Source organism: Streptomyces sp. NRRL F-6676, from assembly GCF_000725625.1.
Classification (GTDB): Bacteria; Actinomycetota; Actinomycetes; order Streptomycetales; family Streptomycetaceae; genus Streptomyces.
Genome location: NZ_JOHS01000009.1, coordinates 1 through 57,671, shown reverse-complemented (window position 1 = coordinate 57,671; position 57,671 = coordinate 1). Strand labels below are relative to the sequence as shown.

Annotated in this window: 47 protein-coding genes, 1 tRNA gene and 2 pseudogenes (1 of these 50 running past the window's edge); 21 read left to right on the top strand and 29 right to left on the bottom strand. The window is 72.5% G+C overall.

Features of this window, described 5'->3' with window-relative positions:
- A protein-coding gene (locus IO29_RS08580) for a DEAD/DEAH box helicase (protein ID WP_078618150.1) crosses the window boundary here: on the top strand, positions 1-648 show its 3' end. The gene continues 1,872 nt to the left of window position 1, outside the view; 648 of the gene's 2,520 nt are visible here — the last part of the coding sequence; its start codon lies off the left edge, out of view; it ends in the stop codon at positions 646-648.
- A 68-nt stretch (positions 649-716) separates the two neighbouring features.
- Here the strand turns inward: IO29_RS08580 and IO29_RS36415 are convergent.
- The 7 genes and pseudogenes from IO29_RS36415 to ssd all read right to left on the bottom strand — a co-directional run.
- Positions 717-1,031: pseudogene (locus tag IO29_RS36415) on the bottom strand (Rv3654c family TadE-like protein); the annotation flags it as partial.
- A complete protein-coding gene (locus tag IO29_RS08575; protein ID WP_030378637.1) occupies positions 1,028-1,390 on the bottom strand; it encodes a TadE family type IV pilus minor pilin in 363 nt (120 codons plus the stop codon). The gene IO29_RS08575 and the pseudogene IO29_RS36415, both read right to left, overlap by 4 nt.
- Positions 1,391-1,439: 49 nt before the next feature.
- Entirely contained in the window at positions 1,440-1,577 is a 138-nt protein-coding gene (locus IO29_RS08570) for a DUF4244 domain-containing protein (RefSeq protein WP_245766088.1), read from the bottom strand.
- Between the two features lie 229 nt (positions 1,578-1,806).
- Positions 1,807-2,637, bottom strand: coding sequence for a type II secretion system F family protein (locus IO29_RS08565; RefSeq protein ID WP_051707491.1), 831 nt, complete (start codon positions 2,635-2,637; stop codon positions 1,807-1,809).
- An 11-nt stretch (positions 2,638-2,648) separates the two neighbouring features.
- Positions 2,649-3,515: a type II secretion system F family protein gene (locus IO29_RS08560; protein WP_030378640.1), complete on the bottom strand. Its 867-nt coding sequence runs from the start codon at positions 3,513-3,515 to the stop codon at positions 2,649-2,651.
- An 87-nt stretch (positions 3,516-3,602) separates the two neighbouring features.
- Positions 3,603-4,925, bottom strand: coding sequence for a TadA family conjugal transfer-associated ATPase (locus IO29_RS08555; protein WP_030378641.1), 1,323 nt, complete (start codon positions 4,923-4,925; stop codon positions 3,603-3,605).
- Complete coding sequence (gene ssd, locus IO29_RS08550) at positions 4,922-6,016, bottom strand: septum site-determining protein Ssd (protein WP_030378642.1); 1,095 nt, start codon at positions 6,014-6,016, stop codon at positions 4,922-4,924. The genes IO29_RS08555 and ssd overlap by 4 nt, the downstream gene beginning before the upstream one ends.
- Positions 6,017-6,541: 525 nt before the next feature.
- On the opposite strand from ssd, the gene IO29_RS08545 reads away from it, so the two are divergent.
- On the top strand, positions 6,542-7,375 hold the full coding sequence (locus tag IO29_RS08545; protein WP_030378643.1) for an HAD family hydrolase: 834 nt from the start codon (positions 6,542-6,544) through the stop codon (positions 7,373-7,375).
- A 425-nt stretch (positions 7,376-7,800) separates the two neighbouring features.
- Here the strand turns inward: IO29_RS08545 and IO29_RS08540 are convergent, their stop codons facing one another.
- The gene (locus IO29_RS08540) at positions 7,801-8,622 is read right to left on the bottom strand and encodes a Fic family protein (RefSeq protein ID WP_030378644.1); all 822 of its coding nucleotides are present in this window, start codon (positions 8,620-8,622) and stop codon (positions 7,801-7,803) included.
- A gap of 187 nt (positions 8,623-8,809) precedes the next feature.
- Entirely contained in the window at positions 8,810-10,138 is a 1,329-nt protein-coding gene (locus IO29_RS08535) for a polysaccharide deacetylase family protein (protein ID WP_030378645.1), read from the bottom strand.
- A gap of 297 nt (positions 10,139-10,435) precedes the next feature.
- Between IO29_RS08535 and IO29_RS08530 the strand changes: the two genes are divergently transcribed.
- The 6 genes from IO29_RS08530 to IO29_RS39325 all read left to right on the top strand — a co-directional run bounded on the left by IO29_RS08530 (position 10,436) and on the right by IO29_RS39325 (position 19,169).
- Positions 10,436-13,174: a SulP family inorganic anion transporter gene (locus IO29_RS08530; RefSeq protein WP_030378646.1), complete on the top strand. Its 2,739-nt coding sequence runs from the start codon at positions 10,436-10,438 to the stop codon at positions 13,172-13,174.
- 269 nt (positions 13,175-13,443) lie between these two features.
- Positions 13,444-15,405 carry an acetate--CoA ligase gene (gene acs / locus IO29_RS08525; protein WP_030378647.1) on the top strand — a complete coding sequence of 654 codons (1,962 nt, stop codon included), beginning with the start codon at positions 13,444-13,446 and terminating at the stop codon, positions 15,403-15,405.
- A 444-nt stretch (positions 15,406-15,849) separates the two neighbouring features.
- The gene (nhaA, locus tag IO29_RS08520; RefSeq protein WP_051707489.1) at positions 15,850-17,202 is read left to right on the top strand and encodes a Na+/H+ antiporter NhaA; all 1,353 of its coding nucleotides are present in this window, start codon (positions 15,850-15,852) and stop codon (positions 17,200-17,202) included.
- A 171-nt stretch (positions 17,203-17,373) separates the two neighbouring features.
- Complete coding sequence (locus IO29_RS08515; protein WP_030378649.1) at positions 17,374-17,850, top strand: phage holin family protein; 477 nt, start codon at positions 17,374-17,376, stop codon at positions 17,848-17,850.
- A complete protein-coding gene (locus IO29_RS08510; protein WP_030378650.1) occupies positions 17,847-18,797 on the top strand; it encodes an alpha/beta fold hydrolase in 951 nt (316 codons plus the stop codon). The genes IO29_RS08515 and IO29_RS08510 overlap by 4 nt, the downstream gene beginning before the upstream one ends.
- Positions 18,798-18,989: 192 nt before the next feature.
- Positions 18,990-19,169 carry a hypothetical protein gene (locus IO29_RS39325; protein WP_006142024.1) on the top strand — a complete coding sequence of 60 codons (180 nt, stop codon included), beginning with the start codon at positions 18,990-18,992 and terminating at the stop codon, positions 19,167-19,169.
- Between the two features lie 174 nt (positions 19,170-19,343).
- Here IO29_RS39325 and IO29_RS08505 read toward each other — a convergent pair whose 3' ends face one another.
- The 3 genes from IO29_RS08505 to nth form a co-directional block, all read right to left on the bottom strand.
- A complete protein-coding gene (locus tag IO29_RS08505; protein ID WP_030378651.1) occupies positions 19,344-20,543 on the bottom strand; it encodes a MarP family serine protease in 1,200 nt (399 codons plus the stop codon).
- Between the two features lie 118 nt (positions 20,544-20,661).
- Complete coding sequence (locus IO29_RS08500; RefSeq protein ID WP_030378652.1) at positions 20,662-21,303, bottom strand: NUDIX hydrolase; 642 nt, start codon at positions 21,301-21,303, stop codon at positions 20,662-20,664.
- A 727-nt stretch (positions 21,304-22,030) separates the two neighbouring features.
- Positions 22,031-23,005: an endonuclease III gene (nth, locus tag IO29_RS08495; RefSeq protein WP_030378653.1), complete on the bottom strand. Its 975-nt coding sequence runs from the start codon at positions 23,003-23,005 to the stop codon at positions 22,031-22,033.
- A 264-nt stretch (positions 23,006-23,269) separates the two neighbouring features.
- Here nth and IO29_RS08490 point away from each other — a divergent pair, with 264 nt between their 5' ends.
- Positions 23,270-23,944, top strand: a complete 675-nt coding sequence (locus tag IO29_RS08490) for a Crp/Fnr family transcriptional regulator (RefSeq protein ID WP_006142016.1) — start codon at positions 23,270-23,272, stop codon at positions 23,942-23,944.
- Positions 23,945-23,976: 32 nt separating this feature from the next.
- On the opposite strand, the gene IO29_RS08485 is transcribed toward IO29_RS08490, so the two are convergent.
- The 4 genes from IO29_RS08485 to IO29_RS37685 form a co-directional block, all read right to left on the bottom strand.
- Positions 23,977-24,807, bottom strand: a complete 831-nt coding sequence (locus IO29_RS08485) for an MBL fold metallo-hydrolase (RefSeq protein WP_030378654.1) — start codon at positions 24,805-24,807, stop codon at positions 23,977-23,979.
- Position 24,808: 1 nt separating this feature from the next.
- On the bottom strand, positions 24,809-25,678 hold the full coding sequence (locus tag IO29_RS08480; protein WP_030378655.1) for an NUDIX hydrolase: 870 nt from the start codon (positions 25,676-25,678) through the stop codon (positions 24,809-24,811).
- A 345-nt stretch (positions 25,679-26,023) separates the two neighbouring features.
- Complete coding sequence (locus IO29_RS08475) at positions 26,024-26,497, bottom strand: RidA family protein (protein ID WP_030378656.1); 474 nt, start codon at positions 26,495-26,497, stop codon at positions 26,024-26,026.
- A complete protein-coding gene (locus IO29_RS37685; protein WP_071828754.1) occupies positions 26,494-26,652 on the bottom strand; it encodes a Sp36 family protein in 159 nt (52 codons plus the stop codon). The genes IO29_RS08475 and IO29_RS37685 overlap by 4 nt, the downstream gene beginning before the upstream one ends.
- Before the next feature lie 72 nt (positions 26,653-26,724).
- Between IO29_RS37685 and IO29_RS08470 the strand changes: the two genes are divergently transcribed.
- Together IO29_RS08470 and IO29_RS08465 are read left to right on the top strand one after the other, a co-directional pair.
- Positions 26,725-27,702, top strand: a complete 978-nt coding sequence (locus IO29_RS08470; protein WP_030378657.1) for an ATPase BagA — start codon at positions 26,725-26,727, stop codon at positions 27,700-27,702.
- Complete coding sequence (locus tag IO29_RS08465) at positions 27,699-29,126, top strand: ATPase BagB (RefSeq protein ID WP_199806859.1); 1,428 nt, start codon at positions 27,699-27,701, stop codon at positions 29,124-29,126. Before IO29_RS08470 ends, IO29_RS08465 begins: the two co-directional genes overlap by 4 nt.
- 291 nt (positions 29,127-29,417) lie before the next feature.
- On the opposite strand, the gene IO29_RS08460 is transcribed toward IO29_RS08465, so the two are convergent.
- A complete protein-coding gene (locus IO29_RS08460; RefSeq protein ID WP_030378659.1) occupies positions 29,418-29,756 on the bottom strand; it encodes a WhiB family transcriptional regulator in 339 nt (112 codons plus the stop codon).
- A 556-nt stretch (positions 29,757-30,312) separates the two neighbouring features.
- Here IO29_RS08460 and IO29_RS08455 point away from each other — a divergent pair.
- The gene (locus IO29_RS08455; RefSeq protein WP_030378660.1) at positions 30,313-32,703 is read left to right on the top strand and encodes a transglycosylase domain-containing protein; all 2,391 of its coding nucleotides are present in this window, start codon (positions 30,313-30,315) and stop codon (positions 32,701-32,703) included.
- A 292-nt stretch (positions 32,704-32,995) separates the two neighbouring features.
- Here the strand turns inward: IO29_RS08455 and IO29_RS08450 are convergent, their stop codons facing one another.
- Complete coding sequence (locus IO29_RS08450) at positions 32,996-33,463, bottom strand: GatB/YqeY domain-containing protein (RefSeq protein WP_030378661.1); 468 nt, start codon at positions 33,461-33,463, stop codon at positions 32,996-32,998.
- A 223-nt stretch (positions 33,464-33,686) separates the two neighbouring features.
- Between IO29_RS08450 and IO29_RS08445 the strand changes: the two genes are divergently transcribed.
- From IO29_RS08445 to IO29_RS08435, 3 genes are all read left to right on the top strand, one after another.
- On the top strand, positions 33,687-34,616 hold the full coding sequence (locus IO29_RS08445) for a metallophosphoesterase (RefSeq protein ID WP_030378662.1): 930 nt from the start codon (positions 33,687-33,689) through the stop codon (positions 34,614-34,616).
- A gap of 106 nt (positions 34,617-34,722) precedes the next feature.
- Positions 34,723-35,508, top strand: a complete 786-nt coding sequence (locus IO29_RS08440; RefSeq protein WP_030378663.1) for a Pr6Pr family membrane protein — start codon at positions 34,723-34,725, stop codon at positions 35,506-35,508.
- Positions 35,509-35,540: 32 nt separating this feature from the next.
- A tRNA-Pro gene (locus IO29_RS08435) sits at positions 35,541-35,614 on the top strand.
- A gap of 67 nt (positions 35,615-35,681) precedes the next feature.
- Here IO29_RS08435 and IO29_RS08430 read toward each other — a convergent pair.
- The 7 genes and pseudogenes from IO29_RS08430 to IO29_RS08400 all read right to left on the bottom strand — a co-directional run.
- A pseudogene (locus IO29_RS08430) lies at positions 35,682-36,094 on the bottom strand (tyrosine-type recombinase/integrase); the annotation flags it as partial.
- A gap of 47 nt (positions 36,095-36,141) precedes the next feature.
- Complete coding sequence (locus tag IO29_RS08425) at positions 36,142-37,266, bottom strand: SMI1/KNR4 family protein (RefSeq protein ID WP_030993924.1); 1,125 nt, start codon at positions 37,264-37,266, stop codon at positions 36,142-36,144.
- A 272-nt stretch (positions 37,267-37,538) separates the two neighbouring features.
- Entirely contained in the window at positions 37,539-38,087 is a 549-nt protein-coding gene (locus IO29_RS08420; RefSeq protein ID WP_030378665.1) for a GNAT family N-acetyltransferase, read from the bottom strand.
- Positions 38,088-38,129: 42 nt separating this feature from the next.
- Positions 38,130-39,980, bottom strand: a complete 1,851-nt coding sequence (locus IO29_RS08415) for a TerD family protein (protein WP_030378666.1) — start codon at positions 39,978-39,980, stop codon at positions 38,130-38,132.
- A 158-nt stretch (positions 39,981-40,138) separates the two neighbouring features.
- Positions 40,139-40,630: a MarR family winged helix-turn-helix transcriptional regulator gene (locus IO29_RS08410; protein WP_078618153.1), complete on the bottom strand. Its 492-nt coding sequence runs from the start codon at positions 40,628-40,630 to the stop codon at positions 40,139-40,141.
- Positions 40,631-40,639: 9 nt separating this feature from the next.
- Positions 40,640-41,725: an alkene reductase gene (locus tag IO29_RS08405; RefSeq protein ID WP_030378668.1), complete on the bottom strand. Its 1,086-nt coding sequence runs from the start codon at positions 41,723-41,725 to the stop codon at positions 40,640-40,642.
- 104 nt (positions 41,726-41,829) lie between these two features.
- Complete coding sequence (locus tag IO29_RS08400; RefSeq protein WP_030378669.1) at positions 41,830-42,744, bottom strand: NADP-dependent oxidoreductase; 915 nt, start codon at positions 42,742-42,744, stop codon at positions 41,830-41,832.
- A gap of 148 nt (positions 42,745-42,892) precedes the next feature.
- Here IO29_RS08400 and IO29_RS08395 point away from each other — a divergent pair, with 148 nt between their 5' ends.
- Positions 42,893-44,512 (top strand): ATP-binding cassette domain-containing protein, encoded by a 1,620-nt coding sequence (locus IO29_RS08395; RefSeq protein WP_030378670.1) that lies wholly within the window; start codon positions 42,893-42,895, stop codon positions 44,510-44,512.
- Positions 44,513-44,558: 46 nt separating this feature from the next.
- On the opposite strand, the gene IO29_RS37680 is transcribed toward IO29_RS08395, so the two are convergent.
- The 3 genes from IO29_RS37680 to IO29_RS08380 form a co-directional block, all read right to left on the bottom strand.
- Complete coding sequence (locus IO29_RS37680; RefSeq protein ID WP_051707483.1) at positions 44,559-45,314, bottom strand: nucleotidyl transferase AbiEii/AbiGii toxin family protein; 756 nt, start codon at positions 45,312-45,314, stop codon at positions 44,559-44,561.
- On the bottom strand, positions 45,311-46,075 hold the full coding sequence (locus IO29_RS37675) for a helix-turn-helix domain-containing protein (protein ID WP_030378672.1): 765 nt from the start codon (positions 46,073-46,075) through the stop codon (positions 45,311-45,313). Before IO29_RS37675 ends, IO29_RS37680 begins: the two co-directional genes overlap by 4 nt.
- Positions 46,076-46,151: 76 nt before the next feature.
- Positions 46,152-48,314 (bottom strand): chloride channel protein, encoded by a 2,163-nt coding sequence (locus IO29_RS08380; RefSeq protein ID WP_234316385.1) that lies wholly within the window; start codon positions 48,312-48,314, stop codon positions 46,152-46,154.
- A gap of 403 nt (positions 48,315-48,717) precedes the next feature.
- On the opposite strand from IO29_RS08380, the gene IO29_RS08375 reads away from it, so the two are divergent.
- The 4 genes from IO29_RS08375 to narI are packed head-to-tail and all read left to right on the top strand — an operon-like array spanning position 48,718 to position 55,371.
- Positions 48,718-52,401, top strand: coding sequence for a nitrate reductase subunit alpha (locus IO29_RS08375; RefSeq protein ID WP_030382736.1), 3,684 nt, complete (start codon positions 48,718-48,720; stop codon positions 52,399-52,401).
- Between the two features lie 32 nt (positions 52,402-52,433).
- Positions 52,434-54,047, top strand: coding sequence for a nitrate reductase subunit beta (gene narH, locus IO29_RS08370; protein ID WP_107065947.1), 1,614 nt, complete (start codon positions 52,434-52,436; stop codon positions 54,045-54,047).
- Positions 54,044-54,658: a nitrate reductase molybdenum cofactor assembly chaperone gene (gene narJ, locus IO29_RS08365; protein ID WP_030382734.1), complete on the top strand. Its 615-nt coding sequence runs from the start codon at positions 54,044-54,046 to the stop codon at positions 54,656-54,658. The genes narH and narJ overlap by 4 nt, the downstream gene beginning before the upstream one ends.
- The gene (gene narI / locus IO29_RS08360; RefSeq protein ID WP_033225114.1) at positions 54,658-55,371 is read left to right on the top strand and encodes a respiratory nitrate reductase subunit gamma; all 714 of its coding nucleotides are present in this window, start codon (positions 54,658-54,660) and stop codon (positions 55,369-55,371) included. Before narJ ends, narI begins: the two co-directional genes overlap by 1 nt.
- Here the strand turns inward: narI and IO29_RS08355 are convergent.
- The gene (locus tag IO29_RS08355; RefSeq protein WP_033225109.1) at positions 55,340-55,552 is read right to left on the bottom strand and encodes a twin-arginine translocase TatA/TatE family subunit; all 213 of its coding nucleotides are present in this window, start codon (positions 55,550-55,552) and stop codon (positions 55,340-55,342) included. The genes narI and IO29_RS08355 overlap by 32 nt on opposite strands.
- A 197-nt stretch (positions 55,553-55,749) precedes the next feature.
- Here IO29_RS08355 and IO29_RS08350 point away from each other — a divergent pair.
- The coding region (locus IO29_RS08350; protein WP_051848679.1) for an NAD-binding protein at positions 55,750-57,671 on the top strand (1,922 nt) is incomplete at its 3' end.

The following is a 57,671-nucleotide window of genomic DNA, read 5'->3' as shown; positions in this document are numbered from 1 at the left end:
GTGCTGGAGACGGACGTCGAGATCCCCTGGGGCGAGGGCCGGCTCTGCTACGGCTCCGTCGAGGTGACGAACCAGGTCGTCTCCTATCTGCGCCGCCGTGTCCTCACCGGTGAGGTGCTGGGCGAGACCAAGCTCGACCTCCCTCCGCGTACGCTGCGCACCCGCGCGGTGTGGTGGACGGTCACCGAGGACCAGCTCGACGCGGCCCGGATCAACCCGGAGATCCTCGGCGGCGCCCTGCACGCCGCCGAGCACGCGTCCATCGGTCTGCTCCCGCTCTTCGCCACGTGCGACCGCTGGGACATCGGCGGGGTCTCCCTCCCCCTCCACCCCGACACCCTGCTGCCGACGGTCTTCGTGTACGACGGCCATCCGGGCGGCGCCGGGTTCGCCGAGCGTGCCTTCCACACCGCCCGGGAGTGGCTCACCGCCACCCGCGAGGCCATCGCCTCCTGCGAGTGCGAGGCCGGCTGCCCGTCCTGCATCCAGTCCCCCAAGTGCGGCAACGGCAACGAGCCACTGCACAAGAGGGGGGCCGTACGACTGCTCACGGTGCTGCTGCAAGGGGCGCCGGAGGAGGGCACTGCCAAGGAGCCCGCGGAGGGCGTGGCCGAAGGGGCCGGCGGGCCGGTGCCCTCGGCCGGGTAGGCGCCGGGCGGGCCCGCCCGGGCCCGTACCCGGACCGCGAACGGGGCCCTCCCCGAGGCCGCCGTCACTTCGGAGATCTGGCCCTCGACCACGCACCGCACCAGCCGCGCGCCCTGCGCCCGCGCCACCCGCCCGGCCGTGTCGCAGGCCGGCCTGCCGCCCGCCGCCCAGCGGTCGGCCGCCGCCAGCGCGGCGAGGTCCGCGGCGGCCGCCGCCCGGTGCCGGACCACCACCGCGTGGCCCGCCAGCAGCAGCGCACCGAACACGGCCCAGATCCCGGCAAGCGCGAAGACCACCCAGATGCTCGCGAAGCCACCGTCGCCGCGGGCAGCGCGCGTGCCCCGGGCACCACGCTCGCCGGTCCTTCCTCCCTCCGCTCTCATGCGCCCACTCCCACCGTCTCCTCCGCCAGTGCCACGGCCGTGCTCCGCAGCTCCAGCGGCAGCGCGTCGGGCCCCGGCGGATGCGCCACCACCGTCACCCGGACGAGGTCGCCCTCCCGGACCACCGTGACCGCCGCCCCGTCGGGGGCCGCCCGGCGGGCCATCGCCTCGACCGCGTCGGGCGGGTCCTGCCGGGCCGCCGCCCGGGCCCCGGCCCGCGCCGCGTCCACGCACTGGATCTGCGCGGACGCGGCGAGCAGCGCCCACATCAGCGCCATGACGAAGAGCACCAGCGCGGGCAGCACCACGGCCGCCTCCGCCGTCACGAAGCCCCGGTCGCCCGGGCGGTTCGCGACCACCCTCCGTGCGGCGCCCCCGCCGTCCCGTTCACTCGCGGGCCGCGCCCGTTCACATCCGGACACTGAGCGCCCGCTTCACGATGTCCTGCAACTCCCCGGCCACCTGGCCGCTGGTGAGCACCTTGTACAGCACCGCCGCCAGCCCCACCGCCGCGATGATCCCGACGGCGTATTCGGAAGTGACCATTCCGCCGTCCCTGCGGAGCATCGCCCGCGTCCTGCGCGTCAGCACACGCATCCGCGCCCGTGCGCGTGTCCGTACTCGTACCGTCCTGGCCGTCCTGCCCGACCTGCTCATCTCGACCCCCGTGTCGTCGTCATGCGTCGTTCTCGTGTGTTGTCTTTGGTGCGTGTCTGTGGTCTGTGGTGTCTCGTCCGTCGTTCTCCGTACGCGCGTCCGTTGCGCCGTCCTCTCGTCAGCCGCCACCCCCGCTCAGCAGCCCGCCGGCCAGGCCGATCACCACGGGCAGGACGCCGACCATGAGGAACGCGGGCAGGAAGAGCAGCCCCACCGGCAGGGTGATCAGGACGCCCGCCCGCCGTGCCCGGGCCGTCGCGGCGCGGCCCCGCTCCGCACGGGCCTCCGCCGCGAGGCGGGCCACGGGTACGGCCGCCGGGGCGCCGGAGTCACCGGCCCGCTCCAGCAGCCGGGCGAGCGGTCCGGCACCCGGCAGCTCCGCGAGTCCCCGCCAGGCGGCGGCCGGTTCACCGCCGAGCCGTACCTCGGCCGCCCCCGTGGCCAGCCGCTCTCCGACCGGCCCCGCGAGTGCCTCGCCCACCGCCCGGGCCGCGGTCACCGGGGTGGCACCGGCCGCGATGCAGGCGGCCAGCAGATCCGCCGCGAGCGGCAGCTGGCGGGCGGCCAGGACGGCGTCGTACGCCGTGTCCCCGGCCCGGGCGCCGCTCCCGGTGCCTCCGCCGCTCCGCAGGCGCCACCACCGCAGGGCGGCTCCCACGAGCAGTCCCGCCAACAGGCCGCCGACGCCCCCGATCAGGGCCCACGCGCCGGCTGCCGCCCCGGCCAAGGGCAGCCACCCCCGCGCCGCGTCCCGTAGCCGAGCCCCGTACTGCCGACGAGCCGTCGTGCTCCGCGGCAGCACCGCGCCCAGCCTCCGGCGCAGTCGGTGTGCACGCCGCATCCGGATCAGGGCGCGGGCCGGCCACCACAGGGCCGCGGCCACCGCACACACTGTCCCCAGCCTGTGGACGACCCTGGGATCCGCCCGCGCCACCAGGAGTGCGTCCATGAACTCCCCGCTCACGCCGCCTCCGCTCCCCTGACGATCCGCAACGCCCACCACAGCCCCGCGCCCTCCAGCGCCACGCCGACAAGCAGACACACCAGCCCCGGCCCGGTGTGCAGCACCACGTGCAAGGGGTCCGCACCCAGGGCGGTGCCCAGGAGCAGGCCGAGCACGGGGAGGCCGGCGAGCATCACCGCCGTCGACCGGGCGCCCGCCAGCTGGGCGCGCAGATCGGCCCGCTGGTCGCGTTCCGCGCGCAGGGCGGCCTCGAGCCGGTCGAGCCCGGCGGCCAGACCCGCGCCCCGGTCGACGGCCACCCGCCAGCAGGCCGCGAGCCCGAGGAGTCCCTCCGCACCCGGCCCGCGTGCCGCTTCGGCGAGGGCGCCGGGTACGTCGCCGCCGAACCGGGCCGCCGCGAGCACCGCCGCTCTGGCGCCGCCCAGGCCGCCCGAGTCCTGTGCCGCGTGCCGCAGGGCCTCACCCGGCTGCCGTCCGGCACGCACCTCTCCGGCGAGCGCCGCGCACAGCGCGATGACCGCCTCCCCCTGACGCTCCCGGTCCCGTCCCGCTGCCCGGGCCAGCCGCACCCTCCGCAGCGCGGGGACCCCGAGCGCACCGGCCAGCAGCGGCAGTACCGACATCCCGAGCAGCGCGAGCACCGCACCCGCGACCACCGCCCACCACTCGGCCCCGAGCCGGCGCACCCGCGCCAGCGCCCGCTGCCAGGGCGGCGGCCCGGCTCCCGCTCCCACCGCTCCGTCCGCACCGGCGAGCAGCAGCCGCGCCCGTCCCGCTCCGCCGTTCCGGCCGCCGAGCAGCCAGGCGGCGGCCCCCGCGCAGGCCAGGCCCGCGCCCGTGCCCACCGCGCCGATCCCCGTCATCGCCCGGCTCCCGTCGCCGTCCGGCTTCCGATCCCCGTCATCGCCCGGCTCCCGCCCTCGTCATCGCCCGGCCCCCGATCCCCTTCGTCATCGCCCGGCTCCCGGCGCCGGTGACCGCCCGGTCCCTGTCATGTCCGGCTCCTGTCCTCGCCCGGTCTCCGTCGTCACGTCCTCGTCCGCGCCCGCCTGCCCGAGCAGCGCGCGCAGCCGCTCCCAGCCCACCTCGCGTCCGAACGCCTCCCTGCCCCAGCGCAGCGCGGGCACGGTGACCACCCACCCCGCCGCATCCCGCTCCAGGACGTGCACCTCGGCGATGCGCCGACGCCCGGCGCGGTCGCGCACGAGGTGGAGGACGACCGACAGCGCGGCGGCGAGCTGGCTGTGCAGGGCCGCGCGGTCGAGTCCGGCGGCGGTGCCGAGGGCCTCCAGACGGGCCGGTACCTGGGCCGCCGCGTTGGCGTGGAGCGTGCCCGAGCCGCCGTCGTGACCTGTGTTGAGAGCTGCCAGCAAGGAGACGACCTCGGGGCCGCGCACCTCGCCGACGACCAGCCGGTCGGGTCTCATCCGCAGCGCCTGCCGCACCAGGTCCGGCAGTTCGACCAGGCCGGCACCCTCCTGGTTGGCGGGCCGCCCCTCCAGCCGCACCACATGGGGGTGGTCGGGCCGCAGTTCCGCGGAGTCCTCGGCGAGCACGATCCGCTCACCGGGGTCCACCAGGCCCAGCAGGGCGCTGAGCAGCGTCGTCTTGCCCGTGCCGGTGCCGCCACTGATGACGTACGACAGCCGGGCGTCGATCAGTGCCCGCAGCAGGCGGTCGCCGCCGGGCGGCACCGTGCCCGCCGCGACCAGTTCGCCGAGCGTGAAGGCGCGGGGCCTGACCACGCGCAGGGACAGGCAGGTGGAACCGACGGCGACCGGCGGCAGGACCGCGTGCAGTCGAGTGCCGTCCGGGAGCCGGGCGTCCACCCAGGGCCGGGCGTCGTCCAGGCGCCGTCCCGCCACGGCCGCGAGGCGCTGCGCGAGACGTCGTACGGCCGCCGCGTCCGGGAAGGTCACCGGGGTCAGCACCAGGCCGCCGCCGCGGTCCACCCAGACCCGGTCGGGCGCCGACACCAGGACGTCGGTGACCGAGGGGTCGGCGAGCAGTGGCTCCAGCGGTCCGCTGCCGACCAGTTCGGAGCGCAGCCGCTCGGCGGCGCCGAGGACTTCTGCGTCCCCGAGGACCCTGCCCTGCGCGCGCAGGGCCTGCGCCACACGTGCCGGTGTCGGTTCGGCCCCGCTCTCGGCCAGCCACCGCCGCACCCCGTCGAGCAGCGCGGCGTGTCCGGCCTCGGACCGCACGGCACCACTGCTCCCGGCGCCTCCGCCGCCCCGGTCGGCACCCGTGTTCCGTACGCCGACGCCGTTCATGCCGCCTCCGTACCGGTCAGGGCACGGCTCCAGAAGGCCGAGCAGAAGCGGGCGAGCGGGCCGCGGGCAGCCGCTCCCGGAGGGGTGCCGCCGTCCGGGGCGAGAAACTCCGTGGGCACCTCGCCGGCCAGCGGCAGCCCCAGCAGCCGGGCCACCTCGCGGTCGTCCAGCCCGGGCGCGTAGGGGGCGCGCACGGCGACCCGGAGGTCGCCCAGGACCATGGCGGCCGCCGACGCCACCCGCCGGGCCGCGGCAATCGCGCGCAGTTCGGCCGGGACGACCAGGAGCCCCAGGTCGACCTGGGCGAGCACTTCGGCGGTCCCCTCGTCGACACGGCGCGGCAGGTCGACGACCACCGTGCCGCCGCGTCGCCGGGCGGCGGCCAGGACGGCGCGGACCGCTTCCGGCGGCACCGTCACGGCGTCGCTCCGGTCCCAGCTCAGCACCCGCAGACTGTGCAGCGCGGGCAGGGACTCCTCCAGCGCCCCGCTGCCCACCCGGCCCCGTGAGGCGGCGAAGGCGGGCCAGCGCAGACCGTGCGCCGTCTCGCCGCCGAGCAGGACGTCCAGCCCGCCGCCCAGCGGGTCGGCGTCCACCAGGAGGGTGCGCCGGTTCTCGCGGGCGGAGGTGACGGCGAGCGCGCAGGCCAGCGTGGAAGCACCGGCCCCGCCGCGTCCGCCAAGCACCCCGACGGTCAGCGCCGGGCGGCCCACGCCCTCAGTGACGTCGGCGATGCGGTCCACCAGCCACTGTTCCCCGTCGGGAAGGACGAGGACGTGGTCGGCCCCGATCTCCACCGCGCGGCGCCACACGCCCGAGTCGTCCTGGTCCCGCCCGACCAGCACCACCCCCCGCCTGCGGGTGGCCCCGCGCACCCGGGGCACCGCGTCGTCCCCGACCAGCACCAGGGGCGCCGCCTCCCAGCGTTCCCGCCCCTCGGGCACCGTCGGATGCACCTCGGGCCGCGCGCCGGCGGCCGCGCACAGGCGCAGCAGGTCGTCGAGGAGTTCGCTGTCCTCGGTGACGATCAGTGGTCCGCGCTGCCGGCCCTCGGCGCGGTGTGTTCCGTCGTGTGCGATGGTCTCCGCCACGGTCTCCAGCCCCTTCGTTGTCGGGTTCTCACGGCGAGCGCCGATACGAACCGGCCATTGCGTCCGACAAACGACAACCGGCCATGAACTCCGCCGAACTCGCCGCGAGCGGACGCGCTGGAAACACGATGAGGCGATCCCCGAAATCGTGTGGATCTTGGTCCAAAACGGTGAACAACTCGGCGATTGTGGATATCGCCCTCACCCATACCGGTGAACGGTGTACGACTTTCGTACCGCAACCCGGCGACTACCAAGGGTAACCAATCATGCACATGACATCCACCTGGCCTGCCGTACACAGGACCGTGCACTCAACGGGACCAGGGACGAGAAAACCCACCCGGACATGCGACGACCCCCGCCGGGGGGGAGAGCGGGGGTCGTCTCCACGGCCGACTCGGGGGGGGGAGGAGTCGGACCGGGTTAGCACGGTCGCGAACGATCCGTGACTTCCATGGTGTACCCGAAGGCCCTCTCAGGCAAACCAGCCGCGCCCCACGCTAGCCCGAATGGTGGGCGCATATGCTCGGGCCCGTGGAAAAGCACTCCTCGCCCCGCACAGCGGCCTTCTTTGACCTGGACAAGACGGTCATTGCGAAGTCGAGCACGCTCACCTTCAGCAAGTCGTTCTACCAGGGCGGCCTGATCAACCGCAGGGCCGTCCTGCGCACCGCCTATGCCCAGTTCGTCTTCCTGGCCGGCGGCGCGGACCACGACCAGATGGAGCGCATGCGGCAGTACCTGTCCGCGCTCTGCCGGGGCTGGAACGTCCGGCAGGTGAAGGAGATCGTCGCCGAGACGCTGCACGACCTCATCGACCCGATCATCTACGACGAGGCCGCCTCGCTCATCGAGGAGCACCACACGGCCGGGCGCGATGTCGTCATCGTCTCCACCTCCGGGGCGGAGGTGGTCGAGCCCATCGGGGAACTGCTCGGCGCGGACCGGGTCGTGGCAACCCGGATGGTGGTGGGCGAGGACGGCTGTTTCACCGGCGAGGTGGAGTACTACGCGTACGGCCCGACCAAGGCGGAGGCGGTGCGCGAGCTGGCCGCCTCCGAGGGGTACGACCTCGCCCGCTGCTACGCGTACAGCGACTCGGCGACCGATGTCCCGATGCTGGAGTCCGTGGGGCACCCGCACGCGGTCAACCCCGACCGGGCGCTGCGCCGCGAGGCGGTCACCCGCGGCTGGCCGGTGCTCGACTTCCACCGGCCGGTGCGGCTCAAGCAGCGGCTGCCCGGGTTCTCCGTGCCGCCGCGGCCGGCCCTGGTCGCGATGGCGGCGGTGGGAGCGGCGGCGGCCACGGCGGGACTCGTCTGGTACGCCAGCAGACGGCGCGCGGCGACCGCCTGACGCGTCCGGGTCCGGGTCCTGGTCCTGGTCCTGGTTCGCGACGCGCAGACAAAAGGCGCGGACAGCAAGTGGACGACAAAGTGCGGCGGTACGAAATTCGTACCGCCGCTGGCATGGGCGCCGGGTTACCAAGCGTCCTCGATATGTTGCCCATCAGGTCGGGAACTTCGCCCGTCACCTGGTGCGGCTGGCCCGTAATCGACGGGTCGACGTCGCGTGGGTGCCCGATGTCCATGCGCGGTCCGTGGGACCAACAGCGTTACGAAAGGGGATCCTCGCGGATGTCCTTCGGTCTCGCGGTCCGTTGAGTCCTTTGTACTACTGGACCCGGACAAGGGGAAGTGGAGTCCCCGCTTCTTTACTTTTACCTTCAAAAGGTCATGAAACGGGCGGCAGGCGCACCTGCGGAAAACGGCGTCCCGCGGCTACGCCGCCCCGCGCTGGAGGGCCTCGCACACCGCTGTCGACTCCCGGGCGCCCAGTTCGACGGCCCGTCCGCAGTGGGTGATCCACGCGGCCATGCCCTCCGGGGTGCCGCTGACGTACCCCTTCAGGGCCGCGACGTACGCCGCCCGGCCCAGCTCGGCGTGGCCGGCCTCCGACGGGCACACCGCCTTGGGGTCCAGACCGCTGCCGACCAGCGCGATGCGCTCCGCCGCGCGCGCGACGACGCCGTTGTACGAGCCGAACGGCCGCAGGGCGACCAGCTCGCCGTGGACCACGGCCGCCGTGACCAGGGCGGGCGCCGAGCCGCCGGCGATGACCAGCTCCGAGAGCCCGTCCAGACGGCCCGAGATCTCGGCGGCGCCCGGGAGCGGCAGTTCGACGAGCGGCTCGTCGACCGGCTCGCCGTCCCGGCGGGGCCGTCCGACCTCGTCCTCCTTGCTCGCGGCCGCCACCAGGTGCAGCCGCGCCAGCACCCGCAGGGGCGACTGCCGCCAGATGGACAGCAGTTGCCCGGCCTCCGCGGTCACCCGCAGCGCCGCACCGACCGTACGGGCGTCGCCGTCGCCGAAGTCGGTGCGCCTGCGCACCTCCTCGAGCGCCCAGTCGGCGCCGGACAGCGCCGCCGAGCCGCGGGCGCCGCGCAGCGCGGCCTCGGAGGTGATCTCGTTGCTGCGGCGCCGCATGATCCGGTGCCCGTAGACCCGGTCCACTGCCTTGCGCACGGATTCCACGGCCTCGGGCACGCCCGGCAGCGTGGCGAGGGCGGCGAGCGGATCGGCGGGCGCACCTGTCGTACTCATGAGTACGACCCTACGCACCCGGGGCGCCCGGGCGTGAAGGAGTGGCCTTCTTCACGCCTGGGACGCCTGGGACGCCCGGGCGTCCCGGGCGTCCGGCGGGGTGATCCAGGCGTCCGGCACGGTGCGTCCGGCACGGTGGCCCGGGCGCCTACGCGGCGGCGCGGACGCCGGCGCGTGGTGCGGGCGCCTACCCCTCGCTCTTGCGCTCGCCCTTCTCCGCCGGGGCTCCGGGCACTCCCTTCGGTGCCGGGGCGGGCCGGTCCGACAGGAAGGAGGCCCAGCCCGCCTTCGGCGCCTCGCCGACCTTCAGTCCGCGCAGCTTGGCGAGCACCGTGGGGTCCTGCGCGTCCAGCCAGTCGGCCAGCTGGCGGAAGGAGACGCACCGCACCTCGGGCTTGTCGCAGACGTTTTCGACGACCTCCTGGACGGCGCGCATATAGGTGCCGCCGTTCCAGGACTCGAAGTGGTTGCCGACGACCAGAGGTGCGCGGTTGCCGTTGTAGGCGCGGTCGAAGCCCTTGAGGAGGCCGTCGCGCATCTGGTCGCCCCACATCTCCCGCTTGTCGGGGTCGCCCTGGGTGCGGGTGCCCGACTGGTTGACCATGAAGTTGTAGTCCATGGTGAGCTGTTGGTACGTGTGCCCGGGGAAGGGCACGAGCTGCATGGACAGGTCCCACAGGCCCTCCTTCTTGGCGGGCCACACCTGCTCGTTGACGCCGGAGCTGTCGTAGCGGAAGCCCAGGTCCCGGGCCGCCTTCATGAAGTTCTTCTGACCCTCCAGGCAGGGGGTGCGGGCGCCGATGAGCTCCTTGTCGTAGTCGAAGGGCAGCGGGGGGAGGTTCTTCAGAGCGGGGGCGTTGGTCTTCCAGGACTTCACGAACGACTTGGCCTGGGTGATCTCCGACTTCCACTCGTCGACCGACCATGTACCGACCCCGCCGTCGGGTCCGCAGAAGTGGCCGTTGAAGTGGGTTCCGATCTCGTTGCCCTCCAACCACGCCAGACGCGCCTGGGTGGCGGTGTCCCGGATGCCCTGCTCGTCGTTGAAGCCGATGTCCGAGCGGCCGGCCTCGTGCTGCGGCGGCCGGTACAGGTCGCGCTTCTCCTCCGGGAGCATGTACACCCCGCTGAGGAAGAACGTCATGTTCGCGTTGTTTTCCTTGGCGACCTCGCGGAAGTGCGAGAACAGCTTCTGGCTGTCCTCCCCCGCGCCGTCCCAGGAGAAGACCACGAACTGTGGGGGCTTCTGGCCCGGCTTCAGCCGCTCGGGTCTGGGCAGGTGGGGCTGCGCGCCGGTGTAGGCGGTGGAGCCGTCGCCGATCGGGCGGAGCACGCTGCCGGGCGCGGCCGGTGCGCCGGCGCCCTTTTTCTCGCCGGAGGCACCGTGGCTCTTCGCGGCGCCGGAGGCGTGTCCCCCGGGCGGGGCGTGGGTGGTGTCGGTCGCGCAGCCGGCGACCGCGGTGGCACAGGCCGCGGCGAGTGCGACGCCCGCGGCGATTTTCTGGGTGGCGGCCATCTCCGCCCACCTTCTTCCTTCGTTCGGGGCAAGGCCGGTCGGGCGTGGCGCGGCGCCCGTACGGCGGGGAGGCCATACGGGCGGAAAACCGCGCACGCGAACAGCCCGGTCAAGGTCGCACGGGGCTTCGAAGGAATTTGTATGACAAGCCGATGAAATTGCCGGTTAACCCGCAAGAGTGACTTATTGCGCCACTTGCTCGGATTCCGGCTACTCTTTTTTTACTTCGCATTACTGTCGATTTGCCGAGTCTTGGTAATTCCCTCGCTGTACGCCCACACGGAGGAGACGGGACCCATGTCAGCTTGCCTGCCCACCCGCGCCACCGACCCGAGCCACACCCGGCGCACCCATCCACCGCACAGCCCCCCACCCGCGCCCCGCCGGTTCCGCATCGCCGGAGTCGATCTGTCGGCCTCGATCGCGGTCTTTCTGATCGCCCTCCCCCTTTCCCTGGGCATCGCCCTCGCCACCGGCGCCCCCTTGCAGGCCGGTCTGGTGGCCGCGGCCGTCGGCGGCATCGTCACCGGCCGGCTGGGCGGCTCCCCGCTTCAGGTCAGCGGCCCGGCCGCCGGGCTCACCGTGGTCACCGCCGACCTCATCCAGCGCTACGGATGGCGCGCCACCTGCGCCATCACCGTCCTCGCCGGAGGCGCCCAACTCCTCCTCGGCTGCCTGCGCGTGGCCCGTACGGCGCTCGCGGTCAGCCCCGCGATCGTGCACGGCATGCTCGCCGGCATCGGGGTGACCATCGCCGTCGCCCAGGTGCACATCGTGCTCGGCGGCACCCCACAGAGCGCCGTCCTGGACAACCTGCGCGCACTGCCCGTCCAGATCGCCCACCTGGATCCGGCCGCGCTGTCGATGAGCGTCCTCACCCTGGGCCTGCTGCTGCTCTGGCCGCGGCTCCCGGGCCGGGCCGGACGCCTGCTGCGGGTGGTCCCCGCCCCACTTGTCGCCGTGGCCGCGGCCACCACGACCGCCGCGCTGACCGCGCTCACCCTGCCCAGGGTCGAACTGCCCTCCTGGCGCAGCCACGCGCTGGCCGGATTCCCGGACGGCCCGGTGCTCGGCCTCGTCGCCGCCGTCCTCACCATCACGCTGGTGTGCAGCGTGCAGTCCCTGCTCGGCGCGGTCGCGGTGGACAAGCTGGTCGCCTCCCGCACCGGCACCCACGCGCACGTGGACCGCTCCGACCTCGACCGGGAACTGCTCGGTCAGGGCGCCGGGAACATCCTCTCCGGCGCTCTCGGCGGGCTGCCTCTCGCGGGAGTCGCCGTCCGCTCCACGGCCAACGTGCGCGCGGGAGCGGTCAGCCGCAACTCCACGATGCTGCACGGCATGTGGATGGTCGTGGCCGCGCTGCTGCTGGTCCCGGCCCTGGAGCTGATTCCGCTCGCCGCACTCGCCGCGCTGGTCATGGCGGTCGGCATCCAGATGGTCTCCCCGCGCCACATTCGCACCGTCACCCGCCACCGTGAGGTGCTGGTCTACGCGGTCACCACCGCCGGCGTCGTCTTCCTCGGCGTGTTGCAGGGCGTGGCCCTGGGCGTCGCCGCGGCCGTCGCCGTCGCCCTGCACCGGCTCACCCGTACCCGTATCACCCACGAGGTGGGTTCCGAGGAGAATGGGGGCGTCCATCACGTCCGTGTCCGGGGGCAGTTGACGTTCCTCGCCGTGCCCCGGCTCAGCCGGACCCTGCATCTGGTGCCGCCGGGGGCGGACACGGTCGTGGAGCTCGACGGCTCCTTCATGGACCACGCCGCGTACGAGGCACTACAGGACTGGCGCCGGACACACCTCGCACGCGGAGGCTCGGTGGAGCTGACCGGGCGGGCGGGACCGCGGCTCGCCGAGCCGGCCACCGCCGCCACAGCCGCCACCACCACCGCCACCGCCACCGCCACCGGGGCACCGACGTGCCACTGCGGACCGTGGACGCCCTGGCGCAACCACCGGTGCGCCCCGGAACCCGCCGCGCGGCCCGACGCACCGCCGGACGGGAACGACAGCTCCGCCGAAAGCGACAGAGCTCCCGGAGACGACGGGTCCGCCGGAGACGGCGGAGCCCCCGGGGGCGACAGAGCCGCCGGAGAGGGCAGGACCGCCCGCGGGCAACAGCCCGCCGACGGGCAACGACCTGCCGATGAGCGACGACCCGCCGACGGACAACAATCCACCGACGGGCAGCGACCTGCCGACGAACGACCACCCACCAGCGGACAACAACCCGCCAACGGACAACCACCCACCAGCGGACAGCAACTCGCCGACGGACAACCACCTACCAGCGGACAACAACCCGCCGCCGCCAAACGTCTGCCCACCAGCGGGCAGCAGGAGCTCGCCCGGGGCATCAGCGCCTTCCAGTACCGCACCGCGCCCCTGGTGCGTGGCGAGCTGGCGCGGCTCGCCCGTGAGGGGCAGAACCCCTCGCAGCTCTTCCTCGCCTGCGCCGACTCCCGGGTCGTCACATCGATGATCACTGCCAGCGGCCCCGGGGACCTGTTCGTCGTGCGCAACGTGGGCAACCTGGTGCCGCTGCCCGGCGAGGAGAGCGGTGACGATTCGGTGGCGGCGGCCATCGAGTACGCGGTCGAGGTGCTGCGGGTGCGGTCCATCACGGTCTGCGGGCACTCGGGCTGCGGTGCGGTGCAGGCGCTGCTGGCGGCCGAGGCGCCGGCCGCACCCGATACGTCGAGGACGCCGCTCGGGCGCTGGCTGCGGCACGGGCGGCCGAGCCTGCACCGGATGGCCGCCGAGGACCGGCCCCGGGCACGGTTCGCCGACGGGGAGCCCGCCGACGTCGCCGAGCAGCTCTGTCTGACCAACGTGGTGCAGCAGCTGGAGCACCTCAGAGCGCACGAGTGCGTGGCCCGCGCCCTGCGCGAGGGCGCGCTCGAACTGCACGGCATGTACTTCCACGTGGGCAGGGCGCAGGCCTATCTGCTCACCGGGACAACCGACGACAGCACAGGGACGGAGGTGTTCGCCCGGGTGGAGGCCCGGCGGTCCGCCCAGGGCGCGCCCGTCTGACGGGGCGGCGGGCGGTGCCGCCGCCCGCCGCGCACGCCGCCACGCGTGGTGAACCGATCCCGTTCGCCGTCCGTGAGAACGTGTGGCCCCACGCTCGGGGGCCGCACCCCTCACAGACCGCACAGGTCTAAACCATTTGCCCGTCGGCCCTTGTCATCGGGGGTGCCGGTCTGATGAGCTGTGGCCTGGGACACAACGGACACCCTGGGAAAGGGAGATGTCGTGAGCAACGAAAGCCTGGCCAACCTTCTGAAGGGGGAGATGGGAAAGTGAGCGAGAATCCTTCCCTCTCCAACCTGCTGAAGGAGGAGCGTCGTTTCGCGCCTCCCGCCGAACTCGCCGCGCACGCCAATGTCACGGCCGAGGCGTACGAGCAGGCCAAGGCTGACAGGCTCGGCTTCTGGGCCGAGCAGGCCCGTCGGCTGACCTGGGCCACCGAGCCGACCGAGACGCTGGACTGGTCGAACCCGCCGTTCGCCAAGTGGTTCCAGGACGGCCGGCTCAACGTGGCGTACAACTGCGTGGACCGGCACGTCGAGGCGGGCCACGGCGACCGCGTCGCCATCCACTTCGAGGGCGAGCCCGGCGACAGCCGCGCGATCACCTACGCCGAGCTCAAGGACGAGGTGTCCAGGGCGGCCAACGCCCTGCTGGAGCTCGGGGTGCGCAAGGGCGACCGGGTGGCCGTCTACATGCCGATGATCCCCGAGACGGCGATCGCCATGCTGGCCTGCGCCCGCATCGGCGCCGCGCACTCCGTCGTCTTCGGCGGCTTCTCGGCGGACGCGCTGGCCACCCGCATCGAGGACGCCGACGCCCGCGTCGTCATCACCGCCGACGGCGGTTACCGGCGGGGCAAGCCCTCCGCGCTCAAGCCGGCGGTCGACGACGCGGTGAACCGCGAGGGCACCACCGTGGAGCACGTGGTCGTCGTACGGCGCACGGGCCAGGAGGTCGCCTGGACCGAGGGCCGTGACGTGTGGTGGCACGACCTCACGCAGAAGCAGTCGGCCGAGCACACGGCCGAGGCGTTCGAGGCCGAGCACCCGCTGTTCATCCTGTACACGTCCGGCACGACGGGCCGGCCGAAGGGCATCCTGCACACCTCCGGCGGCTATCTCACCCAGGTGGCGTACACCCACTGGTCGGTCTTCGACCTCAAGCCGGAGACGGACGTGTACTGGTGCACGGCCGACGTCGGCTGGGTCACCGGCCACTCGTACATCGTCTACGGCCCGCTGGCCAACGGCGCCACGCAGGTCATGTACGAGGGCACGCCCGACACCCCCCACCAGGGCCGCTTCTGGGAGATCGTCCAGAAGTACAAGGTGTCGATCCTCTACACCGCGCCGACCGCGATCCGCACGTTCATGAAGTGGGGAGACGACATCCCCGCGAAGTTCGACCTGTCCTCGCTGCGCGTGCTGGGCTCGGTCGGCGAGCCGATCAACCCCGAGGCATGGATCTGGTACCGCAAGCACATCGGCGGCGACCGCACCCCGGTCGTGGACACCTGGTGGCAGACGGAGACCGGCGGCATCATGATCTCCCCGCTGCCGGGCGTGACCGACGCCAAGCCGGGTTCGGCCCAGCGTCCCCTGCCGGGCATCTCGGCGACGGTCGTCGACGACGAGGCCAGGGAGGTGCCCGACGGCGGTGGCGGTTATCTGGTGCTCACCGAGCCGTGGCCGTCGATGCTGCGCACCATCTGGGGCGACGACCAGCGGTTCCTGGACACCTACTGGTCCCGCTTCGAAGGCAAGTACTTCGCCGGTGACGGCGCCAAGAAGGACGACGACGGGGACATCTGGCTGCTGGGCCGCGTCGACGACGTGATGCTGGTCTCCGGGCACAACATCTCCACCACCGAGGTCGAGTCCGCGCTCGTCTCGCACCCGTCGGTCGCCGAGGCGGCCGTGGTCGGCGCGGCCGACGAGACGACCGGGCAGGCGATCGTCGCCTTCGTCATCCTGCGGGGCACGGCGGCGGAGACCGAGGACCTGGTCGGCGACCTGCGCAACCACGTGGGCGCCACTCTGGGCCCGATCGCCAAGCCGAAGCGGATCCTGCCGGTGGCGGAGCTGCCGAAGACCCGCTCGGGCAAGATCATGCGGCGGCTGCTGCGGGACGTGGCGGAGAACCGTCAGCTCGGTGACGTCACCACGCTCACGGACTCCACGGTGATGGACCTGATCCAGGCGAAGCTGCCGGCGGCGCCGTCGGAGGACTGACGGGCTGTCGGGGGAACTGACGCCCTCTCGGAGGACTGGACCCGGGCCCCCGCCCGCGGTCCCCGCTCTCCGCGCCACCACGCCTCCACTCCACCGCCACCCCACACCACCCCCACCGCCACCGCCACCGCCACCGCACCTCCGTACCGACCCCCGGGAGCCGTACCGTGCCCCGGGGGTCGTTCTTGGGTAGGCTGGGCGGAACATCCACCCCAACAGAAACGGTCTCTTCGGGCGCGCCGGGAAGTCTGGTCGGCATGCGATGCATGCTGCCCACTCACCCGGAAGGTCCCCCTCGTGGCCCCGCCCCGCAAGACCCACCAGCACGACAAGGCCCCTCGGCAAGACCAGGCCCCCCAGCACGACGCGGCCCGCAGGCCCGATCAGTCGCACGGGCCCGACCGGCCCCGCAACGGTTCCCGCAGGTTCCTCGGCCGTCTCTCCCTGCCCGAGCGGACCTACGTCGCCGACGCGCTGCGCACCGAGACCGTCGGCGGGGTCATTCTCCTCGCCGCCGCGATCGCGGCGCTGATCTGGGCCAACCTGCCTGCTCTCGGTCACACGTACGAGAGCGTGAGCCACTTCCACTTCGGCCCCTCCGGGGTCGGCCTGCACCTCTCCGTGGCGCACTGGGCCGCCGACGGCCTGCTGGCCGTCTTCTTCTTCGTCGCCGGCATCGAACTCAAACGCGAACTGGTCGCCGGGGACCTCAAGGATCCGCGCGCGGCCGCGCTGCCCGTCGTGGCCGCGCTGTGCGGAATGGCCGCGCCCGCGCTCGTCTACACCGTCACCGGTCTCGTCGGCGGCGGCTCGCTCGCGGGCTGGGCGGTGCCCACCGCCACGGACATCGCGTTCGCGCTCGCCGTCCTCGCGGTCATCGGCACCTCCCTGCCCTCCGCGCTGCGCGCGTTCCTGCTCACGCTCGCGGTCGTCGACGACCTGTTCGCCATCCTGATCATCGCGGTCTTCTTCACCTCCGGTCTGAACTTCGTCGCGCTCGGCGGCGCGTTCGTGGGCCTCGGCCTCTTCTGGCTGCTGCTGCGCAAGGACGTGCGGGGCTGGTACGTGTACGTCCCGCTCGCCGTCGTGAACTGGGCGCTGATGTACAACAGCGGCGTGCACGCCACCATCGCCGGTGTCGCGATGGGCCTGATGCTGCGCTGCCACCGCCGCGAGGGCGAGGAGCACTCCCCCGGCGAACACATCGCACACCTGGTGCGCCCCCTGTCGGCCGGTCTCGCCGTGCCGCTGTTCGCCCTGTTCAGCGCGGGCGTCTCACTGTCCGGCGGGGCGCTCGGAGATGTGTTCGGCAAGCCGGAGACGCTCGGTGTCGTGCTCGGGCTGGTCCTCGGCAAGACGCTCGGCGTCTTCGGCGGGACCTGGCTGACGGTCCGTTTCACCAGGGCCTCGCTGAGCGAGGACCTCGCCTGGCCGGACGTCTTCGCGCTCGCCACGCTGGCCGGCATCGGCTTCACCGTCTCCCTCCTCATCGGCGAACTCGCCTTCACCGACGACCCCGTACTGACGGACGAGGTGAAGGCGGCGGTGCTGTGCGGCTCGCTGATCGCGGCCGTGCTGGCGGCCGTCCTGCTGAAGATCCGAAACGCCAAGTACCGGGCGCTGTCGGCGGAGGAGGAGCGCGACGAGGATCTCGACGGCATCCCCGACATCTACGAGGAGCACGACCCGGCGTACCACCTGCGCATGGCCGAGATCTACGAGGCCAAGGCCGCCGAACACCGAAGGCTTGCCGAAGTGATGGGCGGGGCAGGCGAGGGGGACCACGGTCCGGCATGATCTGACCTGTGCACAAAATGTCTCTGTGCACACAACGTCCCCGACGGCGCACGGACGACAGATCGGGCGCCGACAGCCACGGCGCCAACAGGCCGGACACGAACGCACGTACGAGGCGCAAGCGAACGTACGACAACTCAAGACGATCCTCACGACAACAGGGAGACCTCGATGAGCGCACCCGACGGCACCCCGGTCGGCGCGGAGCCCAGCATCGGCAGGTTGTTCGCCTCGGCCACGGCGGAGATGTCCGCACTGGTGCACGACGAGATCGCGCTGGCCAAGGCCCAGCTCAAGCAGGATGTGAAGCGCGGCGCGGTCTCCGGCGGCGCGTTCTCCGGGGCCGGCGCGGTGCTGCTGTTCTCCCTGCCGATGCTCAACTTCGCACTGGCGTACGGCATCCGCACCTGGAGCCACTGGAACCTGGCCGTCTGCTTCCTGCTGTCCTTCGCCGCGAACGTGCTCGTCGCCGGTCTGCTCGGGCTCATCGGGATGACGTTCGCGAAGAAGGCCAAGAAGGGCAAGGGCCCGCAGAAGGTCGCCGCCTCCGTGAAGGAGAGCGCCGGGGTGTTGCAGAAGGCCAAGCCGCACCCGCGTCCGGACCGGACGGACACGCCCGTCGAGGCTGTGGCACGCTCGTCCTCATGACGGACCCCGCCACACCCTGGGCCCAGCCCGCCTCGGTCGTACGACTCGACCTGCCCGGCGGAAGAGAGGTGACCCACCGGGACGTCGCGGCCAACGGCGCCCGTTTCCACATCGCGGAGCTGGGCGAGGGGCCGCTGGTACTGCTGCTGCACGGCTTCCCGCAGTTCTGGTGGACCTGGCGGCACCAGCTCGTGGCGCTCGCCGACGCCGGCTTCCGGGCGGTGGCGATGGACCTGCGCGGGGTCGGCGGCAGCGACCGCACACCGCGCGGCTACGACCCCGCCAACCTCGCGCTGGACGTCACCGGGGTGGTCCGCTCGCTGGGTGAGCCCGACGCCGCGCTGGTCGGCCACGACCTGGGCGGCTATCTGGCGTGGACGGCGGCGGCGATGCGGCCCAAGCTGGTGCGCCGGCTCGTGGTGACCTCGATGCCGCACCCCCGGCGCTGGCGCGCCGCCATGCTGCGGGACCCGCGGCAGTCGGCGGCGAGCTCCCACATCTGGGGGTTCCAGCGGCCCTTCGTCCCCGAACGGCAGCTCACCGCCGACGACGGCGCGCTGGTCGGGCGGCTGATCCGGGAGTGGTCGGGACCCCGGCCGGTGGACGACGACGCGCTCGAGGCGTACCGGCGAGCCATGTGCATCCCCTCCACTGCGCACTGCTCGGTGGAGCCCTACCGCTGGCTGGTGCGTTCGCTGGCCCGGCCGGACGGCTTCCAGTTCAACCGGCGCATGAAGCGGCCGGTGCGGGTGCCGACGCTGCATCTGCACGGCTCCCTCGACCCCGTCATGCGCACGCGGAGCGCGGCCGGTTCCGGGGAGTACGTCGAGGCCCCGTACCGCTGGCGTCTCTTCGACGGCCTGGGGCACTTCCCGCACGAGGAGGACCCCGGCGCGTTCTCGACGGAGCTGATCAACTGGCTACGGGACCCCGAGCCGGACCGGTGAGCCGAACGGGTCCGGCGGTCATGGAGCCAGCGGGCCGGGACGTAAGCCGCGAATCCGGACTGTCACGGCGTCACCACGCCCGGTATCCGAACAGGGAACGTCTGTTCTTCGCACAGCCATGTGCCTGACGCATAGGCCAATTGGAGGCCCGGCGGGAGGTTATCGACCTTGGGGCGGGGGCACGGTCGGGGTATGGGCTGGACGCACGACTACAACGACGTAGCACGCAACCGCCGCTCGGCCGCTGGTCCGGGCCCTCATGAGAGGGGCGCCCCGCAGCTGGCGGGCGCCGACCCCCGCGTGGGAATTCCGCACATCCTCCGCCGCCGGGCCCGCTGGGTCTCCGCCCGTCTGCGCCACGCACGCGGCTGACCGGCCGGACAGCGGGCGGACGGTCGTCCCCTCAGCCGGGCGCACGGTCCCGTCAGCCGGGCGGCCGCCCGCGCGGGTCGACCGGGGCGTCCATACCGCCCGGACCGGCCATACCGCGCAGACCGGCGATATCGCCCGGTCCGGCCCGACCGGCCTCGTCGGCCCGGTAGGGCGTCACAGCGCGCATTTGTCGCTGTCCACCTGCTGGTTCGCCCTGCGCCCCTGGTCGATGTCCTGCTGGATCTCGTGCGCGGTGAGGGCGTAACCGGTCTCGGCGTCGTCCAGCGACTTGGCGAACACCACTCCGTAGACCTGCCCCTGAGGGGTGAGCAGCGGGCCGCCGGAGTTGCCCTGGCGGACGGTCGCGAACAGCGAGTACACCTCACGGCGCACGGTGCCGCGGTGGTAGATGTCCGGGCCGTTCGCGGTGATCCGGCCGCGGACGCGCGCGGGCTGCACGTTGTACGAGCCGTTCTCCGGGAAGCCGGCGACGATCGCGCTGTTGCCGCCGGAGGCGCCGGAGGAGGCGAACCGCAGCGCGGGCGCGGGCAGGTCCGGCACGTCGAGTACGGCGATGTCGCGCTGCCAGTCGTAGAGCACGACCGTGGCGTCGTACTTGCGCCCTTCGCCGCCGATCTGGACGGTCGGCTCGTCGACCCCGCCGACCACGTGCGCGTTGGTCATGACACGGCGGTCGGCGAAGACGAAGCCGGAGCCCTCCAGGACCTTGCCGCAACTGCGGGCGGTCCCCATCACCTTCACGATGGAGCGCTTCGCGCGCACGGCGACCGCGCTCCGGGCGAGGGCCGGGTCGGGCGGCTCGACCTCGGTGATCGGTTCGTTCGCGAACGGGCTGAAGACCTGCGGGAAGCCGTTCCGCGCGAGGACGGTGGAGAAGTCCGCGAACCAGGTGTCCGCCTGTGAGGGCAACGCCTGCGAGACGCCGTGCAGCACCTTGGAGCCGCGGACCTCACGGCCGAGCGTCGGCAGGGTCGTCCCGGCGAGCGCGGATCCGATCAGCCAGGCGACCAGCAGCATCGCCACGACGTTGACGAGGGCGCCGCCCGTCGCGTCCAGCGCGCGGGCCGGGGACCAGGTGATGTAGCGGCGGAGCTTGTTGCCGAGATGGGTGGTGAGGGCCTGCCCGACGGAGGCGCAGACGATCACCACTCCGACGGCGATCACGGCGGCCGTCGTGTTGACCTCCGCGTCGTCGGTCGCCTCGCCCCACAGCACGGGGAGCGCGTAGACCGCGGCGAGGCCGCCGCCGAGGAAACCGGTCACCGACAGGATGCCGACGACGAAGCCCTGCCGGTAGCCCACGACCGCGAACCACACCGCGGCGACCAGCAACAGGATGTCCAGCACGTTCACCGCTTCACGCCTCGCCTCGTCACGTTCCTCTCACCACGAAGTCCGGCCGGTGTTCCGGAACACGAGGCGGCGGGGGACACGGCGTCCCCCGTCGAAACACAGCACGGGTGCCACCCTGTCATGCGCGCCAGTCGAGCGGGACCCGCTTGTCGCGGTCCCAGGGGCGCTCCCAGCCCGCGTAGTGCAGCAGACGGTCGATCACACCCGCCGTGAAACCCCACACGAGGGCGGATTCGACCAGGAATGCCGGACCTGCGTGGCCCATGGGGTGTACGGCGGTGACGCGGTGCGCGGGATCCGTGAGATCCGCCACGGGGACGGTGAAGACCCGGGCGGTCTCCTTCGGGTCGACCACGCCGACCGGGGTCGGCTCCCGCCACCAGCCGAGGACCGGGGTGACGACGAAGCCGCTCACCGGGATGTAGAGCCGGGGGAGCACGCCGAAGAGCTGGACGCCGCGGGGGTCGAGGCCGGTCTCCTCCTCGGCCTCGCGCAGCGCCGCGCGCAGGGGGCCCTCGGTGGCCGGGTCGCCGTCCTCGGGGTCGAGGGCGCCGCCGGGGAAGGCGGGCTGCCCGGCGTGCGAGCGCAGGGAGCCGGCGCGCTCCATGAGCAGCAGCTCCGGGCCGCGCGCGCCCTCGCCGAAGAGGATCAGCACGGCGGACTGCCGCCCGCCGCCGTCCTCCGGCGGCAGGAACCGGCTGAGCTGCCGGGGCCGTATCGTCCCGGCGGCCCGCACGACGGGGTCCAGCCACGCGGGCAATCCGTCTGCGGTGACCCGCGGACCGTCGACGGCCTGCCGAGTACCGTCCGGAGCGGCGGCCGGGGACGGCGGGGCGGCCGGGGACGGCGGAGCGGCTACGGACGCCGGAGCGGCTGCGGACGGCGGAGCCGCGGTGTCGGTGTGTCCCCCGACGGCGGGCTGCACGCCCCGGGGCCTCGTCCCTCCGGAACTCTCGCCTCCGGCCCCCTCGCCTTCAGACCCTTCGCCTTCAGATCCCTCGCCTTCGGACCTCGGGCGTGCGGGCCCCGCCGGGCTTGCGGCCTGTGGGCCGTCGGGCTGTTCGCCTGCCGGTCGCGCGTCAGCGGGCTGCGCGCCGGGCCCCTGCCCGTCGGCAGCCTGCGGGTCCACGGTCCGGCCCCGCAGGTCGGCGGGCCGTATGCCTGCGGCCCGCGGCCTCGCGGAGCGCACATCGGCCGGCTGCGCGTCGGCGGGCGACGCGTCGGCCCGCTGTCCGCCGACGGCTCGCGAGCCCACGGCCTGGGCCCGCGGGTCGGCGGGCCGTACATCCGCCGCCTGCGGCCTCGCGGGGCGTACGTCGGCCGGTCGCGCGTCGGCGGCGTTCCCGGCCGCGGGTCGCGCGGGCGCGCGATCCGCGTTCGTGTTGCTGGTGTGTGTCACTGCCACCCCCGTCCTGCCGGTCCCAACGCCCGCGGGGCCCCGGATCGTTCCGCGTGTCCCTCGTGTGGGTGTCCGTCCGGGACCGTGTTCACCGGGTGGCCCCCAGCGGCGGGGCCGGGATGCCGCCCGCGTCCAGGTACGACTGCGGGGGCTTGAGGCGCTGGCCGGGGAAGCCGCCCTTCTCGTACTTGAGCAGCTTCCGCGCCTTCTCGGGGTCCGTCTCCCCCTCGCCGTACGCCGGGCAGAGCGGGGCGATCGGGCAGGCACCGCAGGCCGGTTTGCGGGCGTGGCACATACGGCGGCCGTGGAAGATCACATGATGCGACAGCATCGTCCAGTCGCTCTTCGGGAAGAGCGCGCCGACGGCCGCCTCGATCTTCTCCGGCTCGGTCTCCTCCGTCCACCGCCAGCGCCGCACCAGCCGCTGGAAGTGTGTGTCCACGGTGATTCCCGGCCGTCCGAACGCATTGCCGAGAACGACGAAGGCCGTCTTGCGGCCGACGCCGGGCAGCGTGACCAGATCCTCCAGCCGCCCCGGCACCTCGCCGTCGAACCGCTCCACGAGGGCCTTGGAGAGCCCTATGACCGACTTCGTCTTGGCACGGAAGAAGCCGCACGGCCGCAGGATCTCCTCGACTTCCTCCGGATTGGCCGCCGCCAGGTCCTCGGGAGTCGGGTACTTGGCGAAGAGCGCCGGTGTCGTCTGGTTGACGCGCAGGTCGGTGGTCTGCGCGGACAGGACCGTGGCGACGATCAGCTGGAAGGGGTTCTCGAAATCCAGTTCCGGATGCGCGTACGGATACACCTCGGCGAGCTCGCGGTTGATCCGGCGGGCACGACGGACCAGGGCCGTGCGCGACTCGGCGGCGGCCTTGCGCGGCGCGGCGGCAGCCGGCTCGCTCGGACCGCCGTCCTCGCGCGAGCCGCGCGCCCTGCCCGAGCCGCCGGCCTTGCGCGGCTCACCGGCCGTCCCGTCGGCCGCGGCCGCACGCGCCGGTTTTGCCGGTTTCTCCGTACCGCCTCCGCTCTGTTCGCCGTCAGCGGAATCCCGACGTACAACCACCCGCCCAGCCCCCTTGGCCTGTGCTCTCACCGGCGATTTGGATACCCGGCCAGCCTACGACCCGGCACTGACATCCGCTCCGCCCACCGGGGAAGGAACCCCCTAATCGGACCCTGCCCCACTGCCCGGCACACCTGTGCGGCATCCTTGTGACAGATCACACTGTTTGGACCGTCCGGCAAAATGGGCAGCAGGGTCCCCTGGTAAACCGATGGGTACCCGGGGGGCGAACAGCCCCTGAGCAGGTCGACAAGGAGAGAACTCGTGGACGACGTTCTGCGGCGCGCCCCGCTCTTCGCGGCGCTCGATGACGAGCAGGCCGCGGAGCTCCGCGCCTCCATGAGTGAGGTGACCCTCGCGCGCGGTGACTCGCTGTTCCACGAGGGCGACCCCGGTGACCGGCTGTACGTGGTCACCGAGGGCAAGGTGAAGCTACACCGCACCTCCCCCGACGGGCGCGAGAACATGCTGGCCGTCCTCGGCCCCGGCGAGCTGATCGGCGAGCTGTCGCTGTTCGACCCGGGCCCGCGTACGGCGACGGCCACGGCGCTCACCGAGGTCAAGCTGCTCGGTCTCGGTCACGGCGACCTCCAGCCGTGGCTCAACGCGCGGCCCGAGGTGGCCGCCGCGCTGCTGCGTGCCGTCGCCCGGCGACTGCGCAAGACCAACGACCAGATGGCCGACCTCGTCTTCTCGGACGTGCCGGGGCGGGTGGCGCGGGCGCTGCTCGACCTTTCGCGACGGTTCGGTGTGCAGTCGGAAGAGGGCATTCATGTGGTGCACGATCTGACGCAGGAGGAGCTGGCGCAGCTCGTGGGGGCGTCGCGGGAGACCGTCAACAAGGCGCTCGCGGACTTCGCGGGGCGGGGGTGGCTGCGGCTGGAGGCGCGGGCGGTGATCCTGCTCGACGTCGAGCGGTTGGCCAAGCGGTCGCGTTGACGGGGTGACGGCGGGTCCCGAGGCGGTTCTTCTCAGATCAGGCCGTGGTCTCCCAGGTACTCCATCTGCGCCCTGACCGACAGTTCCGCCGCCGGCCACAGGGAGCGGTCCACGTCCGCGTAGACGTGGGAGACGACCTCAGACGGTGTGCGGTGGCCGTTCTCGACCGCCGTCTCGACCTGGGCGAGGCGGTGGGCGCGGTGGGCGAGGTAGAAGTCGACGGCGCCCTGGGCGTCCTCCAGGACGGGGCCGTGGCCCGGCAGCACCGTTTGGACGCCGTCGTCGACCGTGAGCGACCTCAGACGGCGCAGTGAGTCCAGGTAGTCGCCGAGGCGGCCGTCGGGGTGGGCGACGACCGTCGTACCGCGCCCCAATATGGTGTCGCCGGTGAGGACGGCCCGGTCGGCCGGGAGATGGAAGCACAGGGAGTCGGCCGTGTGTCCCGGGGTCGGGACCACGCGCAGTTCCAGGCCGCCGACGGTGACGACGTCCCCGGCGCCCAGTCCCTCGTCCCCGAGCCGCAGCGCCGGATCCAGCGCGCGCACCTTTGTCGACGTCAGCTCCGCAAACCTCGTGGCGCCCTCGGCGTGGTCGGGGTGGCCGTGGGTCAGCAGGGTGAGCGCTATGCGCCGGCCCGCCCGCTCGGCCGTGGCGGCGACGTTCCGCAGGTGGGCGTCGTCCAGCGGGCCCGGGTCTATCACCACGGCCAGGCCGGAGTCCGGCTCGGCGACGATCCACGTGTTGGTGCCGTCCAGCGTCATCGCCGACGGGTTCGGCGCGAGAACGTTGACCGCGCGCGCGGTGGCCGGTCCGGAGAGGACCCCGCCACGTGGCTGCCCGGGAAGGGCCGCTGCCTCCGTCATCTCACTGGCCTCCGCCGCTCGGTATGTGCATGGTGAACTCGTCGTGGCCCGGCCAGTACAGGCGGATCCCGGCGTCCTGGACCTCGGCCCGGGCCAGCACCGGCTCCAGGTCGCGCCCCGGCGCGGCGGCCAGGGCGTCGGCCGCGGTGGCGTACGGGACGAGCTGGCGCAGGGTCGCGATGGTCGGCGGGAGCATCAGCAGCTCGCCGTCGTCGTACCCCCGGGCCGCCTCGGACGGGCGGATCCACACCGTCCGGTCGGCCTCCGTGGAGGCGTTGCGCGTGCGCTGGCCCTCGGGCAGGGCGGCGACGAAGAACCAGGTGTCGTAGCGGCGCGGCTCGAACTCGGGGGTGATCCACCGCGTCCAGGCGCCCAGCAGGTCGGAACGGAGGACGAGGCCCCGGCGGTCCAGGAACTGGGCGAAGGACGTCTCACGGGCGACCAGGGCGGCGCGGTCGGCCTCCCAGTCGGCGCCGGTGGTGTCGCCGACCACGGTGTCCGGGGTGGGCCCGGCGAGAAGGACGCCGGCCTCCTCGTACGTCTCCCGCACGGCCGCGCAGACGATCGCCTGCGCCTCGGCCGTCCCGTCCACGCCGAGCCTGTCGGCCCACCACGCGCGCGTGGGGCCCGCCCAGCGGACGTGGTGCTCGTCGTCACGGGAATCGACGCCGCCACCCGGGTACGCGTACGCGCCCCCGGCGAAGGCCATGGACGTGCGCCGCCGCAGCATGTGGACGGCGGGCCCGTCACCGGTGTCCCGCAGCAGCATCACGGTGGCCGCGCGCCTGGCGGCCACCGGAGCGAGACGTCCGTCCGCCAGCGCACGGATCAGTTCCGGCCACTCAGCCGGAAACCACTGCCCATTCCCCATGCCCGGAGGCTATCCCGCAACAACCAGATGTTCGAGACCGACCAGTAGGAACGCGCTGTGCCCAGGACAGGGCCTGCACCTGCACGGCTCCACCACGGGAGCGCGAGCACTCACCGCGCCCTGAAGGGGCGCGGGGCTGTGTTGTCTGCGCGGCTCCGCCGCGGGGGCGCGAGCTGCCACCGTGCCCCAAAGGGGCGCGGGGAACTGCGCGAGAAGTCCCCACCGGCCGTCAGCCGACAACGCACCCCGGGGTCGAAGGGGCGGAGCCCCTTGAAAGGACGGGAAGGGTAGGGGCGGCGGGGGCGAAAACCCTCCCGGGCCAACCCCCTCCCACCCCTCAACCCCCTACTCTCCCGCCCCCGCCACCTCCACCTGGATCTCCACCTCGACCGGCGCGTCCAGCGGCAACACGGCAACCCCCACCGCACTCCGCGCATGCACGCCCTTGTCCCCCAACACCTCGACGAGCAGCTCACTCGCCCCGTTCACAACCCCCGGCTGCCCCGTGAAGTCGCTCGCCGACGCCACGAACCCGACGACCTTCACCACCCGCACGACCCGGTCGAGGTCACCGACGACCGACTTGACCGCCGCGAGCGCGTTCAGCGCACACGTCCGCGCCAGCCCCGCCGCCTCCTCGGCCGTGACCTCCGCCCCCACCTTCCCGGTGACCGGCAGCTTCCCGTCCACCAGCGGCAGCTGCCCCGCCGTGAACACGTACGCCCCCGACCGCACCGCCGGCTGGTACGCGGCCAGCGGCGGCACGACCTCCGGCAGGGTCAGCCCGAGCTCCGCGAGCCGGTCCTCGACCGCGCTCACGCCTGCTTCTCCCGCTTCAGGTAGGCCACGAGCTGCTCGGCGTTCGGGCCGGGCACGACCTGGACGAGCTCCCAGCCGTCCTCGCCCCAGGTGTCCAGGATCTGCTTCGTGGCGTGGACGAGCAGCGGCACGGTTGCGTATTCCCACTTGGTCATGGGGCCGACTGTATCCCCCGTTGTCCACAGCCTCCCGCGTAGCCCGAGCGCGGACTGGTTAGGCTCGAATACGTGAGCAGGCTCCAGGTCGTCAGCGGCAAGGGCGGTACCGGTAAGACCACGGTCGCCGCAGCACTCGCGCTCGCCCTCGCGACCGAGGGAAAGCGCACGCTTCTGGTGGAGGTGGAAGGCAGACAGGGCATCGCACAGCTCTTCGAGACGCAGGCGCTGCCGTACGAGGAACGCAAGATCGCCGTCGCCCCCGGGGGCGGCGAGGTGTTCGCACTGGCGATCGACCCCGAGCTGGCCCTGCTGGACTACCTCCAGATGTTCTACAAGCTCGGCGGCGCGGGCCGCGCCCTGAAGAAGCTCGGCGCGATCGACTTCGCCACCACCGTCGCGCCCGGCCTGCGGGACGTCCTGCTGACCGGCAAGGCGTGCGAGGCGGTGCGCCGCAAGGACAAGCACGGCCGGTTCACGTACGACTACGTCGTCATGGACGCGCCTCCCACCGGCCGCATCACGCGCTTCCTCAACGTCAACGACGAGGTGGCCGGACTCGCCAGGATCGGCCCCATACACAATCAGGCCCAGGCGGTGATGCGGGTCCTGAAGTCCCGCGAGACGGCCGTCCACCTGGTGACGCTGCTGGAGGAGATGCCCGTCCAGGAGACCGCGGACGGCATCACGGAGCTGCGCGGGGCCCGGCTGCCGGTGGGGCGGATCATCGTCAACATGGTGCGTCCGGCCGTACTGGACCGGGCGGACCTGGAGCTCGCGGGCACCGCTCCGCGCACCGCCCTCGCCAAGTCCCTCTCGGGCGCGGGCCTCGGCGGCGCGCGGCGCGGTGGGCTGGCCGAGCGCCTGGTGGATCCGCTGCTGCAACAGGCCGAGGAGTACGCCGAGCGGTACGCGCTGGAGCACGACCAGCGCGCCCAGCTGACCGAGCTCGGCCTGCCGCTGCACGAACTCCCGCTGCTCGCCGAGGGAATGGACCTGGCGGGCCTGTACCACCTGGCCAAGGAACTGCGTCAGCAAGGGATCTCATGAGTCCGGACCCGGCCTCCACGCACCCCCAGACCACCCGCACCCGGGACGCCGAGAAGGACCCCGCGGGCGTGCCCGCCGGGGAGGACCGCGCCGCCCGTGCCGCCGCCTCCGCCCACGACCTCGCGGCGGCCCGCTCCCTCGACCCCGCGCGCGTCCTGGACATCGACCCCCTCCTGGACGACCCCGGGACCCGCATCGTGGTGTGCTGCGGCTCCGGCGGCGTCGGCAAGACGACGACGGCGGCCGCCCTCGGCCTGCGCGCCGCCGAACGCGGCCGAAAGGTGGTCGTGCTGACGATCGACCCGGCCCGCCGGCTCGCGCAGTCCATGGGCATCGACGCACTGGACAACACCCCGCGCCGGGTGAAGGGCGTCGAGGACACCGCGGGCGGCGAACTGCACGCCATGATGCTCGACATGAAGCGCACGTTCGACGAGATCGTCGAGGCGCACGCGGACCGCGAGCGGGCGGCGGCCATCCTGGGCAACCCCTTCTACCAGTCGCTCTCGGCGGGCTTCGCGGGCACGCAGGAGTACATGGCGATGGAGAAGCTGGGCCAGCTCCGCTCGCGCGACGAGTGGGACCTCATCGTCGTCGACACCCCGCCCTCGCGCTCGGCGCTGGACTTCCTGGACGCGCCCAAGCGGCTCGGCTCGTTCCTCGACGGCAAGCTGATCCGCGTCCTGCTGGCGCCCGCGAAGGTCGGCGGCCGGGCGGGGATGAAGTTCCTGAACGTCGGGATGTCGATGATGACGGGGGCGCTGGGCAAGTTGCTCGGCGGCCAGTTGCTGCACGACGTACAGACGTTCGTGGCGGCGATGGACACGATGTTCGGCGGGTTCCGCACCCGTGCGGATGCCACGTACAAGCTGCTCCAGGCGCCCGGTACGGCGTTCCTGGTGGTGGCGGCGCCGGAGCGGGACGCGCTGCGCGAGGCCGCGTACTTCGTGGAGCGCCTGGCCGCGGAGCGGATGCCGCTGGCCGGCCTGGTCCTCAACCGGGTGCACGGCAGCGGGGCCGCCCAGCTGTCGGCCGAGCGGGCACTGGCCGCCGCGGAAAATCTTGAGGACGCCCGCATTGTGGATCAGCGGGACGGGAAGGAAGGTCCTCGTAACTCTCCCGAAACACACGGCAGTTCAGAAAGTACGGGCAGTCCGGACGACCCGGCCGCCGCTTCCGACGAGGGCTCCCCCGCCGACAGCGAGGACGGCGGCACGCTGGATCATCTGACGGCGGGTCTGCTCCGGCTGCACGCCGAGCGCATGCGGCTGCTCTCCCGCGAGCAGCGCACCCGCGACCGCTTCCTCGCACTCCACCCCGAGGTGGCCGTGGCCGAGGTGGCCGCGCTCCCCGGTGACGTGCACGACCTCACCGGTCTGCGCGAGATCGGCGACCGCCTCGCGGCCGACGCGGAACCGAGCTGACGTACGAACCGAGCTGACGTACGAACCGAGCCGACGTACGACGGTGAGCTGACATACGACGCAGGCTGTCGTACGACGTGAGGTGACGTACGACGCGGAGTGACGTACGACGCGGAGTGACGTACGACGCGGAGTGACGTACGACGCGGAGTGACGTACGACGCGGAGTGACGTACAGCGCGGGACAGCGCGAGACAGCGCACGGCGCGAGGTTGACGCGGGATCGAGCCGAGCCGTCACACGACCGAACGCGCGTGCGCAAGTCGGCCGCACATGCGTGCGCGAGCCGGCTCAGCTCACCGCGGCGTAGTCCGAGTACGTCTCGTCCTCGTCGAGGGTGAGCAGGCCCACCCCGCGCTCGTACTCCGTGCGCGCGGTCTCCAGCAGTCGGCGCCAGGACGTGACAGTCGGCCGCCGGCGCAGCAGCGCACGGCGCTCCCGTTCCGTCATGCCTCCCCACACGCCGAATTCGACGCGATTGTCGAGCGCGTCGGCCAGGCACTCCGTGCGCACCGGACATCCCGTGCACACCGCCTTGGCCCTGTTCTGCGCTGCTCCTTGAACGAACAGTTCATCCGGATCGGTAGTGCGGCAGGCCGCCTGCGCACTCCAGTCGGTTACCCAGCCCATACCGGCGCCGTCCTCTCCCGAATCGAGGCTCCCCCACGGCGGCGGCGGCATATTCACCGCCGCCAGTTGAGGACGTTACGGAAGGTGGACACAGCGCAACACCCCCAGCGGGCCCAATCTTGAATGGTCCGAACGGACTATGGGGAAGCGGCAGATCACCCGGGGGAGTGAGCTGACGACATACGCGACTTTCCCGGCGAATCAGGTCAGGGGGGCCGTGCCACAACGGACGCCGGATGACACACGAGGCGGATTCGGACACGCATCCCACAAAAAAGTGGCTGAACGCCGGAACGATTCGGGGTCGCCGGCCGTACTTGATACGTGGGCCTGTCGCTGTGACAGCAGTGAGCAGCTTAGGCCAACGCCTGTCCGTGTGTCCGGCGATTGGGAAGGTAGGCCATTGGTCCCGTCCGGCCTCTCCGGCCCTTTTCCGCACTCGTTCCGCTCCCGGCGTCGTCGACCGACCGCCCCGTATGTCACGATCCAGCACTCGAACATTCCGATGAGCGCCCGCTCCCGCGGAACGCTCATCACTTCGGATTAGGCTGCTTCCATGCCAAAAAAGCGCTCGGGCGGGGGCACCTCCCCCACGCAGCAGGCCGCCAAGTTCCTCGGCGTGAGTGTGCTCGCGGGGGCGGTGATGGCCGGCATCGCACTGCCCGCGGCCGGTGCGCTGGGGCTGGCCGCCAAGGGCTCGGTCCAGAGCTTCGACGACCTGCCGGCCAACCTCAAGAGCCCCCAGCTGAGCCAGCGCACCACGATCCTGGACAGCGACGGCGGCCAGATCGCCACGGTCTACTCCCGGGACCGCACCGTCGTAAACCTCAAGGCCGTCTCGCCGTACATGCAGAAGGCGATCGTCGCGATCGAGGACTCGCGCTTCTACCAGCACGGCGCCGTCGACCTCAAGGGCGTGCTGCGCGCGCTGAACAAGAACGCGCAGAGCGGCGGGGTCTCCGAGGGCGCCTCCACGCTCACCCAGCAGCTCGTGAAGAACTACTTCATCGAGGAGGCCGGCAACGACCCGACGAAGGTCGCCCAGGCCACGCAGCAGACGCTGGGCCGCAAGATCCGTGAGCTGAAGTACGCGATCCAGCTCGAGGAGAATCTCGGCAAGAAGAAGATCCTCGAGAACTATCTGAACATCACCTTCTTCGGCCAGCAGGCGTACGGCGTCGAGGCCGCCTCCCAGCGCTACTTCTCCAAGCACGCCAAGGATCTCAACCTCCAGGAGTCGGCCCTCCTGGCCGGCATCGTCCAGTCGCCCTCGAGCTTCGACCCGACGAACCACCCGGAGCAGGCCAAGAAGCGGCGCAACACCGTCCTCATGCGGATGGCCCAGGTCCACGACATCTCCCGGGCCGAGGCCGACAAGGCCGAGAAGACGCCCCTCGGGCTGAAGGTGAGCCGCCCGAAGAACGGCTGCATCACGGCCGTCAAGGGCGCCGGTTTCTTCTGCGACTACGTGCGTGAGGTCTTCCTCAACGACGAGACGTTCGGCAAGACCCGCGCGGCCCGCGCCAAGGTGTGGAACCGCGGCGGTCTCACGATCCGTACGACGCTCGACCCGAAGGCGCAGGAGTCGGCCCAGGCGTCGATCAAGGACCACGTCAACAAGAGCGACAGCGTGGCCACCGCGGCGACGATCGTCGAGCCCGGCACCGGCAAGATCCTCGCCATGGGCCAGTCCCGCCCGTACGGCTTCCAGAAGCACGAGACGCAGATCAACCTCTCGGTCAACCAGAACATGGGCGGCGGCGCCGGCTACCAGCCCGGTTCGACGTTCAAGCCGATCGTGGCGGCCGCCGCGCTCGAGGGCGGCAAGCCGGCCACGCAGACGTACTCCTCGCCGTACGAGATGGAGTACCCGAGCCCGGTCTCGGTGTGCGACGGCAAGAAGTGGGTCAACTCCGACGGCACCAAGCTGACGAACGAGAACGAGTCGGAGCACGGCCCGTACGGCATGAAGGAGGCGACCGCCAAGTCGGTCAACACCTACTACGTGCAGCTCATCTCCGACATCGGCATCTGCCCGGTCACGGAGATGGCCAAGAAGATGGGCGTGCAGCGCGCCGACGGAGACAAGATCACCCAGGCGCCGTCGATCGCCCTGGGCACGCAGGAGATGTCGCCGCTGACGATGGCGAGCGCGTACGCCACCTTCGCCTCCCGGGGCACGTACTGCACGCCCATCGCGATCGAGGCGATCACGCAGAAGATCGGCGAGGAGAAGAAGTCGCTCCCGGTGCCGAAGACCAAGTGCTCGCGCGCGATGTCCGAGAAGACCGCGGACACCGTGAACACGCTCCTCAAGGGCGTGGTCGAGGACGGCACGGGTACGCAGGCCGGCCTCGGCGACCGCCCCAGCGCGGGCAAGACCGGTACGACGGACTACCGCTACGCGGCCTGGTTCGTCGGCTACACGCCGAACATGGCGGGCGCGGTCTGGGTCGGCGACCCGGCGCACAAGCGGCGGATGGTCGACATCTCCATCGGCGGCCAGTGGCACGCCAAGGTGTTCGGTGGTGAGGTGCCCGGCCCGATCTGGCGCGACATGATGTCCGGCGCGCTGGAGGGCAAGACGGCCCCCGACTTCCACCTGGTGAACATCCCCGACGGCAAGCGGGACAAGGGCGACGACAACAACAAGGGCCGCGACAAGGGCCGGGGCGACGGCGACAACGGGGACAACGACCCCCTGGGCGGCCTGCTCGGCGGCTTCACCAACGGCGGGTTCACCAACGGGGGCGGGGCGAACGGCGGCACGGGCAACGGCGGGGCGGCGGGCGGCACGACCGTCGGTACGAACGCCGGCACGAGCAGCCCCGATCCCGACCCGACGTTCTCCCTGCCGGAGGGCTGGTTCCAGGGCCAGGACGGCGGCGGGAACGGCAACATCCAGGGCAACGGGAACGGGAACGGCAACGGCGGGCAGACGGGGTAGGTCGGCCGGGACGGCCCGGCCGGTCCGGCGCGTACGGGAACGGGGGTGCCCCTTCGGATGGGGGGCACCCCCGTTGTCGTGTCGTGTCGTGTCGCCTGCGGCCGACGTCGTATCGCGTGTGGCGGACGTCGTATCGGGTGCGGCGGACGCGGACCCGCATCGGCCGACGGTGAGGGCCTGATGTCTGACGTTCGGCGTCCGACGTCCGACGGGCGTCTGACGTCCGGCGTCGGCCTTCGCAGAGAACCCGCGTCAGCCCACGTCAGCCCACGTCAGTCCGCGTCAGCCCGCGTCAGCCGGCGGCCAGGACCTGCTTGACGAGCGCGGCGACGCGGCCGCCCTCCGCCTGACCGGCCACCTTGGGGTTCACGATCTTCATGACCTGACCCATGGCCCGCGGCCCCTCGGCCCCGGCCGCCCGTGCCTCCTCGACGGCCTGGACGACGATCCCCCGCAGCTCCTCGTCGGAGAGCTGCTTGGGCAGGTAGACGGCGAGCAACTCGCCCTCGGCCCGCTCCCGCTCGGCCTGCTCCGCACGCCCGCCCTGCGCGAACGCCTCGGCGGCCTCGCGGCGCTTCTTCGCCTCACGGGTGATCACCTTGGTGACCTCGTCGTCGGAGAGCTCGCGCTTCTCCGTGCCGGCGACCTCCTCCTTGGTGATCGCGGTGAGGGTCAGCCGGAGCGTGGAGGAGCGGAGCTCGTCACGCTCCTTGATCGCGGCGTTGAGGTCTGCCTTCAGCTTCGACTTGAGCGTGGTCATGACTCGATTGTCTCAGGTACCGGGAGAAGACCGCCCGCGATTTCCGACGCGGGAGGCGGGGGGCGCACCACGGCAGGAGCCGGGACGCACGGGCGCGGGAGCCCGGGACGCACGGGCGCGGGAGCGGGGTAACACCGATGCGGGAGCCGGGAGGCACCGAAGCGGGACGGAAGTTGTCCACAGGCCGCACGGACCATCCCCCGCCGTCTGACACGATGGACGTATGCGCGCGCGATACGGAGTACCCCTGGGAATCACGGCGGTTGGCGCCGCCGGACTGCTCTACTCGGCCGGGTTCGAGGCCCGCTCCTTCCGACTGCGACGGGTCACGGTGCCCGTCCTCCCGGAGGGGATGCGCCCGCTGCGCGTACTACAGGTCTCCGACATCCACATGGTGGGCGGACAGCGCAAGAAGCAGCGCTGGCTGCGTTCACTGGCGGGCCTGCGCCCCGACTTGGTGATCAACACGGGCGACAACCTCTCGGACCCGGAGGCCGTCCCCGAGGTGCTGGACTCCCTGGGCCCGCTGATGGAGTTCCCGGGGGCGTACGTCTTCGGCTCGAACGACTACTACGGCCCCGTGCCGCGCAACCCCGCCCGCTACCTGCTGGAGAAGACCAGCGGCCGCCACGGCCTGAACGGCAACGCACCCGCCGTACGCGTGATCCACAACCCGTGGGAGGACCTGCGCGACGGCTTCGACGCGGCGGGCTGGCTCAACCTGACGAACACACGCGGCACACTGAAGCTGGACGGCGGGCTGTCGCTGGAGCTGACGGGCCTGGACGACCCGCACATCAAGCGGGACCGCTACGCACACGTGGCGGGCGGCCCGTCGGACGGCGCCGACTTCTCGATGGCGGTGGTGCACGCGCCGTACCTTCGCGTACTGGACGCGTTCACGGCGGACGCCTACCCGCTGATGCTGGCCGGCCACACCCACGGCGGCCAGCTGTGCATCCCGTTCTACGGCGCCCTGGTCACCAACTGCGACCTGGACACGGACCGCGTCAAGGGCCTGTCGACGCACACGGCCGACGGCCGCACCTCGTACCTGCACGTCTCGGCGGGCTGCGGCGCCAACCGCTACACCCCGTTCCGCTTCGCCTGCCCCCCGGAGGCGACGCTGCTGACACTGACGGCGAAGCAGTAGGGGGCGCAGGCCGGACGCCGAGCCGTCGTACGCGCTCGTAGAGGTTCGGAAACCCGAACAGCCCACCCGAATCGCCCCACCCCACCCCTCTCCCTAGCGTGAGGGCATGCTCACCCCCATACCCCGGGACATGCCGGGTCTGCCGGCGCTCCCGGGCGTCCCCGGCCCCCTGTCGGCCGCCGTTCCGGCCGCGGCGGTGGTGGCGCCCGTACGCCGCCGCGCGACGGCCGTCCTCCGCCTCCTGATCGCCGCCGCGGCGGCGACCGGAGTCACGATCGACCTGCTCCACGGCAGCCCGCTCCGGGTCCTGACCTGCTTCACGGTCCAGAGCGGCGCACTCGTGACGGTCGTCTTCACGCTCGCCGCCCGCCGCGCGTGGACGGCCCGCCGCCCCCTCCCGCCCGCGCTGACCGGCGCCGCCCTGCTGTACGCGGCGACGGCGGCCCTCACCTACCACCTGCTGCTCGCGGACACGGCACCGACGTTCGCGATCACGGACACCCCGGCCGACGCGACCGGCTGGCCGGCCCTGGCCAACCAACTCCTGCACACGGCAGTCCCGCTGGCGGCAGCCCTGGACTGGCTCCTCCTGACCCCACCGAACCGCCTGCGCCCCCGCCACGCCACGGCCTGGCTGCTCTACCCGCTGGCCTACCTGGCCCTGGTCCTCACCCGAGGCGCACTCCTCGCCCCCGGCACACCGGACCGCTACCTCTACCCGTTCCTCGACGTCGCGACCCACGGCTACCAGCACGTCCTGGCCAACGCGCTCCTGCTCGGCCTCACCGTCTACGCCGCGGCGATCCTCCTGGTCGCCCTGGACCACATCCGCCCGGCCCCCCTCCGCCGCCCCCGAAAAACCGGATTTCGTCTCCGGCCACCGGTGGGCTAAAGTAAACGACGTCGCCGCGACAGCAGCGACATCGGGGTGTAGCGCAGCTTGGCAGCGCGCTTCGTTCGGGACGAAGAGGTCGTGGGTTCAAATCCCGCCACCCCGACAGCCAAAACAGCAGGTGAGGGCCCTACCGCGTGCGGTAGGGCCCTCACCTGCTTCCGGCTGCGTGTCGCACCGGTCTGGATCACGGGCCGGATCTGCTTCCGGTAGGCCTCTTCCGTCACGGCGGTCCCGGAGTGGCCGACGATCCGGGAGGTCACTTCAGCGGGACGCCCCGGTCGGACAGCACGGACACGAAGCTGTGCCGGAGCTCCCGGGGCGTCCACTCGTCGGCGTCGATTCCGTCGACGTCCTTGAGCGCCTGGCGGAAGACGCGGCGGACGTTCGCGGCGTCGAGCGGCTTGCCGACGGCCGAGGCGAAGACCAGCCCGTGTTCCTCCCACTTCTCCTCAGCGGCGAGCCGGTCCCAGAGCGACTCCACGCAGCGTCGGCAGAGATGATGGAACACCTCAGTTTCCGCAGCTCAACGGCCAGTCCTTCGGTGTGGCCGTGCAGCGGCAGCGGCAGGGTGGGGTGGGTGAGGTGATGGAGTCGGTTACCTATCTCGAGTTCGACCGATGCTGCGCTGAATCATTGGTCATCAGCGGCTGGTTCCGCGTCGTAGGGCTCGAATTCGATGTAGTCGAGGGGATCCTCGTCGCGGCGTCCGAGTGGGGGCAGGCCCTCGGCCGTGAACCGGCCGCGCAGCCACTCCAGCAGGGTCTCGGTGAGGTTGGCGTTAAGGGGCGGGCCCTGGTCGGCGTGGCGCGGTACGACGATCAACGGCCAGTCGTCCGGTGTGGCGCCTTCGGTCAGCCAGCACAGTTGGTCGCCGTCGATGGAGTCGGCGAAGGGCAGGAATCCTCCGGGCTCGGGATAGACCGCAAGGGGGTGGTACTCGGGGAAGTCGGCTCGCTGCCCCTGGTAGGTCTCCGCGTACCACTCGGCCCACGGTGCGAGCGCGTACTGGTCCTCGCTGAAAGGGAAGTTGAAGCGCAGCCAGCCGCACCAGGAGCCGGCCCCGTACCGCTCCATCAGTCGTATGTACTCGCCGGGCAGAGGTGTACCCAGCCGTTCGTGCAGCCAGTCCCAGTTGTGCTCACCGAGCGCGGGGGTCTCCGGCGGCGGGACGAGTGCGGTCAGAGTTTCCAGACCGCTGCCCGTGGTGAGCGCCGCCCGCTGCTGAGCGGTTGGCTCCGGTCGCCGAGGCGGCGGTGTCCACGGGGTGTGCTCCAGGTCGGTTTGCATGCCACTTCGGGCGGCCACCGGGCGCATGCCGTCGGCCACGAGCCGGGCCAGCGTCGGCACGAGCGGGGTCCCGAAGCGCCGCCAGGGGTCGCGGCCCGCGTTCTCGTCGTCCTGACAGTGCATGACGACCGGCCACTGGTCGGGGTCGTCGGATGCCGTGGTGTCCCAGTAGAGGGTGTCGGCGGTACGGGTGGCGCCGAAGGGAAGGACGCCGGGGGCGTTGCGCCGAGTCTGCTGGACCCAGGCCCCATAGTCGAACCAACCGCGGTTGACGCAGGGCATATGAAGCCAGAGCCAGGCGCCGATGTCGAGTGGGCCGTACGCGGCGGCGATGGCCTTGTAGTCGGCGGGCAGGCTCGTCCCCAACCAGGACTCGACTGCCGCCCAGTCGACAGGTACGGCGAAGTCGGCCGGCGGGTCGCCGAAGATCTCGGCGAAGGCGTTGATGTGCGGGTCGGAAGCATTCACGGGTCTATAGACCTTTGTCGGGAGCGAACGGGTGTCGACCGCAAAGGTGGGGAAGCCCATGAGCTCCTCCCAACCCGCCGCGGGGCACAGGAAGGTTGGGCTGACAATGCGGTGAAGCCCCTGGTAGATGAGTTTTCGACCAAGAGATCCAGCTCCACCAGAGGCTTCGCATGCCTGTCTACCCGCCGGGTGACGACGTGTCCAGCTCTGCCCTACGCTGCCTGCCCACCTGCCCACCTGTCTGCGGCGGCACCGTCGCGCGATCGACTCGGTCATTCGGTCAGCGCGGCCGGGTACCGGGCGCCGAACCACTGTTCCGCGTCGAACTCCTCGAAGCGGGCCGTCTCGGTGAAGCCGAGTTGTGCCGCGAGGCGCATCGAGCGGGTGTTGGCGGTCTGGGTGCAGAGCACCACCGGTTCGCCGGGGAACGCGGTGGCGAACCAGTCGAGTGCCGCCGCGCATGCCTCGGCGGCGTACCCGTGGCCCCATGCCCGGGGCAGGAACATGTAGCCGAGTTCGGCTTCCTCCCCGGACGGGCCGAGGTGGCCCGGGCGCTCCGCGTCGCGCCGATCGAGTGTGACCGTGCCGATCGCCGCTCCGTCGAGGTCCACCACGAAGACGCCGGGGCGCCGTCCCGGTACCTCGGGGATCACGCGTTCGAGTTCGTGGCGCGACTGAGGGCCTCCGAGGTGGGCGCGTACCTCCGGTGAGGCGAACAGTTCGATGAACGCCGCGCGGTCGCGGGCCTCGGACTCGCGGAGCACGAGCCGTTCGGTGCGTATCGGGGCAGGCGGCCAGGCCGCGGGTTCCAGTGCGGTCACGGCGGAAGCCTACGGCCGTGCCCCGGAGGGGCGGGGTCCGGGTCAGTCGGTGATGTCGACGCCGTAGGCACGGGCCAGGGTGGCCAGGTCGTGGTCGTAGCCCTGGCCGACGGCGCGCAGTCGCCAGGCGTCGCCCCGGCGGTAGAGCTCGGCGAGGATCATGGTGCGCTCGGTGGTGGCGGCGTCCAGGGTGGCGCGGGCGGTCGGGGCCTCGCCGACACCACAGGTGGCGGTGATTTCGACGGCGCCGACGTCGCCGAAGGTCGCGGTGCCCTCGATCGCGGCGGCGACGGCGACCCTGCTGACCTCCGAGGGCAGCCGTGCCAGATCGACGGTGACCGACTGCTCCGTCGGGCCTTCCGTGGCGAACCGTACGGTGCCGTCCGGGTGTTCGGGCGCGTTGTAGAAGACGAAGTCCTCGTCGCCCGCCACCTGTTCGTGGGCGTCGAGTGCGAAGGCGACGACATACACGTCGCAGGCGGCGTGCTGGCCCCACGTGGCGGCCACCGTCCAGGCCGCGCCACGGCCGGAGAGATCGGGGAGATCGGGGAGACCGGGCAGATCGATGACGGCGCCTCGGACCAGTACCTGTGCCGTGTCCGGTCGGTCTTCGCTCCCGCCCCGTACCGCCGCGGGCGTGGGCGCCCGGAGCCAGTCGGCGTCGTGCACGCGCAGGCCGAGGGAGGCGATGCGGCCGAGGCGCCGGTCCGATTCGCCGCCGGGCAGCACCACGACGTCCGTCACCCGGGCCGAGAGGTTGACCGCGGCCGAGGCGCCGAGGCCGGCAACCCGGGCACGTGCCGCCGCGGCCTCCTCGTGCGTGCCGCCCAGGACCAGCACCCGGCGCCCGGCCAGCGAGCGGTCCGCGTCAACAGCGGATGTCGTCGGTGCGGTGGGCGCGGTGGTGCGCTGCGTCGGGATGCTCGGGGCGGAGGCTCCCGACGCCGGCGCTCCAGGGCCGCCTTGCCCGGCCGTGCCCTTGGCCCGGCCCGGCCGTACGTCCGCCAGCAGGCGCAGATAGGTCGGCTCGTCCACGAGGCGGACGCCCTCGGCCTCGGCGCGGCGGAGCTTGGCCGAGCCGGCGCCGGGATCGTTGGTGACGACGACGCTGGTGTGGCGGCTGACCGAGGTCATCATGTTCAGCCCGGCCGCCACCGAGCGGGCGACCAGTTCCTCGCGGGAGACCTCGGTCTCCCCAGTGACGGCCACCTTCATTCCCTGTACCAGTGGCCCGTCCGCCGTCAGCGGTCCCGGATTGCGGTAGGCGCAGGGGGTCTTCGGCACGTAGGGCTTGTAGTCCTGGCGGGGCGGACAGGCCAGCAGCGGCAACGGCAGCCCCAGCCGTTCGGCGGCACCGAGCGAGCCGCGCAGGACACCGGCGAGCACCCGTACGTCGTCCCGGGCGTCGTGCGCGTGTCTCTGTTCCACTCCGTAGTGCGCGGCGAGCGTGCCCAGCTTGAAGTCGGGTGTACCGGGCCCGACCAGGCGGTTGAGGGCCAGGGTGCACAGGCGGCTGCCGACCGGGGCCCAGGAGCGGGCGCGGGCGAACTCGTGGGCCAGGAAGTCGTAGTCGAACTGTGCGTTGTGAGCGACGAGAACGCGGCCGTCGAGCAGTTCCCCCACCCGCGGTGCCACTTCCTCGAAAGTGGGCGCGCCCGCGAGGCGGGCGGGGGTGAGGCCGTGGATGTGCACCGGGCCTGGGTCGCAGCCGGGGTTGAGGAGGGTGGAGAACTCCTCGGCCCGCCGGCCGTGTCCGTCGAGCGTGATGACCGCGAGGGACAGGACGCGGTCCCGGCCGGCCCTCAGCCCCGAGGTCTCCACGTCCACCAGCGCCCAGTCGTGGACGTAGTCGTCCAGGGTGGGCCAGTGCGGAACGGACGACAGTACGGCCATGCTCGGGCTCCCCTCCCGGAGTCCGGCAGACGACGTGCGGACCGTCTGCCGTGACGATGGACGGTGAGGGATTCTCGCACGAACCGGACACGGCCGGGCACGGCCGGACACGGTTCGTGGTGGAACCGTCACTCAGCCCCACACCCCCCTCTCCCCCCTCACCCCCCGACCGACGCCTCGATCTTCCGGGCGAGGGTGATGAACGTTTCGATCTCCGTCGGCGTCAGGTCCTGCACCGACGCCTCTTCCAGCGTGTGCCACATCGCGGTGATCGGGGCCTCCAGGGCGCGGCCCTCCTCGGTGAGGTGGACGATCATGGCGCGGCGGTCGTGGGGGGACGGTTGGCGGGTGAGGAGGCCGGCCTCCTGCATGCGGCGGAGGGACTTGGAGACCGTGGAGTGGTCCAGGCCGACGCTTTCGAGGAGTTCGGACTGGGTCTGGCCGTCGCGGTCGAAGAGCTGCATGAGCAGCAGTTCCTGGCCGGGGTGCAGGTTCATCCCCCGGAGCAGGGCCGCCGCCCTGCTCCGGTGGGTCCGGCCGAGCTCGAAGACGGCGTAGCTCAGCCGGCCCTGACGGACCGCGCCCGGGGCCTCCCGGGTGGGGGCCGCCTGGGTGGGGGCCTTCCCGGTGGGCGGTGCGGGGTCGGTCATCGTGCCTCCTCAAGCGGAAACGGTGGAGAGGATCGGGTAGTCCGTGTAGCCCGTCGCGTCGCCGCCGTAGAACGTCGCCGGGTCGGGGGTGTTCAGCGGTGCTCCGGAGCGTACCCGTTCGGGCAGGTCGGGGTTGGCGAGGGCCAGGGCGCCCACGGTCACCACGTCCGCGCGGCCGGAGGCGATGTCCGCGGCGCGGGCCGGCAGGTCGGCGCCCGCGCGGTTGAGGAGCAGGGCGGTCGGCCACGACTCCCGCAGGTTGTCGAGCAGTTCCTCGTCCCCGCCGTGGATCAGGTGCAGATAGGCCAGGCGCAGCGGGGCCAGGGCGCGGACGAGGGCCGGGTACAGCTCGGCCGTGTCCGCCTCCGTGATGTCGTTGTACGGGTTGCCCGGCGAGAGCCGGATGCCGGTGCGGTCGGCGCCGATCTCCTCGGCCACCGCCGTGGCGACCTCCACCGCGAAGCGGATGCGGGCCTCGACCGAGCCGCCGTAGCGGTCGGTGCGGTGATTGGTGTTGGTCGCCAGGAACTGCTGGATCAGATAGCCGTTGGCGCCGTGGATCTCGACCCCGTCGGCGCCGGCGGCGAGCGCGTTCGCCGCGGCCCGCCGGAAGTCGTCCACCGTCGCGGACACCTCGTCGGCCGACAGTTCCCTCGGCTCGGGCATCTCCTGCGGGCCCGTCGCCGTGAACATCACGCCCGCGGGGCGGACCTCGGACGGGGCCACCGGGCGGCGGCCGTGCGGGGTGTTGTCGGGGTGGGCGATCCGGCCGGTGTGCATCAGCTGGACGACGATCCGGCCGCCCGCCGCGTGCACGGCGTCCGTCACCCTGCGCCAGCCTGCGACCTGTTCCTCGCTGTGCAGGCCGGGGGTCAGCAGATAGCCCTGCCCGTCGGCGGAGGGCTGCGTGCCCTCCGTGATGACGAGGGCGTGCGAGGCGCGCTGGGCGTAGTACTCCGCGTTGAGCTCGGTCGGGACACCCTCGGGGGTGGAGCGGTCCCGAGTCATCGGGGCCATCGCCAGCCGGTGCGGCAGGGTCAGGGCGCCGACGGTGACCGGGGTCCACAGGGTGTGCAGGGGTGTTGTCTCGGACATGGGGTTCCTCCTTCGGAGTGCAGAGATGCGGAGATCAGAAGTCAGAGGCCAGAGACCAGAGGTCAGAGGTCAGAGGTCTGAGGTCACAGGTCACACGTCACAGGTCAGCCGACGGTGAGCACGAGCTTGCCGCGGCCGTGGCCGGCGTCGATGATCCGGTGGGCCTCGGCCGCGCGGGCCAGCGGCAGGCTGGTGCCGACCGTCGTGATCAGCGTGCCGTCGGCCGCCTGCCGGGCCAGTTCCGCCAGTCGCGCGGCCGACCGGCGCTGCGGGCCCGACTCGAAGTGGACGCCCAGCTCCGCCGCGCGGAAGTCGGCGGTCGTGACGACGCGGTCGGTGCCGCCGAGCAGGGTGATGGAGTCCTCCAGGGCGCCCTTGCCCGCGAGGTCGAACACGGCGTCCACGCCCTCGGGCGCCAGCGCGCGCACGCGGTCCAGCAGGCCCTCCCCGTACGTCGTCGGCGTCGCGCCCAGGCCGGTCAGGTACTCCTGGTTGGCCGGGCCCGCCGTGCCGATGACGCGGGCGCCGCGGGCGGTGGCGAGCTGCACGGCCAGCGTGCCCATGGCGCCCGCCGCACCGTGCATCAGCACGGTCTCGCCCTCCTTGACGCCGAGGACGTCGAGGACCCGCTCGGCGCCGTCGCTCGCGACCGGCAGCGTGACCGCGTGCGCGAAGTCGAGCCCGGCTGGCTTCGGCGCGAGGTGGTCGGGGGTGGCCAGGGCGTACTCGGCGTAGGAGCCGGTGTCGGACCAGCCCAGCACCTCGTCCCCGACCGCCAGGCCCTCGACGCCCTCGCCGAGCGCGTCGACCACGCCGGCGATCTCGCCGCCGGGGATGGCCGGCAGGGTCGTCGGGAAGATGGCCTCCATCCCGCCGGAGCGGATCTTGCCGTCCACCGGGTTGACGCCGATCGCCCGGATTCGTACGCGGACCTGGCCCGCGCCCGGCTCGGGGGTCGCGACCTCCGTCTCGTGCAGGACCTCGGTGCCGCCGAACCGGTCGAAAGTGATGGCCTTCATGGTTGTTCCTCGCTTGTGTCGGTGGTGCGTCGGGGGCCGGCCACCCATTTATGTGGCCGACCACTTAAAAGTAGCACCGATTAGGTGGCTAGCCAAGTATTTAATTGCGGTGCGCCCCGGCGAGGGGTGCGCGTACGCTCCACGGCCCATGGGCCACGTGGAAGCAGCGCACCTGGAGTACTACCTCCCCGACGGGCGCATCCTGTTCGGAGACGTCTCCTTCAAGGTCGCCGAGGGGTCCGTCGTCGCCCTCGTCGGGGCGAACGGCGCCGGGAAGACCACGCTTCAGCGGCTGATCGCCGGTGAGCTGAAGCCGCACGGCGGCACGGTCACCGTCAGCGGCGGGCTCGGGGTGATGCCGCAGTTCATCGGGACCGTCACGGACGACAGGTCCGTACGGGACCTGCTGCTCGCGGTGTCGCAGCAGCGCGTGCGCGAGGCCGCGGCCGCCGTCGACGCGTCGGAGCTGCGGCTCATGGAGCGGGACGACGAGGCCGCGCAGCTCGGCTACGCGCAGGCGCTGAGCGACTGGGGCGAGGCGGGCGGCTACGAGGCCGAGGTGCTGTGGGACCGGTGCACCAGTGCCGCGCTCGGCGTCCCCTACGAACGGGCGCGCTGGCGCGAGGTGCGCACGCTGTCGGGCGGCGAGCAGAAACGGCTGTGCCTGGAGGTGCTGCTGCGCGGCCCCGACCAGGTGCTCCTGCTCGATGAGCCGGACAACTTCCTTGACGTGCCGGGCAAGCGGTGGCTGGAGGAGAAGCTCCGGGAGACCGCCAAGACCGTGCTGTTCGTCAGCCACGACCGGGAACTGCTGGCGCGCTCGGCGGAGAAGATCGTCAGCGTGGAGCCGGCGCCCGGCGGCAGTGACGTCTGGGTGCACGGCGGGGGCTTCGCCACGTACCACGAGGCGCGCGAGCGGCGGTTCGAACGCTTCGACGAGCTGCGCAGACGCTGGGACGAGAAGCACGCACAGCTCAAGCAGCTGGTGCTCGACCTGCGGCAGTACGCCGCGCGCAGCGACGTCATGGCCTCCCGCTACCAGGCGGCGCAGACCCGGCTGCGGAAGTTCGAGGAGGCCGGACCGCCGCCGCAGCCGCCGCGGCCGCAGAAGATCACGATGCGGCTGGGCGGCGGCCGTACGGGCGTACGGGCCCTGACCTGCCGTCAGCTGCTGCTGACCGGTCTGATGAAACCGTTCGACCTGGAGGTTTTCTACGGCGAACGGGTGGCCGTGCTCGGCTCCAACGGCTCCGGCAAGTCGCACTTCCTGCGGCTGCTGGCGGGGGAGCGCGTGGAGCACTCCGGGGAGTGGACGCTGGGCGCGCGCGTCGCGCCGGGGCACTTCGCGCAGACGCACGCCCATCCGGAGCTGGTCGGCCGCACGCTGCTCGACATCCTCTGGAAGGAGCACGCGCTGGACCGGGGCGGGGCGATGTCCGCGCTGCGGCGGTACGAGCTGAGCGCGCAGGGCGAGCAGCCGTTCGACCGGCTGTCCGGGGGCCAGCAGGCGCGGTTCCAGATCCTGCTGCTCGAACTCCGCGGCACGACCGCGCTGTTCCTCGACGAGCCGACGGACAACCTCGACCTGGAGAGCGCGGAGGCGCTCCAGGCGGGGCTCAGCGCCTACGAGGGCACGGTGCTCGCGGTCACGCACGACCGCTGGTTCGCGAAGAGCTTCGACCGCTACCTGCTGTTCGCCGCGGACGGACACGTACGGGAGACGCGGGAGCCGGTGTGGGACGAGGGGAGGGTGGTGCGACGGCGGTAGGCGCCCGGCGGCGGTGGGCCCGGCTCGGGGCGACGGACCGGACCGGCTACTCCGCAGCCAGGAGTCGGTACATCGCCTGGCCGTCCGCCCGTGCCTCCTCGTCCTCCAGCGCCCTCCAGGCCTTGTGGTCGACGTCCCGCAGTGCCTGTGCCATCCGCAGCTTCCTGCGGTCGCCCTTCGTCAACTGGCGCTTGAGAGCGAGGGGATCCGCCGGCAGCGAGAGAAGGAACGCCAGGTCCCGGTAGTGCTTCTCCTTCGGCGCGGTGGGAATGCCCAGCGCGGCCGCCTTGCCGACGATCGCGCCCAGCAGGCTGGGGCGGTGGATCGTTCCCGTGCGCTCACCGAGTCGCACGGGAACGCCTTGGCTGCGCTGCACGGCTTGTCGCCCACCAGGAACTTCCAGCGTCGTGCCGGGAGGTGTCGTGGTCAGGTCGGCCCGTTGGCCGAGGTTGTCCGGAGCGAGCAGATCGACGACGAGTGTGCCCCCGTCCTCGTGCCGCCTGTATCTGTGGGCCTTGCCCTCCGGAGACACACCGCTGGACGCGAAACCCAGGTCCTCCAACGCGGTCACGAGGGCACGCAGACTGTGCTGATCGGAGATCACGTCGGCCAGCACGTCGAGGTCGAGGCTGGCGGCCGGTGGGTTCCTGCCGTGTTCCAGCCCGTGCAGGAGGACCATTTGGCCACCGATCAGGGTCCAGGCCTCGGGGACCTTCTCGGACAGGTCCAGAAGGGTTCCCCAAAGGCCCACCAGTGGTCCGGTCAGCAGGTCCGACTCGATGCGGACGAATGTCTCGTTCACGACGCACGCCTCCCCTTCGCCGCGTTCGCCGCGTTCGCCACCAGCAACGGTTGGAGGACGCCTGCCGCTGCCGCGACGGCTCGGTCCTCTCCCGTATCGAGCAGATCGGCCGCGACCACGGGCGCCGGAGCGTCCCTGCCCTCCCTCTCGTCCCACTCGGCCGAGACGAGGAACGTCCAGGCGGTGGCCGACGGCACGCGGACGACGAGGTTTCCACCGTGTGCGTCGAGCACCAGACCGAAGCCGGCCTCGAGTTTCCCGACCCGGTCGGGATGCACGTAGATCTCGGCACGTCCCGGAGCGACGTAGTCGGCGCCCACCCGAGGGGCGGCGCTGACCCCGGTACGCACCACGTCCGGATCCGCGAGCAAGGTGGGGAGCAGGCCGCGGTGGGCCCGGTAGCGCCGCACTTCCGCCCGCGCCGCGAGCAGCTTCCGCAGGCGTTCCGCCGGCAGCTCCTCGTAGTCGGCGAGATCCCGTATACGGGCCATCAGACGGGAACGCTCCGGGTCTGACAAGGCGGGAGGCCGACTCCCGGAAAGCAGGGCGAGGATCCCCCACGCGTTCCGCTCCGACAGCGGGCGCCCGGGTGTGTGCGCGGAAGTCTTACGCTCGCGGACGGCTTCGGTCTCCACGATCCATCGGCTGCCGATCACCGCACCACGCAATCGCCCCTCGCGCAGCAGTTGGCGCACACGCGAATCGTCCAGGCCCAGGGACTCCGCGGCCTGCTTCACGGATACGTAGTCCGCCTCGGCCACCTCGCACCTCCTTGCGAATATCCTCCCGGATTCGGGAGAGAACACGCAATCAGTGTCCGCGCCCCGCATCTTTGCGTCAAATCTCCCGGGGCCGGGAGATTTGACGCAAGCACGCAACCGATGCCTGTCCGCCGGGCGCCGGTCCGGGGCAGTTCCCCGGGCCGCCGGGACCTCGTTCGCGAGGACCCGGTGAGCCCCTGACCTCCTGAAAGAACCAGGAACAGAACATGCGAGGGCCTGACCGATCAGGCAGACAAGACCCCTTCCCCCAACGCGCACCTGCGCGCCGACGCCGGAGCTCCGACCTCCGGTGTGATCCACGTCTCCCCCCCCCCCCCCCCCCCCCCCCCCCCCCCCCCCCCGCCGGCCCCCCCGCCCCCCGCCTCCCCCGCCACCTCAGCACCCGTTCCGCGTGGTGTTCCTCGTGGTGGTCGATGCGGCGGGCCGCCAGGAGGTGGCGGAGGGTGATGATGCCCTCCACCTCGGGGCGGCCGTTCGCGTCCGGGGTCACCACCAGGAGGCGGGTGACCTCGTGGTGGGCCATGCGGTTGGCCAGGGTGCGGAGGGTTTCGTCGGGGTGGGCCGTGGCGGGGGGTGTGGCCAGGGAGGCCAGGGGCGTGCGGTCGGTGGGGTCCGCGTGGATCAGGCGGCCCCGGGTGACCACGCCCGTCAGCACGCGCTCCGCGTCCAGCACCGGGTACAGCCGCTGGGCGAGCAGGCCCTCGGGGTCGCCCCCGTCGTGCGCGGTGCGCAGCAGGGCGGTGATCTCACCGGCGGGACGGTCGGCGCGGAACGTCACCGCCGCCGGGGTCTCCAGCTGCCGTACGAGGTGGGTCTCCAGGGGGTCGACGGAGTACTCCCGGGTGAGGTGCAGCCCGCGCCGGGCCAGTTTCTCGGTGAGGACCGAGCGCTTGAGCAGGGTCACCGAGAGCAGGTACGCGGTCGACGCGGTGATGACCATGGGGATCAGGGCGTTGATCTCGTGGGTCAGTTCGAGGCAGAAGACGATGCCCGTGAGCGGCGAGCGCATGACGCCGCCCAGCACCCCCGCCAGGGACACCAGCGCCCAGAAGCCCGGGCCCACCTGCGGGAAGACCAGCGCCTCCGCCGCGCCCAGCGCGCCGCCGACCATGAACATCGGGGCGAGCACGCCCCCGGACGTGCCCGAGCCGAGCGACAGTCCCCAGATCAGCGTCTTGACCACCAGGACGCCGACGATCAGCCCGACCGTCGCGTGCCCGGTCAGCAGCGCGTCGATGACGTCGTAGCCGACACCGAGCGTGCGCGGCTCGACCAGACCGCCCAGGCCGATGATCAGACCGCCGAGCGCGGGCCACCACATCCAGTGCACGCGCAGCCGCGAGAAGAGGTCCTCGGAGAAGTAGACGAGGGCCGTCGCGCCGAGCGCGAGGAGCCCGGCGGCGGCACCCGCGACCAGGCACAGGCCGTAGTCGGGAAGCGCGAGGTGCGCCGGCACGTGGGCGCCGCCGAACAGCGGTTCGGTGCCGAGCAGCGGGCCCCGCACCAGCGTGGCCGTCACCGCCGCGACCGCCACCGGCAGGTACGAGCGCGGCCGCCACTCGAAGAGCAGCAGTTCGACGGCGAGCAGGATCGAGGCGAGCGGCGCGTCGAACGTCGCCGCCATGCCCGCCGCGGACCCCGCCACCAGCAGCGCCTTGCGCTCGTCCGTCGTGACCCGCAGCAGCTGCGCCATGAGCGAGCCCACCGCGCCGCCGGTCATGATGATCGGCCCCTCCGCGCCGAACGGCCCGCCCGTGCCGATGGATATGGCGGCCGACGCCGGCTTGAGGACGGCGACCCGCGGCTGCACCCGGCTGCCGCCGACCAGGATCGACTCGATCGCCTCGGGCATGCCGTGGCCGCGGATCTTCTCGGAGCCGTAGCGGGCCATCAGCCCGATGACCAGGCCGCCGACGACCGGCATGACCACCAGCAGCCACCGGTGCGTGGCGTCGGCGGGCACGGCGGAGCCGAAGCCGAACCGCCAGCGGAAGCCGAGGTTGGTGATGAGCGCGATCAGCTTCAGCAGCCCGGCGGCCACCAGCGCGGCCACCGCACCGACGGGCACGGCCAGCGCGGTGATCGCCAGCACCCGCGGTGGCACATGGAAGTCGCCGAGGACCGGGATGGCGGGAACGGTGAGGTGGGGCGGATGACCGTGCGGGCGGGAGGCCGCCGCGGAAGGAGCGGGCGGCTCCGGGGCCAGGGACGCGGACATGACGACTCCGGGGATTCGAGGGTGGGGACGGGAGCGACCGAGCAGGGCAACGCGATCTCCGCGAGCCGCACTGCCCGCGGAGAAGGGAGGGGAGGAGGGAGGAAGGGAGACGGGGGGCAACCCTGCCCGCCTGCACGGATCGTATCATTGCATGGTGCAACGGTCACTTTCGGTGAGCCCGCCCCACCTCAGCGTGACCGGCGTCACATAAGCATGCCCCGCACAACTATTGCAAAGGGCAAGAAAAGCTCCGTATAGCCCTTCTCAACTCTGTGTAGTCATGTCAGTACCCGCCGCTACCGTTGTTCCAAGCTGACAGCCCGTCAGTTCGGAAGCAGCAGTACGCAGGTGAGGAGTGTGCCGGGTGGTGGGACGGCGCGGTGCCCGTCGGGAAGCGGAACGCATGGCGGCGGTGGCCGCGGAGCGGTTGCTGCGAGGCGGCCGCATACTGCGCCGCACCGAGACGACACCCGATCTGCGGGCGGTGCTGCGCACCGACCAGAGTGTCAACGACAGCCCGTACCGCGAGCGCTGGGCGCACGACAAGGTCGTACGCTCCACGCACGGCGTGAACTGCACCGGCTCGTGCTCGTGGAAGGTGTACGTCAAGGACGGGCTGATCACCTGGGAGACCCAGGAGACCGACTACCCCTCCACCGGCCCCGACCGGCCCGAGTACGAACCCCGCGGCTGCCCGCGCGGTGCCTCCTTCTCCTGGTACACGTACTCGCCCACCCGCGTCCGCTACCCGCACGTCCGCGGTGTCCTGCTGGAGCTCTACCGCGAGGCCCGCGCCCGCCTGGGCGACCCCGTCGCCGCCTGGGCCGAGATCACGTCCGACCCGGTCAGGCGGCGCCGCTACCAGTCGGCGCGCGGCAAGGGCGGTCTGGTGCGGATCGGCTGGGAGGAGGCGCTGGAGATCGCGGCCGCCGCCCACGTCCACACCATCGGGGCGTACGGTCCGGACCGCGTCGCCGGGTTCTCGCCGATCCCCGCCATGTCCATGGCCTCGCACGCGGTCGGCGCCCGTTTCCACGCGCTGATCGGCGCGCCGATGATCTCCTTCTACGACTGGTACGCGGACCTCCCCATCGCCTCCCCGCAGGTCTTCGGCGACCAGACGGACGTCCCGGAGTCCGGCGACTGGTGGGACGCGGCGTATCTGATGCTGTGGGGCTCCAACGTGCCGGTGACCCGGACGCCGGACGCCCACTGGATGACGGAGGCCCGCTACCGGGGCCAGAAGGTCGTGGTCGTCTCCCCCGACTACGCCGACGCCACCAAGTTCGCCGACCAGTGGCTGCACCCCCACCCCGGCACCGACGGGGCGCTCGCCATGGCGATGGGGCATGTGCTGCTCACCGAGTGCTTCGTGCGCCGCCGGGTGCCGTACTTCACCGACTACGTGCGGCGCTTCACCGATCTGCCGTTCCTGGTGGAGATCGAGGAGCGCGCCGACGGCACCCTCGTCCCGGGCAAGTTCGTCACCGCCGCCACGCTCGGGCTGTACGAGGAGGACGAGGAGGAGGCCGCCTGGAAACCCGTCCTGCTGGACGCCGCCTCCGGCCGCCCCGTCGTACCGGGCGGCACCCTCGGCGACCGCTGGTCCAAGCGCGGCGAGGGCCGCTGGAACCTGGACCTCGGGGACGTCGAACCGCTGCTCAGCCTGTACGACGACGGCCCGGACACGGCGACGGAGACGGCGACGGCGACGGCAACGGTCCGGCTGCCCCGCTTCGACGACGCCGGGAGCACCGCGCTCTCCCGCGGCGTCCCCGTCCGCGAGGTCGGCGGGCGCCGGGTGACCACCGTGTTCGACCTGCTGCTCGCCCAGTACGGCGTCGGGCGCGAGGGCCTTTCCGGCGACTGGCCGCAGGGCTACGACGACGCCGCGCAGCCCTGCACCCCCGCCTGGCAGGAGGCGATCACCTCCGTCCCGGCGGCGGCCGTGGTGCGCATCGCGCGGGAGTTCGCGGAGACCGCCGAGAAGACGCGCGGCCGCTGCATGATCGTCATGGGCGCCGGCACCAACCACTGGTTCCACTCCGACACCATCTACCGCTCCTTCCTCACCCTGCTCCTGCTCACCGGCTGCCAGGGCGTCAACGGCGGCGGCTGGGCGCACTACGTCGGCCAGGAGAAGGTCCGCCCCTACGCCGGCTGGCAGCAGGTGCAGTCGGCGGCGGACTGGGTGCGGCCCTCGCGGCAGATGGCCGGGACGCCGTACTGGTATCTGCACACCGACCAGTGGCGCTACGACGCCCAGAGCGCCGACGCGCTCGCCTCACCGGCGGCCGGGAAGGGCCTGTTCGCCGGGCGGCACACCGCCGACCTGGTGGCCCAGTCGGCGCGGCTCGGCTGGATGCCGTCGGCGCCGACGTTCTCCGCCAACCCGCTCGACCTCGGCCGGGCCGTGCGCGAGAGCGGGCGCGAGCCCGACGAGTGGGTGGCCTCCCGACTGACCGACGGCAGGCTCGGCTTCGCCTGCGAGGACCCCGACGACCCGGCCAACTGGCCGCGTGTGCTCACCGTGTGGCGGGCCAACCTCATCGGCTCCTCCGCCAAGGGCAACGAGTTCTTCCTGCGCCACCTGCTCGGCGCGAGCGACAACGCGTGCGCCGAGGAGGCACCGCCGGACGCCCGCCCCCGGGACGTCACCTGGCACGAGGAGGCGCCCACCGGCAAGCTCGATCTGCTGCTCGCGCTGGACTTCCGGATGACCTCGACCACGCTGATGGCCGACCTCGTGCTGCCCGCCGCCACCTGGTACGAGAAGCACGACCTGTCCAGCACGGACATGCACCCCTTCGTGCACGCGTTCTCGCCCGCGATCAGCCCGCCCTGGCAGGCCCGCACCGACTTCGAGATCTTCCACGGACTCGCCGCCCGCTTCGCCGAGCTCGCCAAGGGCCGCCTGGACACCGCGTACGACCTCCTCGCCACCCCCCTCCAGCACGACACCCCCGGCGAGACCGCCCAGCCCGGCGGCACGGTGCCCGACTGGCGCGAGGGCGCCACCGCCGCCGTGCCCGGGCGCAATCTGCCGCACTTCACGGTGGTGCGGCGGGACTACACCGCCGTCGCCGAACAGCTCGCCGCGCTCGGCCCGCTGCCCGAGGAGCGGGGGATGACGGTGAAGGGGGTGACCGTACGGCCCGGGCCCGAGGTGCGGTGGCTGGCCTCACGGTGCGGCACGGCGGACGGCGGGGCGGCGCGCGGCCGGCCGCTGCTCGACACGGACGTCAAGCTGTGCGAGGCGATCCTCGCGCTGTCGGGCACCACCAACGGGCGGATCGCCGCCGAGGGGTTCGCGCGGCTGGCCGAACGGTGCGGTCCCACCGCCGGGTTCGAGACGCTTGCGGAGGCGGTGCACGAACGCCGGGTGGTGTTCTCCGACACCCAGGACCGGCCCGTGCAGGTCGGCACCAGCTACGAGTGGTCCGGCAAGGAGGCGCCCGACCGGCGCTACTCGCCCTTCACCGTCAACACCGAGCACAGGAAGCCCTGGCACACCCTCACCGGGCGCCAGCACTTCTACCTCGACCACGACTGGATGGCCGAACTGGGCGAGCAACTGCCCGTCTACCGGCCCCCGTTGGACCTGACCGCGGACGCGGTGGCGGGCGAGCGGGAGGTGAGCGTGCGCTACCTGACCCCGCACTCGAAGTGGTCCATCCACTCCGAGTACCAGGAGAACCTGCTGATGCAGACCCTGGCGCGCGGCGGCCCCGTCATCTGGATGAGCGTCGCCGACGCCGAGGCGATCGGCGCCGCCGACAACGACTGGGTGGAGGCGGTCAACCCCAACGGGGTCGTCGTCGCCCGCGCGATCGTCTCGCACCGCATGCCGGCCGGCACCGTGTTCATGTACCACGTGCAGGAACGCCTGGTGAACGTCCCGCGCAGCGAGACCACCGGCAGGCGCGGCGGCGTCCACAACGCGCTCACCCGCATCCTCCTCAAGCCCACCCATCTCATCGGCGGCTACGGCCAGTTGTCGTTCGCTCCCAACTACTACGGCCCCACCGGCAACCAGCGCGACGCGCGCACGGTCGTCCGGCGCCGGGCGCAGGAGGTTCAGTACTGATGCCCCGTGCTGGAAGCACTATTGGACGCTGTATGAGCCAAGTGGCGATGGTGATGAACCTCGACAAGTGCATCGGCTGCCACACCTGTTCGGTCACCTGCAAGCAGACCTGGACCAACCGCACCGGCACCGAGTACGCCTGGTTCAACAACGTGGAGACCCGCCCCGGCCTCGGCTATCCGCGCGGCCACGAGGACCAGGAGAAGTGGAAGGGCGGCTGGCGCCTCGACGCCCGGGGCCGGCTCGTCCCCCGGTCCGGGGGCCCCCCCCGCCGCCTCGCCCGCCTCTTCGCCAACCCCGAACTCCCCTCCCTGAAGGACTACTACGAGCCCTGGACGTACGACTACGAGACCCTGATCGCCGCCCCGCTCGGCGACGACCTGCCCACCGCCCGCCCCCGCTCCCTCATCGACGGCCGCCCCACCGACGTCACCTACGGCCCCAACTGGGACGACGACCTGGGCGGCGGCCCGGAGCACCTCGCCGGCGATCCGGTGCTGAAGAAGATGAACGAGCAGGTCAGGCTGGAGTACGAGCAGGCGTTCATGTTCTACCTGCCCCGCATCTGCGAGCACTGCCTCAACCCGTCGTGCGTGGCGGTGTGCCCGTCCGGCGCGCTCTACAAGCGGATCGAGGACGGCATCGTCCTCGTCGACCAGGACCGCTGCCGGGGCTGGCGGATGTGCGTCAGCGGCTGCCCGTACAAGAAGGTGTACTTCAACCACTCCACCGGCAAGGCCGAGAAGTGCACCTTCTGCTACCCGCGCATCGAGGCCGGTGAGCCCACCGTCTGCTCCGAGACCTGCGTGGGCCGGCTGCGCTACCTCGGCGTCATGCTCTACGACGCCGACAAGGTGGGCGAGGCCGCCTCGGTGACCGACGAGAAGGACCTGTACGAGGCCCAGCTCGGCTGCTTCCTCGACCCGCACGACCCCGAGGTGGTGCGCGCCGCCGAGGAGTCGGGCATCCCGCACGACTGGATCACCGCCGCCCGCCGCTCCCCCGTGCGCGAGCTGATCACCACCTACCGGGTCGCGCTGCCGCTGCACCCGGAGTACCGCACGATGCCGATGGTCTGGTACGTGCCGCCGCTCTCCCCCGTCGTCGAGGCGCTGACCGGGAGCGGACACGACGGGGAGGACCCGGCGGCGCTGTTCGGCGCGATCGACTCGCTGCGCATCCCGCTGGAGTACCTCGCCGGACTGTTCACCGCCGGGGACACCGCCCCCGTGGAGGCGGCGCTGTGCCGGCTGGCCGCGATGCGCGCGCACATGCGCCGGATCAACCTCGGCGAGGAACGCGACCCGGCGCTCGCCCGCGGCGTCGGCCTGGACGAGCGGGGCCTGGAGTCGCTGTACCGGCTGCTCGCGCTGGCCAAGTACGAGGAGCGGTACGTGGTGCCGACGACGTATGTGGCGGGAGGCGGGGGCGGCGCCACGAGTTCGGGGTGCAGTCTGGAGGGCGAGGGCGGTCCCGGAATGTACGGGGACGCCGCGGATCCGGCGGAGGCGTTCCACGCGCCGCCCGTGCCGGCCGGGGCGGCTCCCCGGTCGGACGGTGGACTGCGCGGGCGGGTCAACCTGTTCAACTGGGACGGGCGCGGGCGGCCCCGGGGACTGTTCCCGGAGCGGAAGGGCGCGCGGTGACGCAACTGCACCGGGCGGTGCACCAGGCCGCCTCCCTGCTGCTGTCCTACCCCGAGGCCGACTGGCCGGTGCGGCGCGACGAAGTGGCCGACGTGCTGGGGCGGTTGCCCGGTCCGGCGCCCATGTCGCTGCTGCGGTTCTGCCGGTGGAGCGCCGATGTCCCCGTGCTCGACCTGGCGAAGCGGTACGTCGTCACGTTCGACCGCACCCGCCGCCGCACCCTGCACCTCACCCACTACACCGACGGCGACACCCGGCGCCGGGGCGCCACGCTCGCCGCGCTCAAGGCCCGCTACCGGGCGGCGGGCTGGGAACCGGACGGCGGGGAACTCCCCGACCACCTGCCCGCCCTGCTGGAACTCGCCGCCCGCTGCCCGGAGGAGGGACGCGCGCTGCTCGTCGAACACCGGGGCGCGCTGGACCTGCTGGCGCGGGGGCTGGCGGCGTACGACAGCCCGTACCTGGACGTCGTACGGGCGGTCCGGGACACCCTGCCGGACGGGCCCGCGCCCGCCCAGGCGCCGCCCCCGGTCCCGCTGCCGTTCCCCGCGCTGCCCCTCCCCGTCCCGTACGCCCCGGGTCACGAAAGCGCCGAAGGAGTCCGCCGCTGATGGAACATCTGCACATCGCCCTGTGGGGCGTCCTGCCCTATCTCTCGCTCGTGGTGCTGGTCGCCGGGGCCCTGTGGCGCTACCGCTACGACCGGTTCGGGTTCACCACCCGCTCCAGCCAGCTGCACGAGTCGCGGCTGCTGCGCGTGGGCGGCCCGCTGTTCCACTACGCGCTGCTGTTCGTCGTCGGCGGGCATGTCATGGGGCTGCTGGTGCCGGAGTGGGTGACCGAGCGGCTGCGGGTCAGCGAGGCGCAGTACCACGGGGTGGCGCTGACCATGGGCGGCGCGGCGGGCGTCGCCGCCGTCTGCGGGCTCGGCATCCTGCTGTACCGGCGGCTGCGGGTGCCCGCCGTGCGCCGGGCGACCAGCCGCGGCGACCGGCTGATGTACCCGCTGCTGGTCCTGGTGCTGCTGGCCGGGCTCACCGCCACGGCGTCCTCGGTGGCCAACCCGTACGACTACCGGCTGGGCGTGGCGGTGTGGTTCCGCAGCCTGTTCACGCTCGACCCGAACGTCTCCGCGATGGCCCACGCACCGCTCGTCTACCGGTGCCACGCGCTGCTGGCCCTGGCCCTGTTCGCGCTGTGGCCGTTCGGCCGGCTCGTGCACGCGTTCGCGGCGCCGCTCGGGTACGCGGCGCGGCCGTACGTGGTCTACCGCTCGCGCGGCGGGGCGGGGGTCAGGGGCGGGGCTGCCGCTCGTCGCGGCTGACGACCGTGCCGGGCACGACCCGGGGGGTGCCCTCCGGGTCCTCGTCGCGCAGGGCCCTGGACTCGCTCCTGAAGATCCGGCTCGCCTGCCCGGCCGACCGCGCCAGCCCCGGGAGCTTCTTGAAGGCGAGGACGGCGATCACCACGAGGAGGATCACGACCAGCTCGCTCAGGCCGAACATCGCGGCTCCCGTTCCGTCGTGCCGTCGACCGGCCGCCCTCCGGCCGGTTCCGTCGCAGTCTCGCCGACGCACGCGCCGACGGCAAGGGCGGACCGCCGGGCCCCGCCCCTGGAACCGGGCGCGTCGGTACGGCAGTCTTTCCCCTCGTGGCGAGCGGCGGGGCGTACCGGACGGGATCGATCGACGGCGGCGCACACATGGTGGTGTGCGGGGACGACGGGCTGGCGCACCGGCTCGCGGCCGAACTCCGTGACGTGTACGGGGAGCGGGTCACCCTCGTCGTCCCGCCCGCGCGGCGGCTGGCCCGCCAGCCGGTGGTGGGGCGGCAGCGCGGGGCGGCCCTGCTGGACCGGGTGTCGGCGGCGGTGACGCGGGCGGCGGGCAACGGGGGCGGGGGCTCCCCGGCCGGCGGTGGCGGTGGCCGCAGTGGGGGTGACGGTGGCCGGGGCGGGGCTGACGGTGGCCGGGGCGGGCACGGGGGCCGTCCTCCCCTCGAACCGGGCGGGTCCGTACGGGTGGTGGAGGCGGCCGAGGCCGCCGAGGCCGTGCTCGCCGACGCGGGCGTGGAGCGGGCCACCGCGCTCGCCCTCGTCTACGACGACGACGAGACCAACATCCGCGCCGCGCTCACCGCCCGCCGGCTCAACCCCCGGCTGCGGCTCGTGCTCCGCCTCTACAACCGGCGCCTCGGGCAGCACATCGAGGAGCTGCTCGACCAGGCGGCGGCGCTCGCGCTCATCGGCCCGGACGGGACCGCAGGCGAGGACGACAACCTCGACGCCTCCACGACCGTCCTGTCCGACGCCGACACCGCCGCGCCCGCGCTCGCCGCGACCGCCGTCACCGGCACCACCAAGGTCGTCCAGGCGGACGGGCTGATGCTGCGCGCGGTGGAACGGCAGCCGCCCGCGCCCGGGGAGGTCGCCGACCCCGGGCTGTGCACCCTGGCGCTGCTCTCCGCCACCAGCAGCGACCCCGCGGGCGCCGACGGCGCCGAGGAGAGCGGGGAGCACGGGCCCCGGCTGCTGCCCGACGAGGCGGCGGTCGCGGCGGCCACCGGGCGCGGGACCGTCGTCCTGGAGACCGTGTCGTACACCGGGCCACGGCAGCAGGCCGGGCGCAGCATGGTGCCGTTCGCGCTGCTGCTGTCGCGGCGGCTGCGGTGGTCGTTCGCGGGCCTGGTGGCCTGTGTCGTGGCGCTGGCGGTGGCGCAGCTCGCCGTGACCGACACCGGTCCGCTGCGGGCCACGTATCTGACGCTGCTCGACCTGTTCGCGATCAACGACCCGGCGGTGGGCGAGCCCGCCGGGCGGCAGATCCTGCAATTGCTGTCGGGGCTGGTCGGGCTGCTGCTCCTGCCGGTGCTGCTGGCGGCGGTGCTGGAGGCGCTCGGTACGTTCCGCAGCAACTCCGCGCTGCGCAGGCCGCCGCGCGGGCTGTCCGGGCACGTGGTGCTGCTCGGCGTCGGCAAGATCGGCACGCGGGTGCTGGTGCGGCTGCGGGAACTGCGGATTCCGGTGGTGTGCGTGGAGGGCGACCCGGAGGCGCGGGGGCTCGCGGTGGCGCGGCGGCTGCGGGTGCCGGTGGTGCTGGGGGACGTGACGCAGGAGGGGGTCCTGGAGGCGGCGAAGATCCACCGGGCGCGGACGCTGCTCGCGCTGACCAGCGCGGACACGACGAATCTGGAGGCGGCGCTGTACGCGCGGTCCGTGCGGCCGGATCTGCGGGTGGTGCTGCGGCTGTACGACGACGACTTCGCGACGGCGGTGTACCGGACGCTGCGGGCGGCGCATCCGCAGGCGCTCACGCGGAGCCGGAGTGTGTCGCACCTGGCGGCGCCGGCGTTCGCGGCGGCGATGCTGGGGCGGCAGATCCTGGGGGCGATTCCGGTGGAGCGGCGGGTGTTGCTGTTCGCGGCGGTGGAGGTGGCGGGGCATCCGCAGTTGGAGGGGCGGACGGTGGGGGAGGCGTTCGTGGCGGGGAAGTGGCGGGTGTTGGGGCGCGAGGTGCCGTCCGGCGGTTCGGCGGTGTGGGGGTTGCCGTCCTCCTATGTGCTGGGGGTGGGGGATCGGGTGGTGCTGGCGGCGACGCGGAGGGGGCTGGCGGAGCTGTTGGGGCG

Bases quoted from the DNA above. Each gene is read 5' to 3' on its own strand.
- IO29_RS08545 (WP_030378643.1), top strand. From the start codon at position 6,542: ATGCTCGGGCCCGTGGAAAAGCACTCCTCGCCCCGCACAGCGGCCTTC.
- IO29_RS08465 (WP_199806859.1), top strand. From the start codon at position 27,699: ATGAGTCCGGACCCGGCCTCCACGCACCCCCAGACCACCCGCACCCGG.
- IO29_RS08415 (WP_030378666.1), bottom strand. From the start codon at position 39,980: ATGGCCGTACTGTCGTCCGTTCCGCACTGGCCCACCCTGGACGACTAC.
- IO29_RS08480 (WP_030378655.1), bottom strand. From the start codon at position 25,678: ATGGGGAATGGGCAGTGGTTTCCGGCTGAGTGGCCGGAACTGATCCGT.
- IO29_RS08560 (WP_030378640.1), bottom strand. From the start codon at position 3,515: ATGACGGGGATCGGCGCGGTGGGCACGGGCGCGGGCCTGGCCTGCGCG.
- IO29_RS08455 (WP_030378660.1), top strand. From the start codon at position 30,313: ATGCCAAAAAAGCGCTCGGGCGGGGGCACCTCCCCCACGCAGCAGGCC.
- IO29_RS08445 (WP_030378662.1), top strand. From the start codon at position 33,687: ATGCGCGCGCGATACGGAGTACCCCTGGGAATCACGGCGGTTGGCGCC.
- IO29_RS08450 (WP_030378661.1), bottom strand. From the start codon at position 33,463: ATGACCACGCTCAAGTCGAAGCTGAAGGCAGACCTCAACGCCGCGATC.
- IO29_RS08510 (WP_030378650.1), top strand. From the start codon at position 17,847: ATGACGGACCCCGCCACACCCTGGGCCCAGCCCGCCTCGGTCGTACGA.
- IO29_RS08440 (WP_030378663.1), top strand. From the start codon at position 34,723: ATGCTCACCCCCATACCCCGGGACATGCCGGGTCTGCCGGCGCTCCCG.
- narI (WP_033225114.1), top strand. From the start codon at position 54,658: ATGGAACATCTGCACATCGCCCTGTGGGGCGTCCTGCCCTATCTCTCG.
- IO29_RS39325 (WP_006142024.1), top strand. From the start codon at position 18,990: ATGGGCTGGACGCACGACTACAACGACGTAGCACGCAACCGCCGCTCG.
- IO29_RS37685 (WP_071828754.1), bottom strand. From the start codon at position 26,652: ATGACCAAGTGGGAATACGCAACCGTGCCGCTGCTCGTCCACGCCACG.
- IO29_RS08410 (WP_078618153.1), bottom strand. From the start codon at position 40,630: ATGACCGACCCCGCACCGCCCACCGGGAAGGCCCCCACCCAGGCGGCC.
- narH (WP_107065947.1), top strand. From the start codon at position 52,434: ATGAGCCAAGTGGCGATGGTGATGAACCTCGACAAGTGCATCGGCTGC.
- IO29_RS08400 (WP_030378669.1), bottom strand. From the start codon at position 42,744: ATGAAGGCCATCACTTTCGACCGGTTCGGCGGCACCGAGGTCCTGCAC.
- IO29_RS08555 (WP_030378641.1), bottom strand. From the start codon at position 4,925: ATGAACGGCGTCGGCGTACGGAACACGGGTGCCGACCGGGGCGGCGGA.
- IO29_RS08570 (WP_245766088.1), bottom strand. From the start codon at position 1,577: ATGGTCACTTCCGAATACGCCGTCGGGATCATCGCGGCGGTGGGGCTG.
- IO29_RS08395 (WP_030378670.1), top strand. From the start codon at position 42,893: ATGGGCCACGTGGAAGCAGCGCACCTGGAGTACTACCTCCCCGACGGG.
- IO29_RS08460 (WP_030378659.1), bottom strand. From the start codon at position 29,756: ATGGGCTGGGTAACCGACTGGAGTGCGCAGGCGGCCTGCCGCACTACC.
- IO29_RS08375 (WP_030382736.1), top strand. From the start codon at position 48,718: ATGGCGGCGGTGGCCGCGGAGCGGTTGCTGCGAGGCGGCCGCATACTG.
- IO29_RS08380 (WP_234316385.1), bottom strand. From the start codon at position 48,314: ATGTCCGCGTCCCTGGCCCCGGAGCCGCCCGCTCCTTCCGCGGCGGCC.
- IO29_RS08355 (WP_033225109.1), bottom strand. From the start codon at position 55,552: ATGTTCGGCCTGAGCGAGCTGGTCGTGATCCTCCTCGTGGTGATCGCC.
- IO29_RS08405 (WP_030378668.1), bottom strand. From the start codon at position 41,725: ATGTCCGAGACAACACCCCTGCACACCCTGTGGACCCCGGTCACCGTC.
- IO29_RS08565 (WP_051707491.1), bottom strand. From the start codon at position 2,637: ATGGACGCACTCCTGGTGGCGCGGGCGGATCCCAGGGTCGTCCACAGG.
- IO29_RS08535 (WP_030378645.1), bottom strand. From the start codon at position 10,138: ATGGCCGCCACCCAGAAAATCGCCGCGGGCGTCGCACTCGCCGCGGCC.
- IO29_RS08485 (WP_030378654.1), bottom strand. From the start codon at position 24,807: ATGACGGAGGCAGCGGCCCTTCCCGGGCAGCCACGTGGCGGGGTCCTC.
- IO29_RS08515 (WP_030378649.1), top strand. From the start codon at position 17,374: ATGAGCGCACCCGACGGCACCCCGGTCGGCGCGGAGCCCAGCATCGGC.
- IO29_RS08540 (WP_030378644.1), bottom strand. From the start codon at position 8,622: ATGAGTACGACAGGTGCGCCCGCCGATCCGCTCGCCGCCCTCGCCACG.
- IO29_RS08530 (WP_030378646.1), top strand. From the start codon at position 10,436: ATGTCAGCTTGCCTGCCCACCCGCGCCACCGACCCGAGCCACACCCGG.